Origin of the sequence: Bradyrhizobium sp. 186, assembly GCF_023101685.1 — a bacterium.
GTDB lineage: Bacteria > Pseudomonadota > Alphaproteobacteria > Rhizobiales > Xanthobacteraceae > Bradyrhizobium.
Genome location: NZ_CP082164.1, coordinates 6872276 through 6928178, shown reverse-complemented (window position 1 = coordinate 6928178; position 55903 = coordinate 6872276). Strand labels below are relative to the sequence as shown.

The 55903-nt window shown below is 63.8% G+C and carries 54 protein-coding genes and 4 pseudogenes (1 of these 58 only partly in view); 32 read left to right on the top strand and 26 right to left on the bottom strand.

Annotated elements, in window-relative coordinates; all coding sequences use genetic code 11:
• Positions 1–389: 389 nt before the first annotated feature.
• The gene (locus tag IVB18_RS33540) at positions 390–1118 is read right to left on the bottom strand and encodes an alcohol dehydrogenase catalytic domain-containing protein (protein ID WP_247984593.1); all 729 of its coding nucleotides are present in this window, start codon (positions 1116–1118) and stop codon (positions 390–392) included.
• Positions 1115–1522: a helix-turn-helix transcriptional regulator gene (locus tag IVB18_RS33535; RefSeq protein WP_247984592.1), complete on the bottom strand. Its 408-nt coding sequence runs from the start codon at positions 1520–1522 to the stop codon at positions 1115–1117. The genes IVB18_RS33540 and IVB18_RS33535 overlap by 4 nt, the downstream gene beginning before the upstream one ends.
• Here IVB18_RS33535 and IVB18_RS33530 point away from each other — a divergent pair.
• On the top strand, positions 1487–3067 hold the full coding sequence (locus IVB18_RS33530) for an alpha/beta fold hydrolase (protein WP_247984591.1): 1581 nt from the start codon (positions 1487–1489) through the stop codon (positions 3065–3067). The genes IVB18_RS33535 and IVB18_RS33530 overlap by 36 nt on opposite strands.
• A 120-nt stretch (positions 3068–3187) precedes the next feature.
• Here the strand turns inward: IVB18_RS33530 and IVB18_RS33525 are convergent, their stop codons facing one another.
• Positions 3188–3856, bottom strand: coding sequence for a TetR/AcrR family transcriptional regulator (locus IVB18_RS33525; protein WP_247984590.1), 669 nt, complete (start codon positions 3854–3856; stop codon positions 3188–3190).
• A gap of 246 nt (positions 3857–4102) precedes the next feature.
• Here IVB18_RS33525 and IVB18_RS33520 point away from each other — a divergent pair, with 246 nt between their 5' ends.
• The 3 genes from IVB18_RS33520 to IVB18_RS33510 are packed head-to-tail and all read left to right on the top strand — an operon-like array spanning position 4103 to position 6723.
• Positions 4103–4645 (top strand): OsmC family protein, encoded by a 543-nt coding sequence (locus tag IVB18_RS33520; RefSeq protein ID WP_247984589.1) that lies wholly within the window; start codon positions 4103–4105, stop codon positions 4643–4645.
• A 36-nt stretch (positions 4646–4681) separates the two neighbouring features.
• On the top strand, positions 4682–5794 hold the full coding sequence (locus IVB18_RS33515) for an acyl-CoA dehydrogenase family protein (RefSeq protein ID WP_247984588.1): 1113 nt from the start codon (positions 4682–4684) through the stop codon (positions 5792–5794).
• A gap of 50 nt (positions 5795–5844) precedes the next feature.
• On the top strand, positions 5845–6723 hold the full coding sequence (locus IVB18_RS33510) for a sulfurtransferase (RefSeq protein ID WP_247984587.1): 879 nt from the start codon (positions 5845–5847) through the stop codon (positions 6721–6723).
• Between the two features lie 48 nt (positions 6724–6771).
• Here the strand turns inward: IVB18_RS33510 and IVB18_RS33505 are convergent, their stop codons facing one another.
• Positions 6772–8703 (bottom strand): sigma 54-interacting transcriptional regulator, encoded by a 1932-nt coding sequence (locus IVB18_RS33505; protein ID WP_247984586.1) that lies wholly within the window; start codon positions 8701–8703, stop codon positions 6772–6774.
• Between the two features lie 162 nt (positions 8704–8865).
• Between IVB18_RS33505 and IVB18_RS33500 the strand changes: the two genes are divergently transcribed.
• The 4 genes from IVB18_RS33500 to cynS all read left to right on the top strand — a co-directional run bounded on the left by IVB18_RS33500 (position 8866) and on the right by cynS (position 12797).
• Entirely contained in the window at positions 8866–10248 is a 1383-nt protein-coding gene (locus IVB18_RS33500) for a CmpA/NrtA family ABC transporter substrate-binding protein (protein ID WP_247984585.1), read from the top strand.
• Positions 10249–10429: 181 nt separating this feature from the next.
• Positions 10430–11272: a nitrate ABC transporter permease gene (gene ntrB, locus IVB18_RS33495; protein WP_247984584.1), complete on the top strand. Its 843-nt coding sequence runs from the start codon at positions 10430–10432 to the stop codon at positions 11270–11272.
• Positions 11273–11277: 5 nt separating this feature from the next.
• Entirely contained in the window at positions 11278–12210 is a 933-nt protein-coding gene (locus IVB18_RS33490; protein WP_247984583.1) for an ABC transporter ATP-binding protein, read from the top strand.
• A 98-nt stretch (positions 12211–12308) separates the two neighbouring features.
• On the top strand, positions 12309–12797 hold the full coding sequence (cynS, locus tag IVB18_RS33485; RefSeq protein WP_247984582.1) for a cyanase: 489 nt from the start codon (positions 12309–12311) through the stop codon (positions 12795–12797).
• Positions 12798–12857: 60 nt separating this feature from the next.
• On the opposite strand, the gene IVB18_RS33480 is transcribed toward cynS, so the two are convergent.
• Complete coding sequence (locus IVB18_RS33480) at positions 12858–13181, bottom strand: DUF1476 domain-containing protein (protein WP_247984581.1); 324 nt, start codon at positions 13179–13181, stop codon at positions 12858–12860.
• Between the two features lie 306 nt (positions 13182–13487).
• Between IVB18_RS33480 and purC the strand changes: the two genes are divergently transcribed.
• Both purC and purS read left to right on the top strand, forming a co-directional pair.
• Positions 13488–14255, top strand: coding sequence for a phosphoribosylaminoimidazolesuccinocarboxamide synthase (gene purC / locus IVB18_RS33475; RefSeq protein WP_173015815.1), 768 nt, complete (start codon positions 13488–13490; stop codon positions 14253–14255).
• 12 nt (positions 14256–14267) lie between these two features.
• Complete coding sequence (gene purS / locus IVB18_RS33470; protein ID WP_247984580.1) at positions 14268–14510, top strand: phosphoribosylformylglycinamidine synthase subunit PurS; 243 nt, start codon at positions 14268–14270, stop codon at positions 14508–14510.
• Between the two features lie 6 nt (positions 14511–14516).
• Here the strand turns inward: purS and IVB18_RS52010 are convergent, their stop codons facing one another.
• Positions 14517–14756, bottom strand: a complete 240-nt coding sequence (locus IVB18_RS52010; RefSeq protein WP_346732568.1) for a hypothetical protein — start codon at positions 14754–14756, stop codon at positions 14517–14519.
• A 30-nt stretch (positions 14757–14786) separates the two neighbouring features.
• The gene (corA, locus tag IVB18_RS33460) at positions 14787–15803 is read right to left on the bottom strand and encodes a magnesium/cobalt transporter CorA (RefSeq protein WP_247984579.1); all 1017 of its coding nucleotides are present in this window, start codon (positions 15801–15803) and stop codon (positions 14787–14789) included.
• A 168-nt stretch (positions 15804–15971) separates the two neighbouring features.
• Between corA and purQ the strand changes: the two genes are divergently transcribed.
• Together purQ and IVB18_RS33450 are read left to right on the top strand one after the other, a co-directional pair.
• A complete protein-coding gene (gene purQ, locus IVB18_RS33455; protein WP_247984578.1) occupies positions 15972–16673 on the top strand; it encodes a phosphoribosylformylglycinamidine synthase subunit PurQ in 702 nt (233 codons plus the stop codon).
• Positions 16670–17641: a tripartite tricarboxylate transporter substrate binding protein BugD gene (locus IVB18_RS33450; protein WP_247984577.1), complete on the top strand. Its 972-nt coding sequence runs from the start codon at positions 16670–16672 to the stop codon at positions 17639–17641. Before purQ ends, IVB18_RS33450 begins: the two co-directional genes overlap by 4 nt.
• Positions 17642–17644: 3 nt before the next feature.
• Here IVB18_RS33450 and IVB18_RS33445 read toward each other — a convergent pair.
• Positions 17645–18142, bottom strand: a pseudogene (locus IVB18_RS33445) (EamA family transporter); the annotation flags it as partial.
• Positions 18143–18254: 112 nt separating this feature from the next.
• Positions 18255–18734, bottom strand: a complete 480-nt coding sequence (locus IVB18_RS33440; protein ID WP_247984576.1) for a PaaI family thioesterase — start codon at positions 18732–18734, stop codon at positions 18255–18257.
• Between the two features lie 183 nt (positions 18735–18917).
• Between IVB18_RS33440 and purL the strand changes: the two genes are divergently transcribed.
• Positions 18918–21128, top strand: coding sequence for a phosphoribosylformylglycinamidine synthase subunit PurL (purL, locus tag IVB18_RS33435; protein ID WP_247991796.1), 2211 nt, complete (start codon positions 18918–18920; stop codon positions 21126–21128).
• 27 nt (positions 21129–21155) lie between these two features.
• Here the strand turns inward: purL and IVB18_RS33430 are convergent, their stop codons facing one another.
• The gene (locus IVB18_RS33430; RefSeq protein WP_247984575.1) at positions 21156–22346 is read right to left on the bottom strand and encodes an acyltransferase; all 1191 of its coding nucleotides are present in this window, start codon (positions 22344–22346) and stop codon (positions 21156–21158) included.
• Between the two features lie 180 nt (positions 22347–22526).
• Here IVB18_RS33430 and IVB18_RS33425 point away from each other — a divergent pair, with 180 nt between their 5' ends.
• The gene (locus IVB18_RS33425; RefSeq protein WP_247984574.1) at positions 22527–22700 is read left to right on the top strand and encodes a DUF1328 domain-containing protein; all 174 of its coding nucleotides are present in this window, start codon (positions 22527–22529) and stop codon (positions 22698–22700) included.
• Between the two features lie 131 nt (positions 22701–22831).
• On the opposite strand, the gene IVB18_RS33420 is transcribed toward IVB18_RS33425, so the two are convergent.
• Positions 22832–23191 carry a DUF427 domain-containing protein gene (locus IVB18_RS33420; protein WP_247984573.1) on the bottom strand — a complete coding sequence of 120 codons (360 nt, stop codon included), beginning with the start codon at positions 23189–23191 and terminating at the stop codon, positions 22832–22834.
• Positions 23192–23386: 195 nt separating this feature from the next.
• Between IVB18_RS33420 and IVB18_RS33415 the strand changes: the two genes are divergently transcribed.
• A complete protein-coding gene (locus IVB18_RS33415) occupies positions 23387–23641 on the top strand; it encodes a BolA family transcriptional regulator (protein WP_247984572.1) in 255 nt (84 codons plus the stop codon).
• 42 nt (positions 23642–23683) lie between these two features.
• A complete protein-coding gene (locus IVB18_RS33410; RefSeq protein WP_247984571.1) occupies positions 23684–24877 on the top strand; it encodes a low temperature requirement protein A in 1194 nt (397 codons plus the stop codon).
• Positions 24878–24941: 64 nt separating this feature from the next.
• Here the strand turns inward: IVB18_RS33410 and egtD are convergent, their stop codons facing one another.
• Both egtD and egtB read right to left on the bottom strand, forming a co-directional pair.
• Positions 24942–25913, bottom strand: a complete 972-nt coding sequence (egtD, locus tag IVB18_RS33405; RefSeq protein WP_247984570.1) for an L-histidine N(alpha)-methyltransferase — start codon at positions 25911–25913, stop codon at positions 24942–24944.
• Between the two features lie 52 nt (positions 25914–25965).
• Positions 25966–27264, bottom strand: coding sequence for an ergothioneine biosynthesis protein EgtB (egtB, locus tag IVB18_RS33400; protein WP_247984569.1), 1299 nt, complete (start codon positions 27262–27264; stop codon positions 25966–25968).
• A gap of 240 nt (positions 27265–27504) precedes the next feature.
• Between egtB and grxD the strand changes: the two genes are divergently transcribed.
• From grxD to IVB18_RS33380, 4 genes are read left to right on the top strand one after another with little or no spacing between them, the layout of a single operon-like run.
• Positions 27505–27831 (top strand): Grx4 family monothiol glutaredoxin, encoded by a 327-nt coding sequence (gene grxD / locus IVB18_RS33395; RefSeq protein ID WP_247984568.1) that lies wholly within the window; start codon positions 27505–27507, stop codon positions 27829–27831.
• 3 nt (positions 27832–27834) lie between these two features.
• A complete protein-coding gene (locus IVB18_RS33390) occupies positions 27835–28389 on the top strand; it encodes an O-acetyl-ADP-ribose deacetylase (protein ID WP_247984567.1) in 555 nt (184 codons plus the stop codon).
• Positions 28390–28432: 43 nt separating this feature from the next.
• Entirely contained in the window at positions 28433–29719 is a 1287-nt protein-coding gene (locus IVB18_RS33385) for a serine hydrolase domain-containing protein (protein WP_247984566.1), read from the top strand.
• Position 29720: 1 nt separating this feature from the next.
• Entirely contained in the window at positions 29721–30983 is a 1263-nt protein-coding gene (locus IVB18_RS33380) for a serine hydrolase domain-containing protein (RefSeq protein WP_247984565.1), read from the top strand.
• Between the two features lie 29 nt (positions 30984–31012).
• Here the strand turns inward: IVB18_RS33380 and IVB18_RS33375 are convergent, their stop codons facing one another.
• The 6 genes from IVB18_RS33375 to murI all read right to left on the bottom strand — a co-directional run bounded on the left by IVB18_RS33375 (position 31013) and on the right by murI (position 36000).
• Positions 31013–32080, bottom strand: coding sequence for a threonine aldolase family protein (locus tag IVB18_RS33375; RefSeq protein ID WP_247984564.1), 1068 nt, complete (start codon positions 32078–32080; stop codon positions 31013–31015).
• Between the two features lie 87 nt (positions 32081–32167).
• Positions 32168–32785 carry a 30S ribosomal protein S4 gene (rpsD, locus tag IVB18_RS33370; RefSeq protein WP_128920839.1) on the bottom strand — a complete coding sequence of 206 codons (618 nt, stop codon included), beginning with the start codon at positions 32783–32785 and terminating at the stop codon, positions 32168–32170.
• Positions 32786–33021: 236 nt separating this feature from the next.
• Positions 33022–33789: an acyltransferase gene (locus tag IVB18_RS33365; RefSeq protein WP_247984563.1), complete on the bottom strand. Its 768-nt coding sequence runs from the start codon at positions 33787–33789 to the stop codon at positions 33022–33024.
• Between the two features lie 107 nt (positions 33790–33896).
• A complete protein-coding gene (locus IVB18_RS33360; protein WP_247984562.1) occupies positions 33897–34295 on the bottom strand; it encodes a cupin domain-containing protein in 399 nt (132 codons plus the stop codon).
• A 72-nt stretch (positions 34296–34367) separates the two neighbouring features.
• Entirely contained in the window at positions 34368–35141 is a 774-nt protein-coding gene (locus tag IVB18_RS33355; protein ID WP_247984561.1) for an aldolase/citrate lyase family protein, read from the bottom strand.
• A gap of 61 nt (positions 35142–35202) precedes the next feature.
• The gene (gene murI, locus IVB18_RS33350; RefSeq protein WP_247984560.1) at positions 35203–36000 is read right to left on the bottom strand and encodes a glutamate racemase; all 798 of its coding nucleotides are present in this window, start codon (positions 35998–36000) and stop codon (positions 35203–35205) included.
• Between the two features lie 169 nt (positions 36001–36169).
• On the opposite strand from murI, the gene IVB18_RS33345 reads away from it, so the two are divergent.
• From IVB18_RS33345 to IVB18_RS33335, 3 genes and pseudogenes are all read left to right on the top strand, one after another.
• The gene (locus IVB18_RS33345) at positions 36170–36721 is read left to right on the top strand and encodes a cytochrome b (protein WP_247984559.1); all 552 of its coding nucleotides are present in this window, start codon (positions 36170–36172) and stop codon (positions 36719–36721) included.
• 118 nt (positions 36722–36839) lie between these two features.
• Positions 36840–37307, top strand: coding sequence for a response regulator (locus tag IVB18_RS33340; protein WP_346732567.1), 468 nt, complete (start codon positions 36840–36842; stop codon positions 37305–37307).
• A 24-nt stretch (positions 37308–37331) separates the two neighbouring features.
• Positions 37332–37513, top strand: a pseudogene (locus IVB18_RS33335) (glutathione S-transferase); the annotation flags it as partial.
• A 27-nt stretch (positions 37514–37540) separates the two neighbouring features.
• Here the strand turns inward: IVB18_RS33335 and IVB18_RS33330 are convergent.
• Together IVB18_RS33330 and IVB18_RS33325 are read right to left on the bottom strand one after the other, a co-directional pair.
• Positions 37541–38347, bottom strand: a complete 807-nt coding sequence (locus IVB18_RS33330) for a cyclic nucleotide-binding domain-containing protein (protein ID WP_247984558.1) — start codon at positions 38345–38347, stop codon at positions 37541–37543.
• Between the two features lie 248 nt (positions 38348–38595).
• Positions 38596–39678 carry a preprotein translocase subunit SecD gene (locus tag IVB18_RS33325; protein ID WP_247984557.1) on the bottom strand — a complete coding sequence of 361 codons (1083 nt, stop codon included), beginning with the start codon at positions 39676–39678 and terminating at the stop codon, positions 38596–38598.
• A gap of 170 nt (positions 39679–39848) precedes the next feature.
• On the opposite strand from IVB18_RS33325, the gene IVB18_RS33320 reads away from it, so the two are divergent.
• The 3 genes from IVB18_RS33320 (at position 39849) to IVB18_RS33310 (ending at position 43130) form a co-directional block, all read left to right on the top strand.
• Positions 39849–40223, top strand: coding sequence for a hypothetical protein (locus IVB18_RS33320; RefSeq protein ID WP_247984556.1), 375 nt, complete (start codon positions 39849–39851; stop codon positions 40221–40223).
• 1 nt (position 40224) lies between these two features.
• Positions 40225–41046, top strand: coding sequence for a hypothetical protein (locus tag IVB18_RS33315; RefSeq protein ID WP_247984555.1), 822 nt, complete (start codon positions 40225–40227; stop codon positions 41044–41046).
• A 176-nt stretch (positions 41047–41222) separates the two neighbouring features.
• Positions 41223–43130, top strand: a complete 1908-nt coding sequence (locus IVB18_RS33310; RefSeq protein WP_247984554.1) for an acyl-CoA synthetase — start codon at positions 41223–41225, stop codon at positions 43128–43130.
• A gap of 67 nt (positions 43131–43197) precedes the next feature.
• On the opposite strand, the gene IVB18_RS33305 is transcribed toward IVB18_RS33310, so the two are convergent.
• Positions 43198–44574 carry an extracellular solute-binding protein gene (locus IVB18_RS33305; protein WP_247984553.1) on the bottom strand — a complete coding sequence of 459 codons (1377 nt, stop codon included), beginning with the start codon at positions 44572–44574 and terminating at the stop codon, positions 43198–43200.
• A gap of 162 nt (positions 44575–44736) precedes the next feature.
• On the opposite strand from IVB18_RS33305, the pseudogene IVB18_RS33300 reads away from it, so the two are divergent.
• From IVB18_RS33300 to IVB18_RS33280, 5 genes and pseudogenes are all read left to right on the top strand, one after another.
• Positions 44737–45255, top strand: a pseudogene (locus tag IVB18_RS33300) (CHASE3 domain-containing protein); the annotation flags it as partial.
• A 129-nt stretch (positions 45256–45384) separates the two neighbouring features.
• A pseudogene (locus tag IVB18_RS33295) lies at positions 45385–46644 on the top strand (ATP-binding protein); the annotation flags it as partial.
• A complete protein-coding gene (locus IVB18_RS33290) occupies positions 46641–46844 on the top strand; it encodes a hypothetical protein (protein WP_247984552.1) in 204 nt (67 codons plus the stop codon). The pseudogene IVB18_RS33295 and the gene IVB18_RS33290, both read left to right, overlap by 4 nt.
• Positions 46845–47045: 201 nt before the next feature.
• Positions 47046–48869, top strand: a complete 1824-nt coding sequence (locus tag IVB18_RS33285; protein ID WP_247984551.1) for a caspase family protein — start codon at positions 47046–47048, stop codon at positions 48867–48869.
• Entirely contained in the window at positions 48869–50758 is a 1890-nt protein-coding gene (locus IVB18_RS33280; protein WP_247984550.1) for a caspase family protein, read from the top strand. Before IVB18_RS33285 ends, IVB18_RS33280 begins: the two co-directional genes overlap by 1 nt.
• Positions 50759–51019: 261 nt before the next feature.
• Here IVB18_RS33280 and IVB18_RS33275 read toward each other — a convergent pair whose 3' ends face one another.
• Both IVB18_RS33275 and purB read right to left on the bottom strand, forming a co-directional pair.
• Positions 51020–52192 (bottom strand): M20 aminoacylase family protein, encoded by a 1173-nt coding sequence (locus tag IVB18_RS33275; protein WP_247984549.1) that lies wholly within the window; start codon positions 52190–52192, stop codon positions 51020–51022.
• A gap of 146 nt (positions 52193–52338) precedes the next feature.
• Positions 52339–53646 (bottom strand): adenylosuccinate lyase, encoded by a 1308-nt coding sequence (gene purB / locus IVB18_RS33270; protein ID WP_247984548.1) that lies wholly within the window; start codon positions 53644–53646, stop codon positions 52339–52341.
• A 562-nt stretch (positions 53647–54208) separates the two neighbouring features.
• Here purB and IVB18_RS33265 point away from each other — a divergent pair.
• The gene (locus IVB18_RS33265; RefSeq protein WP_247984547.1) at positions 54209–54796 is read left to right on the top strand and encodes a TetR family transcriptional regulator; all 588 of its coding nucleotides are present in this window, start codon (positions 54209–54211) and stop codon (positions 54794–54796) included.
• A 148-nt stretch (positions 54797–54944) separates the two neighbouring features.
• On the opposite strand, the gene IVB18_RS33260 is transcribed toward IVB18_RS33265, so the two are convergent.
• Both IVB18_RS33260 and IVB18_RS33255 read right to left on the bottom strand, forming a co-directional pair.
• A complete protein-coding gene (locus tag IVB18_RS33260) occupies positions 54945–55598 on the bottom strand; it encodes a response regulator transcription factor (protein ID WP_247984546.1) in 654 nt (217 codons plus the stop codon).
• Positions 55599–55605: 7 nt separating this feature from the next.
• A protein-coding gene (locus IVB18_RS33255) for a histidine kinase (RefSeq protein ID WP_247984545.1) crosses the window boundary here: on the bottom strand, positions 55606–55903 show its 3' end. Its footprint extends 1073 nt past the window's final position; 298 of the gene's 1371 nt are visible here — the last part of the coding sequence; its start codon lies beyond the right edge, outside the window; it ends in the stop codon at positions 55606–55608.

Below are 55903 nucleotides of genomic sequence, written 5' to 3'. Positions count from 1 at the left end.
AACAGTTTGCTGGCTGCGGGCAGCCTTGCGTCAACGGAAGCAGACCGCCCATGCGACCGCGAAGAGTGGCTCGGGATGGAGAACCAGCGATCATGCCAAAGCATGCGCAAAGGGCGGTTTGAAGGAATCCTGGCAAGGCGGTATCGGCCACGGCGGCTCTGGGCCAAGAGGCGAAGTGCCGGAGCTGCCTATAAGTAAGTCTGGCTGACCCGTTCGAAGCGGACATCCCACACATTCGAGTACACGCGTAACCCTCCGCTTTCCTCGACTTGCGGCACGGTGGATTACGCCTTCCGCCGTCGCTCGTGGAGCCATGGCGGAAGGCGCAACCCACCTCTTCACTATCAACGTGCCGAGAGAGGTGGTGGATTACGCTGCGCTAGTCCACCCTACGAAGCGCGCCCGAGCTGCACGTCGCGTTCGACCACAATCCATGTCGCCCGGGCCACGGCCAGCAACGTCCCGGCTTCATCATGGGCCGCGGCTCCGGCAACGCGTTTGCGGCCGTCGCGGCCGGTCGGCCAGGCCGTGATGACGCAGCGTTCGCCTGGGCGAGGCCGTGCCTTGATCCGTGCCGACATCCTTCCCAACAGGATCGGTGCCTGGTCGTAGCTACCGCTCTGCTGAATGTAATTGCAGGCATAGCCGGTGGGACAATCGAGCGCCGACCAGAGAAATTCGGGGGCGACCAAGCCATCCTCGGCTGTCAAATTCGGATCCGGTGTCCAGGTCGCGGCGAGGACGGCCGTAGCTTTGTGCGAATGACGCCCCAGCGGTCCGGCAAAAATGCGCAGGCCGTCTCCGCTCTTCGATTCCTTTGCGATCATTCGTTCGGCGTAGCCGCCAATCCAACTGCTGCATGCCACGCGATCGCCCGGCTTGAATTTCGTGACCTCTTCGCCGGCTGCGACGATGATTCCGGCCGCTTCGGTGCCGGGCACGAAGGGTGTCTGTGGCCGCATCTGGTAGAGGCCCGAGACCAGCAACTGGTCCATGAAGCTCACGGAGGCGGCGTGGACGTCGATCAGAACTTCATCCCCGGCCGGTTTTGGCGCTTCGATCTCGCCGACGCGCAGGTCTTCCGGCCCGGTGAAGGAATGGCATAGAACCGCTCTCATCGTGGGACTCCAACGGGTTGTCTACTCACCACTTCGTCATCCGCCGATTCTCTCAGCGGCGTCGCATATCCCGCGACGAGCTTGACGAAATCGGCCTGTCGCGCGGTGCCGGTCTTTTCAAACAGGCGGCTGACATGCGTCCTGATCGTCGAATCAGCAACGCCGAGTGCCGCTGCCACTTCGGGAACGCCGCCGAGTTCGACGATCGCGAGCAGTACGCGCAACTCGGTCGGCGTCAATTTGAATGCCTTGCCGATCACTTCGGAACAAGGCGGTATCGTCAGCGCCACCTTGCGCACGAACAATGCTGCCACGGCGCTGTAGGCGACGCCCGCACGTCGGCGCGTGCCGGAGGTCAACGGCAGGGCATGGGCGACGTGGCGCTGCCCATCGCTCCCGATCATCGGCACTGCGATTCCGCTGGCGCCGAGGGCCGTGTCGCCGTGCCCGGCCGCGGCGAAGACGTGTCGCAATGTCTTGTTGACCGTCGGATCGCAGGCCGCCAGGTGGCCGCGGATCTCGTGCAGGATGTCGCGCGCATCGAGAATGGCTTGCCCGGCAGTATTGGCGTGAACGAGACGCCCGTCCGCGTCGACGAGATACAGGCCGGTGTCAAGCCCCCGACCGACCGCACCAGCCTGCGATGGTCCCCGGAGGTCGAGCTGAGGGTCGATATGCATCTGTTCGAGAGCGCCTGCGACCGCGGCAACTTTGACGAAGCCTGCCTGATCTATCGGGGTGACTTCCTGGCGGGCTTCGCTCTGGGCGACTGTCCCGAATTCGACGACTGGGCGTTCTTTCGGCGGGAGGCGCTGAGGGGACGGCTCATGCACGCGCTGGAGCGTCTCGTGCAGGACGAGAACGCCGCCGGCGAACATTTTGCCGCGACAGCGCATGCGGGACGTCTGGTCGAGCTCGATCCGCTAAGCGAGGTGTATGGCCGGCATCTGATCCGCAGTCTTCTGCTTGCCGGCGACCGAAGCGCGGCAGAACGGCACCACGCGGCACTGACACAGCGGCTGCGCGACGAGCTTGGCGTTGCACCGGAAGCCGCGACCGAAGCCCTCATGGGCCCCAACGGGGATTCATTGCTCGCTGCCGTTCCGACAACGCGCTACGTCAAGGGCGCCGGTGTGCATTTGGCGTATCAGACCTACGGAAGCGGCCCGCTTGATATTTTGGTCATGCCCGGCTTCGTGTCGCACGTGGAACGCGCCTGGGAGCATCCCGCGAGCCGCACGTTTCTGGCGTCATTGATGAGACTGGGGCGACTGATTGTTTTCGATCGTCGTGGTATCGGGCTGTCCGACCGGGTCGGATCAGCCCCTGGTATCGAAGTCACTGCGGAGGATATTGGCACCGTGCTGCGGGCGGCGGACGCGCGTCGCGTCGTCTTGTTCGGGGCGTCGGAGTGTGGACCGGCCTGCATCAAGTTTGCGGTCGATCAACCGCGACTCACGGCCGGGCTGATTCTGTTCGGCGCGCTGGCCAAGGGCTGTTGGGCGGCGGACTATCCGCACGCACTGCGCGCAAGCCAGTATGACGCCTGGAGCCAGCAACTCGTCGCTCAATGGGGTGGCCCGGCCGGGATCGAAACCTTCGCGCCGAGCCTTGCCCGTGATCCTCAGGCGCGCGCCTGGTGGGCCGGGCTGCTGCGCGCGGCCTCCAGTCCCGGCGGCATCTCGGCTGTGCTCGAGGCGTTTCGCGACGCCGACGTGCGACACCTTCTGGCGCAAATTGCCGTGCCGACGCTGGTGCTGCACCGGCGGGACGACCAGGCTGTGCGTATCGCGGCCGGCCGCGATGTAGCAAGCCGGATCACCGGTGCTCAATTCGTCGAGCTCGACGGCAATGATCATTGGTTCTTTGCAGGTGATCAGCAACCCGTGATCGAGGCGATCAAGCGATTCACTGGCGCTTTGCCGCGCGACGGGAGGTCGGGGCGGTAGGGCAGTTTCGTAGGCTGGGCAAAGCGAAGCGTGCCCACCCTGTTTCGATCGATCAACTGAGGTGGTGTTGGTGGGCACGGCGCTTCGCGCCTTTGCCCACCCTACGAGATCACGACGAGATCACACCGCTTCGAGCTGATCCGCTGCGCGTTTCTTCTTCGCTTTCGACTGGGTTAGCAGCGGGCTTGCCACGAGCGCCGCCGTATCGGCCACGCCCGGATCGCGCGACACCATCGCCGCGACGATGGCGCCGTCGATCAACAGGCCGAGCTGATGCGCGAGCATTGCGGGCTCGCTTGATCCGAGCTCGGCGGCGAGCTTCTCGATGTGGCCGAGCACGATCTTCTTGTGCTTCATGGCGATGTTGCGGAACAGCTTCTGGTCCTTGTCGTGCTCGCCCACCGCATTGATGAAGGGGCAGCCGTAGAACCGCTCCTCGGCGAACCAGCTCTTCAGCGCGGGGAAGATGCGCGTGAGTTTGGTCTGCGCGTCGCCACCGCCTTCCTCCATGGCGCCGATGAACCATTCGCGCCAATGCTTGCCCTCGCTCTCCAGCACCGCGTTGACGAGATTGGTCTTGGAGCCGAACAGCTTGTAGAGCGTGGTCTTCGCGGTGCCGGCTTCCTCGATGATCGCATCGATGCCGGTGGCGTTGATTCCGTTCTTGCAGAATAGATGCGTCGCCGCGTTGAGCAGGCGGCCGCGCGGGGATTCGTCGTCACCCGCGCCCGAATGAGGCGCGCTTGCAGTTTTCTTCAGTGACGACTTGTTCAGTGACGATTTGGCCATGGGCCGCAACTTAATCGCAGCTGCGCCGCATCGGCAAGCCGCATCTGTTTTGCGCCGAAAAGATTCGCATCCATTCGCACAACTGCATCGCCTTTGAGCAAGAGGCGGTTGATCAATCCGCAGGCAGCATTCGCTAAGCGGCTCCAATGCTTCGCATTTTGATTTGGATCTCGTCTGGCACGCTCCATGCAAGGAAACAGACCGTTCGGTATCCTATCGACTTTCCGACTCCCAGGGAGAAAACTGATGACTGCGGTCGTTCAAAAAACGGTGCTGACTGGCTGCCTCGCGCCGATCGACAGAGGCGGGCTCGAGCAACTGATCGCCAACGGCAAGGCCAATCCGAAGGTCATCAAGACCTTGAAGTGCAAGACGGTCGCGGAGGGCAAGTTCCGCCACGCCAACTACATCCGCAACCTGCCGCCCTATATCGTCGACGAGCCGCCGGGGCTTTTGGGCGACGACACCGCGCCCAATCCGTCGGAGGCCTCGCTCGCCGCGCTCGGATCCTGCCTCGCGGTCGGCCTGCACGCCAACGCCGTGCATCGCGGCTGGATCGTCAACAAGCTCGAGCTCGAGCTCGAAGGCGATCTCAACATCACCGCGGTCTGGGGCACCGGCGATGTCTCGGACAAGCCGGTCGGCTTCACCGATGTGCGCGTCAAGGTGGACATGGAATGCGAGGGCATCTCGCCGGACGAGATCAATGCGCTGGTTGCCCATGTGAAGAAATGGTCGCCGGTTGCCAACACCTTCAGCCGTCCGGTCAATCTCGAGGTCGGCATCTAGCGGTCAGCGGCGGTGGAAAAGGTGCGGGAGACGATTATGGGTTCACTGGCTTTATCGCGGGTCGAAGCTTTAGATCAGCCCGCACCGACCATTGCAGGCGAGGTGGCGCGGATCGCGCGGGAGCAGCTTGCGCCGCTCGCGGCCGGCATCGATGCCGGCTCGGTCTATCCGGCCGAGGTGCTGCGCCAGTTCGGCGAGGTCGGCGCCTGGGGCAGTCATATGCCCCACGAAGGGCCTGCCGACCTCCGTTGCGCCATCCAGGCGATGGCGGCGATCGGCGAGGTCTGCGGCGCCACGGCGTTCATGGCCTGGTGCCAGAACACGGTGGTCTGGTACGCGGCCAATTCGACCAACATGAAGCTCGCGAAACGTTTCGGCGACGGCTTCTCGACCGGCCGGCTGCTCGGCGGCACCGGGCTCTCCAATCCGATGAAGAGTTTTTTCGGCATCGAGAAGCTCAAGTTAAAGGGACGCAAAGTCGAGGGCGGCTACATCGTGCGCGGCGCGCTGCCCTGGGTCTCCAATCTCGGCCCCGACCATTATTTCGGCACTATCTTCGAGCGCGAGGACGAGCCGGGTCCGGTTATGTTTCTGGCCGATTGCTCCGATCCCGCGATCACGCTGACGCCTTGCAAGCCGTTCCTCGCAATGGACGGCACCGGCACCTATGGCGTGCAGTTCCGCGACGTCTTCGTGCCGGACGAGCTGATCCTCGCCGATCCCGCGGGACCCTTCGTGAAGAAGATTCGCGCCGGCTTCATCCTGCTCCAGGCCGGGATGGCACTCGGGCTGATCCGGGACTGCATCAACATCATGGACGAGGTCGGCGGTCCTCTCGGCCACATCAACCGCTATCTGCCGCAGCAGCCGGTGCACTTTCGCGATCTCGCTGCCGAGCTCGAGGCGGAGACCATGGCGCTGGCGCGCGATCCCTACAATGAAGAGGAAACCTACTGGCGCAAGGTGATCGCGCTGCGCTTGCGCGCGGGCGAAGCCAGCGTCGCGGCGGCGCATGCGGCGATGCTGCACTGTGGCGCGCGTGGCTACCTTAGGAGTCACCGCGTGCAGCGGCGCCTGCGCGAGGCCTATTTCGTCGCGATCGTCACGCCCGCCACCAAGCAGTTGCGCAAGATGCTCGCCGACGCCTGAGCTCACCGAGTCCACCCCGAAGACCACTTAACCTCAACGGAGAGGCTGCCATGACTGACGTCCTGATTACTGCCGTCGAACTCGCCGATCTCTTGAAGACCGAGCCGTGTGTCATCGTCGACACCCGCAATCCCGACGCCTACGCCGCCGGGCATCTTCCCAACGCCGTCAACGTCCACGAGATTTTCACCTTTCTCGCGACCTCCACGCCGGAAGGCATCAGCGAGCTGAAGACCAAATTCGCCGACGCTTTCGGCGGCGCCGGCCTGTCCGGCAAGGAAACCGCTGTCATCTACGAGCAGTCGATGAATTCGGGCTTCGGCCAGTCCTGCCGCGGCTACTATCTCCTGACCATGCTCGGCTATCCCAAGATCAAGGTACTGCATGGCGGCTTCGATGCCTGGGCGGGTGCAGGCTTCCCGGTGACGAAGGATGTTCCGGCGCCGGCGAAGGCCTCGTTCTCGATCGTGCCTGAAGCTGGCGAGATCCTGATCGATGCGAAGGCCATGCTCGGCGCCGTCGGCAAGCCCGGTATCGCGATCCTCGACGTGCGCGACGTCGACGAGTGGATCGGCGACAGCTCGTCTCCGTATGGGAAGGATTTCTGCCCGCGCAAGGGCCGCATTCCCGGCGCGGTGTGGCTGGAATGGTATCGCATGATGAAGCCGACCGCCGAAGGTCCGCGCTTCAAATCCAAGGACGAGATCCTGGCGGAATGCGCCACCGTCGGCATCTCGACGACCACTCCGGTCTATCTCTACTGCTTCAAGGGCGCGCGCGCATCGAACACCTTCCTCGCGCTCAAGAACGCAGGCGTGAAGGACGTGCGGATGTATTTCGGTTCCTGGAACGAGTGGTCGCGCGATCCCTCGCTGCCGATCGAGCAGGGCCTGCCGGTTGCGCCGGGGGTTACGACCAAGGCGGCTTGAGGCGCCACGTGTTGGAGTCTGATCCGGTGGATCAAACTCCGGTCGGTGCTAACCGTTCACGCCGGCACGCGCACGCGGCGCAATCCCAAGCGCCTTGATCCGCGATGCCAGCGTGGTCGGCCTGACATCCAGCATCTCCGCCGCACCTCCGGGGCCGAAGACTTTCCCTCCGCAGGCTTCGAGCGCGGCCAGGATGTTCGCGCGCTCGTGGTCGCGCATCTCCGACGAGGTCATGACCGCTGGCCGCGCATCGGCCTTCTGGCGCGCCGCGCCGGTCGCTGGTTGTGCGCCGGATGCATCAGGCAGATCGATGCGCAGCCGGCCGTTCTGCGACAGGATTGCCGCGCGCTCGATCACGTTCTGAAGTTCGCGAACATTGCCGGGCCAGTCGTAGCGCGTCAGTCGCCGCGCATCGCCCTCCGACAGCCGCAGGTTGGATTTCAGTGCCTTGCTTTCGCGCGTCAGGAAATGCTGGGCCAGCAGCGGAATGTCCTCCCGCCGCTCGCGCAGCGGCACCGTTTCGATCGGGAATACGTTGAGGCGGAAATAGAGGTCCTCGCGGAACCGTCCGCGCTGCACCTCCTGCTTGAGCTCGCGGTTCGTCGCGGCGATCACGCGGACATCCACGGTGCGTGTGCGCTCCTGTCCGACGCGCTCGAAATTGCCTTCCTGCAAGACCCGCAGCAGCTTGCCCTGCAATTCCAGCGGGATTTCGCCGACTTCGTCTAAAAACAGCGTGCCGCCATCGGCTAGCTCGAAGCGGCCGATGCGGTCGCGGGTCGCGCCGGTGAAGGCGCCGCGGACATGGCCGAAGAATTCGCTCTCGAACAGCTCGCGCGGGATCGCCGCACAGTTGACGCGGATCAGCGGCCGGTCGCTGCGGCCGGAGGCGTCATGGATAGCGCGCGCGATCAATTCCTTGCCGGCGCCGGATTCGCCGGTGATCATCACCGCCGCCGTGGTTGGGGCCACCAGCTTGACCTGACGCAGCGTCTTCTGGATCGCCTCGCTCTGCCCGATGATGCCGCGAGGATTGGTCTCGATGCGGATTTCTTCCTGGAGGTAGGCGTTTTCGAGCTCGAGCCGCTCGCGCAGGCGATCGACTTCGGCGAGCGCCGCATGCAGCTTCTCGTCGGCCTCGCGCCGTTGGCTGACGTCGCGAAACACCACGACCGCGCCCACGACGCCGCCGCGGTCGCGGATCGGGGTCGAAGTGTATTCGACCCACGCCGGCGAGCCGTCCTTGCGCCAAAACACTTCGCTGTCGACTTGATGCACCGCGCCGTCGCGGAAAGCCGCGTAGATTGGGCAGTCGTGATCGGGATAGTGGCGGCCGTCGTGATGGGTGTGGTGCACGATCGGGTGAATTTCCTTGCCGACCAACTCCTCGGCGGTCCAGCCCAGCATCCGCTCGGCCGCCGGGTTCACAAAGGTGGTCTTGCCCTCGGCGTTCACGCCATAGATGCCTTCGCCGGCGGCGCGCAGGATGAGCTGGTTCTCGCGCTCGATGTCCTGAAACACCCGCTCGACCCGCTGCCAGGTGGAAATCCCGCCGCGCATGTGGTCCTCAGCTGCTGCATCGACATTGCGCCGGCGGCGGGCTTCGAGATCAGTGAGGGTGAGCAGCACGAGGGTATGGCCGTCATGGTTGACGACACAGCCCGAATACTCGAGCCGGAGGTCCTGGCCAGTGGCGTGACGCGGCGTGAGCGAGGTCGTCCAGTATGCGCTCTTGTGCAGCACGGCCTGAGTGAACACGGTAAGCGCCGGCAACTGCCCTGTGTGAAGGGTGCTGACCTTAGTCTGCCGCAACAGCGCACGGTCGTAACCGAGCAGACCGCAGGCCGCCGGATTCGCGTCGACGATCCGATCGTCATAGGGGTCAAGCAACAGCGTCGCCTCGATGGAAGATTCGAAGGCGGCAATGCGCCAGTCGATGGACTGGAGTGGTGCTTCGGATGCGACCGAGAGATCTGGCATAGCTACGATATTTCGTAATTAAGTTACGAATTTTCGTATATCACGAGTTTTCGTAATAGCCTAGGCCGTGTAAAATCCCCGCGTCATCAAGGCCCTGGCGCAGGCCAAGGCGGTGGCATGCTCCTTGCGTAACTCCTTCTGCAGTGTCGCGCAGGAGGTCCGATGTCCACATTCGACAATCCGTTTGATCCCAACCGCAATCTGCAGGCCGGTTGCGTCTGCGGCGAGCATCGCTCCGCGGCGGAGCATGATCAGGCCTCGCTGGCGTTCGGTTGCGAGCCGGTCGAGAGCGAGGAGAAGCGTTACGAGGGCGTGGTTGCCTCCGCCGTCATGCGCGCGATATTTCCGCAGGACGTGGCGCGGCGCGCCTTCCTGAAATCGGTCGGTGCGTCGACGGCGCTTGCGGCGTTGTCGCAGTTTTTTCCGCTTCAGACCGCGACCGAAGTGTTCGCCCAGGCCGGAACCCCCGAGAAGAAGGATCTCAAGGTCGGCTTCATCCCGATCACCTGCGCCACGCCGATCATCATGGCGGCGCCGCTCGGCTTTTATGCCAAGCACGGCCTCAACGTCGAAGTGGTCAAGACCGCCGGTTGGGCCGTGATCCGCGACAAGACCATCAACAAGGAGTACGACGCCGCGCATATGCTGGCGCCGATGCCGATCGCGATCTCGCTGGGCCTCGGTGCCAACGCCATTCCGTTTGCCGTCCCCGCGATCGAGAACATCAACGGGCAGGGCATCGTGCTGGCGACGAAGCACAAGGACAGGCGCGATCCGAAGGACTGGAAAGGCCTGAAGTTCGCGATCCCGTTCGATTACTCCATGCACAACTATTTGCTGCGCTACTATCTCGCCGAGCACGGTCTCGATCCCGACACCGACGTGCAGTTGCGCTCGGTGCCGCCGCCGGAGATGGTCGCGAACCTGCGCGCCGACAACATTGACGGCTTCCTCGCGCCCGACAACGTCTGCCAGCGCGCGATCTATGACGGCGTCGGCTTCATGCACCTCTTGTCCAAGGAGATCTGGGACGGCCACCCCTGCTGCAGCTTCGCCGCCAGCCGCGAGTTCATCACGACCGCGCCGAACAGCTTTGCGGCGCTGACCCGCGCCATCGTCGATGCGACGGCCTATGCGTCGAAAGCGGAAAACCGCAAGCAGATCGCGGAGGCGATCGCGCCCGCCAACTACATCAACGCGCCGGTGACGGTGCTGGAGCAGGTCTTGACCGGCACCTATGCCGACGGTCTCGGCGGCGTGAAGACCGATGCCAAGCGCGTCGATTTCGATCCCTTCCCCTGGCAGTCGTTTGCAGTCTGGATGCTCACGCAGATGAAGCGCTGGGGCCAGATCAAGGGCGATGTCGACTACAAGGCGGTGGCCGAGCAGGTGTATCTGGCGACCGACACCAGGAAGCTGATGACCGAGATGGGCCTCACGCCGCCCGCCAGCGCCTACAAGTCGTTCGCAGTGATGGGCAAGACCTTCGATCCGGCGAAGCCGGACGATTACGTCGCGAGCTTCAAGATCAGGAAGGCGTCATGAGGGAGTTTGCTCTTCCTTCACCTCGCCCCGCTTGCGGGGAGAGGTCGACCGCGCAGCGGTCGGGTGAGGGGGACTCTCCGCGAGTCCGTCTCTTACCGAATTCGTGGAAGCAGGTCCCTCACCCCAACGCTCTCAGAGCGAGCGAAGCTCGTCTCGGCCCCGTAAGAACGGGGAGAGGGAGATGACCACCACCTCGCTCCGTCTCCGCGCGGGCCTCGTATCCATCGCGCTGCTCGCCGCATTTCTCGGCATCTGGCATCTCGCCACACGCTCGACCGGCACCGTCGCCACGATGACCCCAGAATACGCCAAGCTGATGGGCCTGACCGCGACGCAGGGCAAATCCGCCATGCCCGGGCCGCTCGACGTCGGAGCAAAGCTCTGGGAGCATTTGAAGCGGCCGTTCTATGACAACGGACCGAACGACAAGGGGCTCGGCATCCAGCTTGCCTATTCGATCGCACGCGTCGGCACCGGCTATTTGCTCGCCGTGCTCGTTGCGATCCCGCTCGGCTTCATCATCGGCATGTCGCCGCTGCTGAGCAAGGCGCTCGATCCCTTCATCCAGGTGTTGAAGCCGATCTCGCCGCTCGCCTGGATGCCGCTCGCGCTCTACACAATCAAGGATTCGTCGATCTCCGCGATCTTCGTGATCTTCATCTGCTCGATCTGGCCGATGCTGCTCAACACCGTCTTTGGCGTTGCCAGCGTGCGCAAGGAATGGATCAACGTCGCGCGCACGCTGGAGGTCGGCACCCTCAGGCGGGCCTTCACCGTGATCCTGCCGGCGGCAGCCCCGACGATTTTGACCGGCATGCGCATCTCCATCGGCATCGCCTGGCTCGTGATCGTCGCCGCCGAAATGCTCGTGGGCGGCACCGGCATCGGCTATTTCGTCTGGAACGAGTGGAACAACCTCTCGATCACCAACGTCATCATCGCGATCCTGCTGATCGGGATCATCGGCATGCTGCTCGACCAGATCCTCGCGCGCTTCACGCGCATGGTCACCTTTCCGGAGTAGGGCGCGTGACCGAAAAATTCATCTCCGTCGAAGGCATCGCAAAGCGTTATCCGGGCGCCAGCGGCGTCACGACCACCGTGTTCGAGAACCTGTGGCTGTCGATGGCGCGCGGCGAGTTTTGCTGCGTGATCGGCCATTCCGGCTGCGGCAAGACTACGGTGCTGAACATTCTCGCCGGGCTCGATGCGCCGAGCGAGGGGGCCGTCATCGTCGACGGGCAAGCCATTTCGGGTACGAGCCTCGATCGCGCCGTGATCTTCCAGAGCCACGCGCTGTTGCCCTGGCGCACGGTGCTCGGCAACGTCGCCTATGCCGTGAGCTCGAAATGGCGGAGCTGGGATCGCGCCAAGGTCAAGGCGCACGCGCAGACATTCATCGACCTCGTCGGGCTGACCGGCTCCGAGCACAAGCGTCCCTCGGAACTGTCCGGCGGCATGAAGCAGCGCGTCGGCATCGCGCGTGCGCTCTCGATCACGCCGAAGATGATGCTGATGGACGAGCCGTTCTCGGCACTGGACGCGCTGACGCGCGGCACGCTCCAGGACGAGGTGCGGCGGATTTGTCTGGAAACCGGGCAGACCGCGTTCATGATCACCCATGACGTGGACGAGGCGATTTACCTGGCCGACAAGATCTTTCTCATGACCAACGGTCCGGGCGCGATGCTGGCGGAGGTTGTCGAAAACCCGCTGCCCAAGGGTCGCGGCCGCACCGATCTGCACCGCCATCCGCTGTACTACGCGCTGCGCAACCACATCATCGATTTCCTGGTCAGCCGCAGCAAGAATTTTGCGGCCGAGAAGCCCGATCACGATCCCCGCAATGTGCCCATGGTACACATCGGCAAGCCCGACCTGGTGATTGCGACTGGCGCGATGGAGGCCAGCCCGAGAGAGACGTCATGGCCGGGCTTGTCCCGGCCATCCACGTCTTCCTAGCGCCGCCAAGAACGTGGATGCCCGGGACATTTTGCAGGAGGACGTGCTTCGCACTTTTGCCCTGGGCATGACGAGAGTTAACAAGAGGAGACCCTGACATGAAACGCGAAGACCTCACCGAAAAGCTGCTCGACATCAAGCGCGAGAAGGGCTGGAGCTGGAAATACATCTGCGATCAGGTCGGCGGCTATGCGGAGGTGCTGATCGTCGGCGCGATCCTCGGCCAGATGAAGTTGACAAAGCCGCAAGCCGCGAATGCCGGCGAGCTGTTCGGCCTGTCCAAGGCTGAGACCGCGATGCTCAACGAGGTGCCGATGCGCGGCACCGGCACGCCGATGCCACCGACCGATCCGCTGATCTACCGCTTCTACGAGATGGTGATGGTCAACGGTCCGGCCTGGAAGGCGTTGATCGAGGAGGAATTCGGCGACGGCATCATGTCGGCGATCGACTTCGACATGGCGATCGAGCGCGTCGCGAACCCGAAGGGCGACCGCGTCAAGATCACCATGAGCGGCAAATTCCTGCCGTACAAATATTACGGCGCCAGCGGCAACGTGCCGGAGTATGGCTTCAAGGAGGGCTGATTGGGGCGAGTGGCGAATTGCGAGTAGGGGTCTGTTCGCTATTCGCCACTCCCTGGTCGACTATTTCCCCGCCTTCACCTCGGCGACCGCCACCGCGATCAGCTCGTTCATCTTGGCGCGAATCGCCTGCTCGGTGACGGCGACGTTCTTGGCGGCGAAATCGGCCGCGACCTTGCGCAGGACGTCGGCGTCGCCGGCCTCCTCGAAATCGGCCGCGACGACTTCCTTGGCATAGGCCGTGGCGGCATCGCCGGTGATGCCGAGCTGTTCGGCCGCCCACACGCCGAGCAGCCGGTTGCGGCGGGCTTCGGCCTTGAATTTCTGCTCCTCGTCGAGGGCGAATTTCTTCTCGAAACCTTCTTGGCGCTTGTTGAACTCGCTCATGCCTCTGTTCCCCTGCTGTACCGAAGCTGGGCCTGCGTTGCGATGGCCCCGGTCCATGCCTACATAGGGGGCACGAATCGGCAAAACAACGGGCCGTTAAGCCGCAGGCAAGGCGGTATAAGTTGGCATCGGATGAGCCGGATCGATTGTGCTGGGACAGCCAATCGGATAGGTTGCCTGAAGGTTTGGTTCCTGTTCTGTTTCCACGGGTTCCGGGCTGTTCACGGCAGCTCCGCCGTGGGTCGTAGTTCTCGTAAACCGGAGCACACCAGATACATGGATTTCAACAAAACACGGTACATCCCCATGAGCCGTCGGCGTCGCATTTATGAAGGCAAGGCAAAGGTTCTTTACGAAGGTCCGGAGCCCGGTACCCTGATCCAGCACTTCAAGGATGACGCCACCGCGTTCAATGCGAAAAAGCATCAGGTGATCGAGGGCAAGGGTGTCCTCAACAACCGGATCTCGGAGTACCTGTTTCAGCACCTCAACGACATCGGGGTGCCGACCCACTTCATCCGCCGCCTCAACATGCGCGAGCAGCTGATTCGCGAGGTCGAGATCGTGCCGCTCGAGGTGGTGGTGCGGAACGTCGCCGCCGGCTCGCTGTCGCAGCGCCTCGGCATCGAAGAGGGCACGCAGCTGCCCCGTTCGATCATCGAATTCTACTACAAGAACGACCAGCTCAACGACCCGATGGTGTCGGAAGAGCACATCACCGCCTTTGGCTGGGCGACGCCGCAAGAGATCGACGACATCATGGCGCTCGCCATCCGCGTCAACGACTTCCTCACCGGCCTCTTCCTCGGCATCGGCATCCGCCTCGTCGACTTCAAGATGGAGTGCGGGCGGCTGTTCGAAAACGAGATGATGCGCATCATCGTCGCCGACGAGATCTCGCCGGACTCCTGCCGTCTGTGGGACATCAAGTCGAACGAGAAGCTCGACAAGGACCGCTTCCGCAGGGATCTCGGCGGGCTGCTCGAAGCCTATACGGAAGTCGCCAAGCGTCTCGGCATCCTCATGGAGAACGAGCGTCCGCAGGGCTCCGGCCCGGTGCTGGTGAAGAGCTAAGGGGTTTTCGACGTGAAGGCACGTGTCACCGTTACCTTGAAGACGGGCATCCTCGATCCCCAGGGCAAGGCCATCGAAGGCGCGCTGAAGTCGCTCGGCGTCGATGGCGTCGCCAGCGTGCGCCAGGGCAAGGTGTTCGATATCGAACTCGCCGGCGCGGACCAGGCCAAGGCCGAAGCCGCGCTGAAGGATGCCGCTGACAAGCTGCTCGCGAATACCGTGATCGAGAATTATGCTATCGAGATGAAAGCATAGGGTACGTCAATGCCCGACATGACGGCAGACCTGATGTTCGAGGTGTTGAAATCGATCCAGGCGCGACTGACGCAGGTTGATGGCAAGATCGACGAAATGAAGCAGGAAATGCTGGCGTTGCGGACGTCCCAAAATGCGGCTCGCCAGGAGATCACCAGTGTCTTCCAGGAGATTTCGGGGGTTCATGCCACGTTGGTGAGGCATGAGGGCCGGCTCGATCGTATCGAGCGCCGGCTTGAACTCCACGACGCGCTGTGCGGTGAAGTCGGACCAGCTTCACAGCCATCCAACGCGGCGGAAGCGCCAGTAGAGCGCGATGCACGAAACCAGCATCAGGCCCAGCACGGCATAATAGCCGTAGTCCCACTCGAGCTCCGGCATGTGCTTGAAGTTCATGCCGTAGATGCCGGCTAGCGCGGTCGGGATGGCGATGATGGCGAGCCAGGAGGCAAGCTTCTTGGAGACTGCCGTCTCCTGGGCCTGGCCGACCAAAAGGCTCGCTTCGAAGGCGAAAGCCAGCACCTCGCGCATGGAATCGATGCGCTCCTGGATGTTACGGACGTGGTCGGTGACGTCCCGGAACAGGGTCTGCATGGCGGGGCGCACCATCGACAGTTCGTCGTGCTCCAGCCGCCGGCAGACTTCGACCAGGGGCCCGATCGCATTGCGCAGCCGCAACAGGTCGCGGCGCAGCATATACAGACGTTCGATCTGCGCCTTGGTGATCGCGTTGGAGAGCACGTAGTCCTCGATCCCCTCGACTTCCTCGTCAATGCTCTCGAGCACGGGAGAGTAGTTGTCGACGATGAAATCGAGGATCGCATAGAGGATGTAGTCCTCGCCGCGGGCCAGCGCCCGCGGGCAGCTCTCGCAGCGCTCGCGCACCGTCGTATAGGAGGTCGAGGCGCCGTGACGGACCGTCACGAGATAGCCGTCGCCAATGAAAATGTGGGTCTCGCCGAAAGCGATGCGGCCCTCGAACAATTGTGCGGTCCGCGCAACGATGAACAGCGCTTCGCCATATTGCTCGATCTTCGGCCGCTGATGGGCATTATTGGCATCCTCGATGGCGAGTTCGTGCAGATCGAACTGTTTTTGCACGGCGCCGAGCAGCGCCATGTCGGGCTCGTGCAGCCCGATCCAGACCACGTGGCCGGGCTTTGCCCGCCAGCTCGAAGCCTCGCTGATGGCGATATTGGCAACGCGCCGTCCGTCGACATAGGCGCCGGCGGCGACGACGCCATCGGCGGAAACCGGCTCGGAGGGGGATGCGGGCAGCGACGGGACGTTCATGGTTGCAATCCCGGGCAACATCGTTGGGCCGAATGCGATCGGCTATGGCCTGTGCACAAGGCGACCCGGCGAGGCTAGCACTGGTAAAATCCCCGTCAAATGGTTATGTCTGTTTAGGATTTGGCCCTGCCGGCCAACCCGATTCCCGCCACTATCGGAACCTGAACCATGAAAGCCGCAATCCTCGTCTTTCCCGGAATCAACCGCGAGCGCGACATGGCGCGCGCGCTGAAGCTGATCTCGGGCAACGAGCCTGCGATGGTGTGGCACGCCGAGACGTCGCTTCCTGCCGGCACCGACCTCGTGGTGGTGCCGGGCGGCTTCTCCTACGGCGACTATCTGCGCTGTGGCGCGATTGCCGCGCGCGCGCCGGTGATGGACGCGGTGCGCGACTATGCGGCCAAGGGTGGCCTCGTGCTTGGCGTCTGCAACGGCTTTCAGATCCTCTGCGAATCCGGTCTGCTGCCGGGCGTGTTGATGCGCAATGCGCGGCTGAAATTCATCTGTCACGACGTGCATCTGCGCGTCGAACGCTCCGACACGCCGTTCACCCGCGGCTACAATGCGGGGCAGGTGATCCGTGTGCCCGTCGCGCATGGCGAGGGCAATTACGAGGCGGATGAAGAGACCATCAAGCGGCTCGAAGGCGAGGGGCGGGTGCTCTATCGCTACTGCTCCGCCGACGGCGTGGTCGACGAGGCCCACAATATCAACGGCGCGGCGCATTCCATCGCCGGCCTCGTCAACGACAAGGGCAACGTGCTCGGCATGATGCCCCATCCCGAAAACCACGTCGAAGATATCATGGGCTGCACCGACGGTCGCGGCCTGTTCGCCGGCCTGGTCCAGCACCTGGAAAAGGCCGCGTGATTTCGTTCGTGTTGAAGCGGTGTCTCGCCGCGCTCGCGGTGCTCTCATTCGCGGCTGCTGCGTTCGCGCAGGAGTTTCCCAAGCGTCCGATCACCATGATCGTGCCGTTCGCGGCCGGCGGTACCTCGGACGTGATCGCGCGCACGGTCGCCGAGCAGATGGGCATCGCACTCGGCCAGACCATCGTGATCGAGAACGTCGCCGGCGCCGGTGGCTCGACCGCGCTGGCGCGCGCCTCCCGCGCCGAGCCGGACGGCTACACCATTGCGATCGGCAATGCCGGGACCAACGCCGCGACCTATACGATCTATCCCAAGCTCCCGTTCACGCCGGACTCCTTCGTGCCGATTGCGATGGTGGCGAAAACGTTCGGCATCGTCGCCGTGCGGAAAGATTTTCCGGCGAAGGACCTCAAGGAGTTCATCGCCTACGCCAAGGCCAATCCCGGCAAGATCAATCTCGGCCATGCCGGCGTCGGCTCCTCGAATTACCTGATCTGCAAGAGCTTCGTCACGGCCGCCGGGATCGACGCAACGCTGGTCGGCTATCGCGGCGCGGCGCCCGCGCTGACCGATGCGATCGGCAGCCAGATCGACGGCGTCTGCGACGCAGCGGCCTCCGTCTCGCAATCGATCAACGACAAGCTGGTGAGGGGCCTCGTGGTTGGCTCGACCGTGCGGCTGGCCACGCTGTCCGATCTGCCCAATTCCGCTGAAGCGGGGCTGCCCGAATTCGAGGCGCAGGGCTGGAACGGCCTGTTCGCGCCCCAGGGCACGCCTCCGGCCGTCATCGCCAAGCTGAACGCCGCCGCGCGCACGGCGGTTGAGACCGACGCGGTGAAAAAGCGTTTTGCCGATCTCTCGACCGTTGCGCCCGACGACAACGAACATGCGCCGGAGCTGCTTCAGCAACTCGTGACGCGCGACGTCGAGAAGTACCGGAAAATGCTGGCGGACGACGCCAAGTAATAGCTAACGCAGCTTCAGCCGTTCGGCAGGCACGGTCATGGCGGCAACGCCTGCCATGACCAGCAGCAGTCCCAGCGCCAGATTCAACAGCACGCTCTCGCCGAGCAGCAGCACCGATAGCCCGACGCCGATCGGGATGCGCATATAGCCCTGCGCGTTCGTCGTCAGCGTGCCGAGCCGCCCGAGGCAGATGTAGAACAGCATCAGCGCCAGCGCGCTGGAGACGATGCCCATGACGACCGTGGCAACGATCGCCGTTGGCGTCGGGTGCAGCGTCCAGGGCTGGGTCGATGAGGAGCGAGAGCGGCAGCAGCACGAGGCCGCCGAACAGCAGCGAGCCGGCCGCCACCACCATCGGGTCGTACTCTGACAGGCACAGTCCGAAGATCGTCGCGCAGGCGAAATGGTGGCGAGCAGGATCGCGATCTCCGCAAAAATCTCGCTGCCGAAGCCGCGCAGCGCATCGACGCCGACGATGACGACGGTGCCGGCGAGGCGGACGCCATCGTGCGACCCGTCGGCGATGTGCTCTGCGGCACCTTGTTCTTGCTCCCCGGTGCGAAAGCGCTTGCGCAACAGTGGGCGAGGGCACGCGAAAAGGGAAGGCGTCGAGCTATGGGTTTGCCTGGAGTGCCGGCTTCCGCTTCACCCGCCTGATCGTGCCGGAGAAGGTGAACAGCGGCCGCCCGCCGGACATCATCTTGCCGCGCAAAAAGATCAGCGAGCCTCCGGCGCGGGAGACTTCGCCCACGCATTCGATCAGCTCACCCTCCCGTGCACCGTCGAGGAAGTCGCAGGCGAAATTGGTCGTCACGGCCGGCCCATCCAGTTCGCGGGTTGCGATCGCAAACAGGCAATAGTCGGCAAACGCCATGAAACATCCGCCATGGACGTTGCCCGAGCCGTTGAGGTGCTTTTTCTCGACCCGAAAGGCGGAGCGGACGCTGCCGTCCTCCTCGATCTTGTGCCAGAACGGGCCAATATGGCTCTCAAAGCTATCGCGAATCCAGGTCCGCCAGCCCTTGAACTCGCCCTCGGTGGCGATGTGGAGGGCGGGGCGGCGGGGCGGGGGCGCTTTGGTCAATTCGTGCAAGGAAATGGGCCTTCAATTACCGGTCTTTAGCCCTTAAATCCGATCCGTCCGTACCTTGCAATTCCTGTTCCCGCATCCCCCCGGCCGCAAAACGTGGGACAGCGGGAAAATGCGTCATAAAGGGCTTTTCGTGAGCCCCCGATGTTCCTAAGAACGGCCAACCCCGCCGAAAGCCTCGAATCCATGAAGAACGAACCCAAGATCACCCCTGAACTGGTTGCCGCCCACGGGCTCAAGCCCGACGAGTACGAGCGCATCCTGAAGCTGATCGGACGGGAGCCGACCTTCACCGAGCTAGGCATCTTCTCGGCGATGTGGAACGAGCACTGCTCGTACAAGTCGTCGCGCATCCATCTGCGCGGATTGCCGACCAAGGCGCCCTGGGTGATCCAGGGCCCCGGCGAGAACGCCGGCGTGATCGACATCGGCGACGGCCAGGCCGTGGTCTTCAAGATGGAGAGCCACAACCACCCGAGCTACATCGAGCCGTACCAGGGCGCCACCACCGGCGTCGGCGGCATTCTGCGCGACGTCTTCACCATGGGCGCGCGGCCGATCGCCTGCCTCAATGCGCTGAGCTTTGGCGCGCCCGAGCATGCCAGAACCCGGCATCTCGTCTCCGGCGTCGTCGCCGGCGTTGGCGGCTACGGCAATTCCTTTGGCGTGCCGACGGTTGGTGGCCAGGTGCGCTTCCACACCCGTTACGATGGCAACATCCTCGTCAATGCGATGGCCGTGGGCCTCGCTGATACCGACAAGATATTCTATGCGGCGGCTTCCGGCGTGAACATGCCGATCGTCTATCTCGGCTCCAAGACGGGGCGCGACGGCATTCACGGCGCCTCGATGGCCTCGGCCGAGTTCGACGACAAGTCCGAGGAGAAGCGCCCGACCGTGCAGGTCGGCGATCCCTTCGCCGAGAAGCTGCTACTCGAAGCCTGCCTCGAGATCATGGAGCAGGGCTGCGTCATCGCGATCCAGGACATGGGTGCGGCCGGCCTGACTTGCTCGGCGGTCGAGATGGGCGCCAAGGGCGACCTCGGCGTCGATCTCGATCTCGATGCGGTGCCGACCCGCGAGACCGGCATGAGCGCCTACGAGATGATGCTCTCGGAGAGCCAGGAGCGCATGCTCATGGTGCTCAAGCCCGAGAAGGAGAAAGAGGCCGAGGCGATCTTCAAGAAGTGGGGGCTCGATTTCGCCGTCGTCGGCTACACCACGCCGAGCAAGCGTTTTGTGGTCAAGCACGGCGGCGACGTCATGGCCGACTTGCCGATCAAGGAGCTCGGCGATGAAGCCCCGCTCTATGATCGCCCGCATGTTGCTTCCGCCGCGCTGCCGGTCGTACACGCCCGCGAGGTGGCTGCGCCGATGGGCGTCGGTGCGGCGCTGGAGAAGCTGATCGGCACACCGGAGCTGTGCAGCAAGCGCTGGGTCTGGGAGCAATACGACCACGTCATCCTCGGCAACACCATGCAGCGGCCCGGCGGCGACGCCGCCGTCGTGCGTGTGCAGGACGGGCCGAAGGGCCTGGCACTGACCGTCGACGTGACGCCGCGCTATTGTGAGGCCGATCCTTATCAAGGCGGAATGCAGGCCGTGGCGGAAGCCTGGCGCAACATCACCGCCGTCGGCGGCAAGCCGCTCGCGATCACCGACAATCTCAATTTCGGCAATCCGGAGCGGCCAGAGATTATGGGCCAGTTCGTCGGTTGCCTGAAGGGCATCTCGGAAGCCTGCCGCACGCTCGACTTCCCGGTCGTGTCCGGCAACGTCTCGCTCTACAACGAGACCAACGGCCGCGGGATCCTGCCGACACCCTCGATCGGCGGCGTCGGTCTGCTCGACGACTTCACCAAGTCCGCTTCGCTCGCCTTCAAGGCCGAGGACGAGGCGATCCTGTTGATCGGCGACACGCACGGTTGGCTCGGCCAGTCCGTCTATTTGCGCGACATCTGCGGTCGCGAGGAGGGCGCGCCGCCGCCGGTCGATCTCGGCGCCGAGAAGCGCAATGGCGACTGTGTGCGCGGCATGATCCATGCGGGCACCGCGACCGCCGCGCACGATCTTTCCGACGGCGGGCTTCTGGTGGCGCTGGCCGAGATGGCGATGGCAAGCGGTATCGGCGCGAAGCTGCTCGCGGCGCCAGCTGCGCTCGTGCCGCAGGCCTATTGGTTCGGCGAGGACCAGGCGCGCTATCTCGTCACCGTGCCGGAAACGGAAGCCGGCCGCGTGCTCGCCAAGATGCGCGGCTGCGAGGTGCCCTGCGTGCGGATCGGCACCACCGGTGGCGACGCCATCGCGATCTCCGGCGAAGCGCCGGTTGCAATCGACACGCTACGTGCCTCGTTCGAGCGTTGGCTGCCGGAGTATATGAGCGGGAAGGCGGCATAAGCTGCGCAATGACGGAGACCGTCAGTGTCACAGTACCTTCGTTGCCCCGGGAATCTGGCGCAAGGCGCGCGTTAGCGCCCAACTGAACGCGACCGTTAGCACGAAGCCGATCGTCGCCTTGACGATCGCTGGCAGCTCATAGTCGAACAGCCAGTATTGCAGCCAAAGCGCGATCGGGTAGTGCACCAAAAACATGCCGTAGGCGTCCGCCTGCATCGGATCGAGCAGCTTGGCCGAGCCTGATTGTCTGAACCTCTGGAAAAAGGCCAGGATCAGAAACATGATGGCCACGCTGAAGACAGCGAAGCAGATGGCATAAAGCCCCTCATACCAGTTCGGCAGCGGCGACGGATTTCCCAGTATTTCGCGCTTGATGAAGATCAGCACCCAGAGCAGGCAATACGGAACGATCGCCAAGACCATCCAGTCCCAGCTGACCCTCGCCATCCGGCCGTCTACCGCGAGCAGGCCGCGATCCATATTCGCGACGCCGATCCCGGCACCGAAAAAGAAGTAGCTCGCATAGAGCATCACGCGCCCGTGCTGCACCGAGAACGGCCCGAATTCGAACCAGCTGCTTGGTCCATAAAGCATCAGTCCGGGAACATAGAACACCGCGGTGACGGTAAACATGACCGCGAAGAACAACTCGGGCCGACGGCGACCGTGCAGCGAGAGGCGGTTGATCGGATCGAGCAGGTTGGGTGACAGCCGATGCAATATGCAGGCCACCACGTCAAAGCCGAGCAGGACCCAAAGGAACCAGATCGGCCCGCTCGGCCACGGGCCCTTCGTGACCATATTCCACCAGTACTCCGAAAAGCCGATCTCGGGATGGTGTCGGAGCGAGATGGCGTAATAGGCGAGCGGAATGATCGTGAATGCGCAGATCACGAATGGCAGGCCAAGCCGAAGCAGGCGATCTGCCAGATAGTTCAGCGCGCCCTTGCGGGCGATGCCCGACCACGCAAACAAGCCCGACAGGAAGAAGAACATCGCCATGAAGAAGCTGTCGGTGGCGAGCACGACGACGTCGAAGCCGATCCAGGAGACTGGATCGGTGTGACCGAAATGCGTGTAGGGGATCACCGCGTGATGGAGCAGCACCACCAGCGTCAGGAAGGTGCGGACGCGGTCGAGCGACAGATTGCGCACCTTGCTCTTCGGCGCGGCGTGCACCTCTGCACCGATCGTCGCTGAGTGTGACATCGTCATCATGGCCGCCCCGGTCGCGCTTCTGTCCCGGCCAGACTGTGCCGCCGGGAACCCGATTCAGCAAGGGCAGTTTATGCCGCGCCGCCCGTGGGCCCTGGTCAGGAACCAGTCCCGCGCAGGGAAGTTAGCACTCGCGAAAAGATTGAGGGGCCGCGATAAGCTGCACCTGTGTCGGAGTTGGCGATGACTATCCTGAAATGGGCGCTGATCTTCCTGCTGGTTTCGATCGTGGCCGGCGTGCTCGGCTTCACCGGCATCTCGGCTGCCTCGGCCGACATCGCCCGCTTCCTGTTCTACGTCTTCGTCGTGATCTTCCTGGTGCTGCTGATACTGGGGCTCACGGTCTTCAGGGCGTAGCCCCGCTGCTCCAGCATTCTCAGTCGTCATGCCCGGGCTTGTCCCGGGCATCCACGTTCTTTCGTATCCACGGTAGCCAAGAACGCGGATGGCCGGGACAAGCCCGGCCATGACGGAAGGCTTATGTGGAACTACGCCACTTCCTCGATCTTCACCTTGTCCGGATAGAACGCGAGATGGCCGGAAATCTCTTCCATGGCGGGGAAGGGCGTCTCGTAGGTCCAGATTGCATTGTCGAGGGTCTTGCCGTCGGCCTTGATGCTGTAATAGCTCGCATCCCCCTTGTAGGGGCAGTGGGTGACGCGGTCGGTGCGCTCCAGCAGCGCCATGTTGGTGTCCTCTCGCGGCACATATTGCACCGCCGGATATTTGGCCTCCTTCAGCGTCAGCGCCTTGGTGGTCTCCGCGATCACGATGTTGCCCGCCGTCACGCGGACGCGCCGAGGGGTTGGGGTGATGGTGATGGGGTGGTCGGGCCCTGGGAGCTTCATGACTTCACGCCTTTTCGATCAATCTGCCGCGCGCGGCACTTTGTCGTGCCTTTATCCGGTGGGATCACCGATATAGTGCCTCAAGGCGTGACGTAGAAGGCCGTTCACGCTAAGTTTGGCCTTGCCGGTCTGGGGACCCCGGCAGCGATTCGACGACGAGGCTGATTTGAGGCCGAGATATGGAGCGAGACCCGAATGCCAATGGACGCCCACGATATCGAGGCGATGATCAAGGCAGCGATCCCCGATGCCGAGGTGACGATCCGTGACCTCGCCGGCGACGGCGACCACTATGCCGCGACCGTGATCGCGGAATCCTTCCGCGGCAAATCCCGCGTCCAGCAGCATCAGATCGTCTACCAGTCGCTGCAGGGCCAGATGGGCGGCGTGCTGCATGCGCTGGCGCTGCAAACCGGGGTACCTGGCGGACCTGGGGTGCCGGGTACTTGATCTGACGAGCACCTGATCTGATCGCGTGACGGGGAGACGGTGATGGCTGCGGACAACCCGCGCGGTGCGATGTTTCGCGTCATCGTGCCGAACCAGCACAGCCGCGTCACCAATGCCGAGCTGTTCTTCGACCTCGTCTTCGTCTTCGCTATCACGCAAGTCTCGCACACGCTGTTGCACCACTTCACGCCGCTCGGCGCGGTGCACGTCACGGTGCTGTTTCTCGCCGTGTGGTGGGTGTGGGTCTACACCGCCTGGGTCACCAACTGGCTCAATCCCGAGTTGACGCCGGTCCGCATCCTGCTCTTCCTGATGATGCTGGGCGGCCTCGTGCTGTCGACGACGATCCCCACCGCTTTTGAGGGGCGCGGCCTGTGGTTCGCGATGGCCTACGCGGCGATGCAGGTCGGACGCACTGCGTTCTGGCTGTTCGCGACCCCGCGCCATCGGCTACCGGTCCGTCATAACGCCATTCGCATCCTGACGTGGCTCTCGATCTCTGCGGTCTTGTGGATTACAGGCGGCTTTTTCGAGGGAGAAACGCGGCTATGGCTCTGGATCGCGGCGGTCACGTGGGAGTACATCTCGCCGGCGGTCCGCTTCTGGGTCCCCAAGCTGGGCTTCTCGTCGGTCGAGGCCTGGGCCGTCGAAGGCGGTCACATGGCCGAGCGCTGCGCCGGCTTCATCATCATCGCGCTCGGTGAAGCCGTCGTCGTCAACGGCGCGACCTTCGCCGAGCTGGACTGGACCGCTGACAACATCCTCGCCTTCGTCTCGGCGCTGGCCGGCAGCATCGCGATGTGGTGGATCTATTTCCACAAGGGCGCGGAGGCCGGCTCCGAGCGGATATCGAAGACCGCCGAATCCGGCCGGCTGGCGCGGCTTGCCTATACCTATCTGCACATGCCGATCGTCGCCGGCATCATCCTGACCGCGGTCTCGGACGAACTGGTACTGAAGCATCCGGCCGGACATTCCGACATCCGGACCATCGTGAGCACGGTCGGCGGGCCGCTGGTCTTCCTGGTCGGCACCATCCTGTTCAAGCACGCGATCCGCGGCTTCCTCCAGCTCTCGCACGGCATCGGCATCATCCTGCTTCTGGTGCTGAGCTGGTTCGCCGGGGAGCTGTCGCCTTTATGGCTGTCGGTCGCGACGACCGTGATCATGATCGTGGTCGCGGTATGGGAGTCGGTGTCGCTGGGGTCGAAGCCGGGCGAGGCAGTGGAACATTGAACCGTCGGCCAAAGTCCGACGGATTCTATTGAGCCGGTTCGTTCAACGACAAGCGCTGGAGAGCTTACTCCACTGCCTCCAGCGCGTGCACGGAGAACATTTTCGCCGCGTCCGTCCAGGTCTCGCGCACCCACCAGCCGGCACCCTGCGCCAGCGCGGCGAAGCGTTCGAGGCTGTATTTGTAGCTGTTCTCCGTGTGGATGCTCTCGCCCGCCCGGAACGAGAAGCTGGTGCCCAGCATGCGTACCGTCTGGCTCTTCTTGCTGATCAGGTGCATCTCGATGCGATGGCGCTCGCGGTTGTAGATGGCGCGGTGGGTGAAGGCGGAGAGGTCGAAATTACCGCCGAGCTCGCGGTTGATGCGCACGAGAACATTCAGGTTGAAGCGCGCGGTGATACCGGCGGCGTCGTTGTAGGCATCGTGCAGCACGCGCTCTTCCTTTTCGAGGTCGGCGCCGATGATCATCTGCGCGCCCCGACCGAGAATCGTGCGTGCGCTCTTCAGGAAGGCCTGTGCTTCCTGCGGCTCGAAATTGCCGATCGTCGAACCGGGGAAGAAGCCGACCTTGGGCATTGATGCAACCGTCTTGGGCAACTCGAACGGCGTGGTGAAGTCGGCCGCCACCGGATAGATGCCGAGCGACGGGAAGTCCCGCTTCAGGCCGTTCGCCTGCGCCTTCAGGAAATCGCCGGAGATGTCCACGGGTACATAGGCTGCGAACTTGCAATGGTTGAGAAGCAAGCGGACCTTGGTCGTGGCGCCGGCGCCGAACTCGACCAGTGCCGCATGCTCCGGAATGATCTTTGTGATCTCGCTGCCGCGCTCCTTCAGGATCGCAAGCTCGGTGCGCGTCGGATAATATTCCGGCAGGCGCGTGATCGCCTCGAACAGTTCCGATCCGGTTGCGTCGTAGAAATATTTCGGCGACAGCCGTTTCGGCTGCTGTGACAGGTCCTCGATGGCCTCGCGGGCGAAGGCAGTCGTCTGCTCGTCGGGAAGATGGGCTTCGGCCAAAGCGCTGGCGTGCACATTCATGATACTCTCCTGAACGCGCTGTCCGGCGCGCATTGATCGTCGGATGATTTACTCAGTCGTAGTCGGCGAGCCGCAATCCCGTGAATTGCCAGCGATGGTGCGGGTAGAAGAAGTTGCGATAGGTGATACGGCTGTGACCGTCAGGCGTTGCAAGCGAGGAGCCACGCAGCACCAATTGGTTGATCATGAACTTGCCGTTGTACTCGCCGAGCGCGCCTTCGATGGCGCGGTAGCCGGGATAGGCAGCGTAGGCGCTGCGGGTCCATTGCCAGACGATGCCGAAGGCGTCGTTGAGCTGGCTGGCGCGCGCTGCGACCTCCCATTCCATCTCGGTCGGCAAATGCTTGCCTGCCCAGCGGGCAAACGCATCCGCCTCATAGTAGCTGACGTGGCACACCGGTGCGCCGGGATCGACGGGCCTGAGGCCGGCCAGCGTCATGACATGCCATTGACCGTCGACCTCGCGCCAATGACCGGGGGCCTCCCAACACTCGTTGTTCACGGTCGCAAAGCCGTCCATCAGCCACAACGTCGCGGTCCGATAGCCGCCGTCGCGCATGAAGGCGAGCCATTCGCCATTGGTGACGAGATTGCGTGCGATGCTGACCGGGCCGACGAGCGCACGATGCGCCGGCTTCTCGTTGTCGAAATGGAAGCTGTCGTCGACATGGCCGACGGTATGGATGCCTTCGTTTAGCGTCAGCCAGTCCTCGCCGCTGCGCGTCGAGGCCGGGAAGCGCCAGTCCGGATCGTAGGCCGGCGGGATCGGGCTCTGCGCGAAGGCGTGCAGGATGTCGGTGAACATCAATTCCTGGTGCTGCTGCTCGTGGTTGAGCCCGACCTCGACCAGCGGCGCGATGGCCCGAAGCTTGTCCGTCCCGGCCTCGCGGAAGAGTTTTACCACGGCCGCATCCACATGCTTGCGATAGGCGCCCACTTGATCGGCGCTTGGCCGGGTGATGTCGCCGCGGCGATTCCGGGCGTGACGGGGGCCGGCGCTGACGTAATATGAATTGAACAGGAACGCGAAGTGCGGGTGGAAGGGTCGGTAGTCCGGACAGTGCTCACCGAGCACGAATTGCTCCCAAAACCAGGTGGTGTGGGCGCGGTGCCATTTCGCTGGGCTCGCATCCGGCATGGACTGGATCTGCTGGTCTTCGGGCGACAGCGGCGCAGCCCGGCGCTCGGTCTCGTTGCGGACGGTGAGAAACGCGTCCTCCAGCGCCTGGGCGAGGCCGCCCGGATCGGAGAAGTGTGACGAAAGCGGGGAGGCGGCCGTAGCGGAGGCTTGTTTCGTCACGTTTTTCTCCAGACAGGACAAGAGAACGTTGTTGGCGTTGACCGGTTCCAAAACCAGGGTTCGTCCTAGATAGGGGCTCCGCTACGGTATGAAAGTCCTCCCCGGAGATGATATTGGCGTCATCAGCCCATGCCGCCGGCCCGGCTTCAGGCCGACCTCCCGGGTCTCGTCGCCGCCATTTTACTTTGGATGCACAACGGTTTGGGCTACATATATAGGCAAGTATCGGGTTAGATCGGCTGAGCCGGCCCGAAGCAATTGTTGAGGGCTCTGCCCCAGAAGGACACGGATATGAGCATCGAGGAATTCATCGGCAACGAAGTGAAGTCGAACGACGTGGTTCTGTTCATGAAGGGCACGCCGCAATTTCCGCAGTGCGGTTTCTCCGGCCAGGTCGTCCAGATCCTCGACCATCTCGGCGTCGGCTATAAGGGCCTCAACGTTCTCGAATCCGCAGAACTGCGCAACGGTATCAAGACCTTCTCCAACTGGCCGACGATCCCGCAGCTCTATGTGAAGGGCGAGTTCGTCGGCGGTTGCGACATCATCCGCGAGATGTTCCAGGCCGGCGAATTGCAGCAGCTCTTGTCCGAGAAGGGCGTCGCGGTCGCGGCCTGACGCTTGACCACGCTGACGCGCCGGATCGGCGGCGCCCAGCTCGACGTCATTGTTGCCGACATCACCACACTGAGCGTTGACGCCATCGTCAACGCCGCCAATACCTCGCTCCTTGGCGGGGGCGGCGTGGACGGCGCCATCCATCGGGCGGCTGGGCCCGAACTGGTCGCCGAATGCCGCATACTCCAGGGCTGCAAGACCGGCGACGCCAAGATCACCAAAGGCTATCGGCTCAAGGCGGGGCATGTGATCCATACCGTCGGGCCGGTCTGGAATGGCGGCACGCTCGGCGAGGACGATCTGCTCGCCTCCTGCTATCGCCGCGCGATCGAGCTGTGCCGGAAGCACGAGTTGACCTCGGTGGCATTCCCCGCGATTTCGACCGGCATCTATCGCTTCCCCGCCGACCGGGCTGCCGATATTGCCGTCCGCACAACAATCGAAACGCTGCCAGCGGCGCCATCTGTCACCCGCGTCGTGTTCTGCTGCTTCTCGGAGCCGAGCGCCAACCTTCATGTGGAGGCACTTGTGCGGAACGGCGGCGCTTGTGCCGATTGACGCGGTCAGTACACTCCGCCGGGCCATTTTCCGGGGAGGGGATATGATTTTACATTTTGGACTGCGCGCGTTCGTCTGCGGTGCACTCGTGTCGATCAGTGCGATATCACTGGCGCGGGCGGAGGGGACTTACGAAATCCCGGCGGGCGTGCATTTCAACCCGGACAAGCTCGCCAAGGTCAGCGAGTTCTTCAAGAACGAGGTCGCGACCGGCAAGATCGCCGGCGCAACCGTGCTGATCCAGCAGCATGGCAAGCCGGTCTACCACGAAGCCTTCGGCGTTCAGGACGTGGCGAGCAAGGCGCCGATCACGGACAAGACGATCTTCCGTTTGTTCTCGATGACCAAGGCGCTCACCTCGGTGGTCGCGATGCAATTGATCGAGGACGGCAGGATCAAGCTCGACGATCCCGTCTCGAAATACATTCCGTCGTTTGCCAATCTGAAAGTCGGCGTCGAGAAGAAGGCTGATGACGGCACCAAGTCGCTCGAGCTGGTGCCGCCGAACAAGCCGATGACGGTGCTTGACCTGATGCGCCACACCTCCGGCGTCACCTATGGCTTCTATGGCGACAGCCTCGTCCGCAAGGCCTATCGCGAGGCCAATCTCTACGCCGGCGATTTCGATCTCGCCGAGTTAGCCGAGCGCATCGCCAAGCTGCCGCTGCACAACCAGCCGGGTGCGCTCTGGCAATACGGCCATTCAACCGACATCCTGGCGCGCGTCATGGAGATCGCGGCCGGCAAGCCACTGCTCGAGATCGAGCGGGAGAAGCTGCTCGTTCCACTCGGCATGGTCGACACCGGCTTCTTCGTCACTGATCCTGAGAAGCAGAAGCTCCTGGCGCAACCGGTGCCGAACGACAGCGATTTCCGGGTCGGCCGGATCAACGATCCGACCGTCGTCAAGAAGTGGCAGTCCGCCAGCGGCGGCATGGTCTCGACCATGGCGGACTATGCGCGCTTTGCGCAGATGCTGCTCAACGGCGGCAGCCTCGACGGCAAGACGATTCTCAAGCCCGAGACGTTCAAGCTGATGGTGACCGATCAGGTCGGCCCGAGCTCCGGCGTCGATCGCGATTACTTCTACTTTCCCGGCGATGGCTTCGGCTTCGGCCTGGGACTAGCGGTCCGCACCGATCCCGGCAATGCCAAGCCGCCGCCGCCCGGCGATCTCGGCGAATTGAAATGGGACGGCGCCTCCGGCTGCTATTTCGTGATCGACCCCAAGCAGGACATGTTCTTCGTGCTGCTGGAACAGACCCCGACCGAGCGCCAGCGCGTGCAGCGGACATTGAAGCAGTTGGTCTATGAAGCCATGGAAAAGTGACATGTGCGGGCGCCGCGCGCTGATCGCGGCGCTCGTCCTCCTGTTCGGTACATTCGGTGCGAAGGCGGGTTCCGAGCGGCGTGTCGCCCACAATTTCTCGCCTGGAGGGCTGGCAAAAGTCTCCGACTACATCAGGAGCGAGGTCGCGGCCGGCACGTTTCCGGGCGCGATCCTGCTGCTCCAGCAGCACGGCAAGCCGGTCTATTGCGAGAATTTCGGCGTCCGCGACGTCGCGACCGAGATTTCGATGAGCGCGGACACGATCTTCCGGCTCTATTCGATGTCGAAGCCGATCACCTCCGTCATGGCAATGATGCTGGTCGAGGAGGGCAAGCTCGCGCTCGACGATCCCGTCTCGAAATACATTCCGGCCTTTGCCGGCATGAAGGTCGGCGTCGAGAAGAAGGCCGAGGACGGCAAGGTCGCGCTGGCGCTGGAGCCGCTCGATCGTCCGGTCACGATCAAGGATCTGCTGCGTCACACTTCCGGGCTGCCTTATGGCTATTACGGCGGCGGCATGGTGCGCGAGCTCTATGCAGACGCCAATCTCTTCAACTTCGAACTCAGCAATGCCGAATTCGCCGCGAAGATCGCCACGCTGCCGCTGGTCGAGCAGCCGGGCACAGTGTGGGACTACGGCTATTCCACCGACGTGCTCGGCCGTGTCGTCGAGGTGATCTCCGGTAAGACGCTGCTGAAGTTCGAGAAGGAGCGGCTGCTCGATCCGCTCGGCATGACCGAGACCGCGTTCTATGTCGCCGACCCCGCCAAATTTCCTCGGATTGCCGAGCCGATGCCACAGGATCGCAACATCAATCCGACGACGCAGGTTCGCGATGTTCGGCAGCCGCGGAACTGGGAATCGGGCGGCGGCGGCATGGTCGGCACGGTGGGCGATTACGCCCGGTTCGCGCAGATGCTGCTCAATGGCGGCACCTATGAAGGCCGGCGCTATCTCAAGCCCGAGACCATCGCGCTGATGGCCTCAGATCATATCGGGCCTGAGACCAGAATCGCGCGCGATCAGAACTATTATCCCGGCGGGACCTCGGGCTTCGGTCTCGGCTTCGCGGTGCGTACCTCGGTGCCGCCGGCCACCTCGTGGCCGCTCGGCGAGTATCGCTGGGACGGCGTGGGCGGCACCTTCTTCTTCATCGATCCCGAAGACGATCTGTTCGGGATCCTCATGGTGCAGACCCCGACGCAGCGCGGCCGGATTCAACTGGCGCTGAAGACGCTGATCTATCAGGCGATGGGGCGCTGATCGCGGTCGTGTCGCCAGGCTACGGAGGGTTATGCCCCGCGCACGATCTCGCGGATATAGCCGATGGTCTCTTCGATCTGGCCCGCCGTGACGTCGAGATGCGTGCAGGCGCGGATGCGGCCGTCCATCATCGCAAGCGTGACGCCGCGCTGGCGGAGTGCCGCGACCATCTTGTCGCCGGCGATGCCGGCGCCGTCAGGCTTGAAGAATACCAGGTTGGTCTCAGGCTCCTGCACCTCGACACCGGCGATCTGCGACAATCCGCGGGCGAGCGCCCGCGCATTGGCGTGGTCGTCGGCAAGCCGCTCAACGTGATGGTCGAGCGCGTAGATGCAGGCGGCCGCGCAGATTCCGGCCTGCCGCATCGAGCCGCCGAGGCGCTGCTTCCACTGCCAGACCGCATCGATGAACGCGCGCGAGCCGGCGAGCACGCCGCCGATCGGCGCACCCAGCCCCTTCGAGAAGTCGATCCAGGCCGAATCCCACCCCGCTGTCATGTCGCGCGGGGAGATTCCGCTCGCCACGGTGGCGTTCAGCAGGCGCGCGCCGTCCATGTGGGTGACGAGGCCGTGTTGCTTCGCGATCGCCACGATCTCGTCGAGCGCGGCTTTCTTCCAGATCGTGCCACCGCCGATATTGGCGGTCTGCTCGACGCTGACGACCGTCTGCGGCGGCTGATAGCGGGTCCGCGGATGCAGCGCCTTGCGGAACGTCTCCGGCGTGAACTGGCCGTCGGCGCCCTTCAGCTGCGTGACCTGGAAGCCGCCGATCGCGGCATGCGCGCCGCCTTCGCGCGCGATGATGTGCGCGCTCTCGTGCGCGAGGATCTCGTCGCCGGGACGGCAATGCACCAGCGTCGCGGTGACATTGCACATCGTGCCGGACGGCATGTACACCGCGGCATCCTTGCCGAGCAGCTCGGCGACGCGTTCGCACAGCGCGTTCACGGTCGGATCGTCGCCGACCTGCTCGTCGCCGACCTCCGCCCGCGCCATCGCCTCGCGCATTGCAGCCGTCGGCCGCGTCTGCGTGTCCGAGAGCAGGTTGATGCGCACCGGCGGCGCCTTGGGATCGGTCGGGGGAGGGGTGTAGAGCATGCGACGCCTCCTAACGGCGGGATGGCCACTGACGTGGCTCTTAAGCAAAAAGGCCCCGGCGAACCGGGGCCTTTCGATAATCAGATCTTAGCGCGAATAGAATTCGACGACCAGATGCGGCTCCATCTGCACCGGGAACGGCACGTCGGAGAGGCCGGGGATGCGGATGTATTTGGCGGTCATCTTGCCGTGGTCGACTTCGAGATAGTCAGGAGTGTCGCGCTCGGGGAGCTGGCTGGCTTCCAGCACGTGAGCGAGCTGCTTGGAGGCTTCCTTGACCTCGATCACGTCGCCGAGCTTGAGCTGGTAGCTCGAGATGTTGACCTTGCGGCCATTCACCTTGATGTGGCCGTGGTTGATGAACTGGCGCGCGGCGAAGATCGTGGAGACGAACTTGGCGCGGTACACGACCGCGTCGAGGCGGCGCTCGAGCAGGCCGATCAGGTTCTCGCCGGTGTCGCCCTTGAGGCGGCTGGCCTCGACATAAATGCCGTGGAACTGCCGCTCGCTGATGTTGGCGTAGTAGCCCTTCAGCTTCTGCTTGGCACGGAGCTGCACGCCGAAGTCGGAGAGCTTGCCCTTGCGGCGCTGGCCGTGCTGGCCGGGGCCGTACTCGCGGCGGTTGACGGGGCTCTTCGGGCGGCCCCAGATGTTCTGGCCCATACGGCGATCGATCTTGTACTTCGCCTCACTGCGCTTAGTCATCGCGTCCTCTTTAGGTTCAGGGTTTGAGGAAACGCGCCCTCCTGTGTGACGGGCAAGCCCGGCACCGACAGGTCCGATCCCCAAAGCTGGAAGGGACAGGACCACGGGTCGCGAAACGCTTCGCGGGCCGAAATCGGCCCGCGAGCAGGCGGCTTTTAGGGGAGTTTGGGGTGTTCTGTCAATTCTCTAACCGTCATTCCGGGGCGGTGCGCAGCCCCGGGATGACCGCTTCGCGGTCACGTCCTTACGGCCCGGATCGGTTTCGGCCCGGCCGCCCGCAATTCGCCAGCGATTTCAGTGTTCAGCACCTGTTCCAGCCGGGTCAGGACCCGGGCGATCGGGGCGGCGTCGGTCACCCGATGGTCCCAGCGGATCACGACATGGATGGTTTGGTCCGCCTCGACCACCCCATAGCTGACGATGAAGGGGCCCGGCGCGATCGCATGGAGCTCGCCACCGCCATAGGCGGCCACCGAGGTCACCGAGAAGCTGCCGAACCAGTTGCCCCGCTGCCGGCCGAAATTCAGCCCCATCGCCCAGGACAGGCGTCGCAGCGGCAGCGGCAGGCGGGTCGCCCGCATGATCTTGCGGAACATCGGCACGTCCTGGATCGGTGCGGTCTTGCCAAGCCGGATCTGGGCATCGACCTCAGCCAGCGAGAGGGCCTCCGGGGCGGCGATTCGCTGCGGCAGGACGCACTCCTCGCCGTCCTCGACCCGGGCGATCGCCACCAGCGCCACGCTCTTCGGCAGCTCGTAGAGCATCGGCCATGGCCATTTGGCATAAACCGTGCGCAGGATCGGCTCGTCCTTGGCAACCAGGGCGAAGGCTTTCACAAACATCGCGGCCCAGCCAGCCGGTGCGGCAGCCGCGGCGCGGGCCTCGAGCAGCGGGCGGATCTGAAGTGGTCGGGACAGCGAGACGAAGGGCACGCCCATGGAGGCGCGCATGAGGTCGATAATCAATCGGCGCGGCAGCGAAATGGTCTTTGGTTGGCCGCGCATCGTTCTTTGGTTCCCGAGGAACTGAAATATGTGCAGCGAGGGGCCCCCGCTTGCCGCCCGCTGTAGCATGAACCAACCGGCTTGGGGCCGGTTGGTTCGCCGCATCATCAAGGCGCCGGCGTCGCCAGCGGCTTGGTCTTGTCGAAAATATAAATACCGATGATTTTCAATGGCTTATCGCCATGTGTCTTGGCGTCATGCACGACGCCGGCCGGGATCACGTAGGAATCGCCCACTTTCAGGTGCTTGTCCGGCTGGCCCTCGACGAGGAGGTCGATCTCCCCCTCCATGACATAGCCCGTTTCGACCCCGGGATGGGTGTGGCGGCCGGCGGCGCCGCCCGGCGGCAGCTCGGCGATCGTGGTCACCGTCGTATACCCTTCCGGAAATTCGATCTTCTGGAGCGGGGTGCGCTTGATGCCGGGCTGCTGGGCGAAGGCCGCAAAGGCGAGGCTGGCGAAGGCAAGGCTGGCAAAGGACAGAGCGAACAAAGTCTTTTTGAGCATGGTTTTTCCTCCCTGGAACGGCCGACCCTAGCTAGCAGCGCCGCCGTTCCCGGCAAGACCGCCCTCAACCACTCAGCGCTTGATCCCTTCGAACGCCGCCATGATGCCGCGCTGGAACAGCGACCAGTCGAAGCCGAGCGCGATCGCGCGGTAGCCGCGGTCGACCAATTGGTTGGCCTGCTCGGCGGTGCGGGCCACGCCGCCGATCGGCACGCCGCTTTTGAGGATGCCGGCCTCGGCTCGCGCGATCAGCTCCAACAGCTCCGGATCGTCCATCTGCCCGCGCTTGTTGATGGAGGTGGCGAGATCGCCGGGGCCGATCACCGCGACGTCGATGCCGGGCGTGGCCATGATCTCGTCGATGCGGTTGACGGCATCGACATGCTCGATGGTGATCATGCAGATCATCTCGTCGTCGGCGCTCGCCATATAGTCCGGCATCGACTGGCCCCAGCGGAACGGCGCATGGAACGGGCCCCAGAGACGATCGCCGCGCGGCGGATAGCGCACGCTGCGCACCGCCTTCTCGGCTTCGGCGGGCGTGGTGATCATCGGAAAATTGATGCCGAAGGCGCCGATGTCCATCGGCGCCTTCGCAAGCCACGGCTCGTTGGCCGCGATCCGCACCAGCGGTGTGCATGGCGTCCCCGTCGTCGCCGCGATCATCGCATGCGCTTCCGAAAGTCCGATCGGCCCATGCTCGAGATCGACAATGATCCAGTCAAGCGACCGCGCCATGATCTGCACTGTCTGCACGCTTGGGATCGTCGCGATCGCGCCGAAGGCGGGGCGGCCCTCGCGCCACAATTGGCGGAGGCGGTTGAGCGGCGTAGTCGGGACCGACATGGAAAAACCTGCGGAGAGATGACGACGGCGGAGCCTAGCAGCGCGCCGTCGGCGCGCAAAGTCAGGCTAGCACGCGGCCGCCGAAGAACGGCGTCAGTGCAGGCCCAAGGCCATGCACACGGTTCGAGGTGAAGATCATCTCGGCGCCGGACTGCGCGACGCCCCCCGAGCCCGAGCCGAGCAGATCCGAGACGCGGCGGGCGATCGCGGGCGCCGGATCGATCCAGTCGACCGGCCAGGGCGCCAGCCGCTTCAGCCGGTCGAGCAGCAGCGGATAGTGCGTGCAGGCGAGCACGACAGTGTCGGTGCGCGCGCCCGCGTCTTGGGGATCGCCGACGAAGCAGGGGGCGAGCTCGGCGAGAATGTCGCCGTCGCTGATCGTATCGCCGCCGAGTGCGGCTTCGGCAAGCGATGCGAGCTCGGGCGAGCCGACAAGGGTCACCTCGCAGCCCTGGGCGAAGTCGCGGATCAATGCGCGGGTGTATTCGCGCTTGACCGTGCCTTTGGTGCCGAGCACCGAGACGCGGCGGCTCTTCGACTGCGCGCAGGCCGGCTTGATCGCCGGCACCGTGCCGACGAAGGGCACGGAATAGGCGGCGCGCAGGTGCGACATCACCAGAGTCGAGGCGGTGTTGCAGGCGATGACGACGAGGTCGGGGTCGTGCGTTTCGAGCAGTTCGCCCATCAGCGGCACCACGCGGGCGATGATCTCGTCCTCGGTGTGGTGGCCATAGGGGAAGAAGGCGTCGTCGGCGACGTAGACGTAATGCGCGTCCGGCCGCGCGGCCACGACCTCACGCAGCACCGTGAGCCCGCCAAGGCCGGAATCGAACACCAGGATCGTCGGGGAATTGGTCACGTAATCACCTTAGCCCGTCATGGTTACCATTCGGTTTTTGGGGCGGTTTTGCGGCCGGGCCTTCCAAAGTCCGACTTGGAACGATTCCATTTCATACTTGCCGCAATGTCCCGCTATCAGCACTGGTGCTGCGGTGCAGACGGCTCCGCAAAATTCCGGGGTCGCCGACATGATCAGAAACACGAATACCGGCTGGGGCAGCGCCGCCCGGTGGCTACACTGGATTTTGGCGCTCGCCATCATCGGCACGATCGGCTTCGGCTGGTGGATGAACCACATCCCGGCGCGCCCCGACCGCTTCTTCTACCGCTCGATCCACGCCGATATCGGCTATCTGATCCTGTTGTTCACGGTGCTGCGCCTGGCATGGCGCGTTATCAACCCAACGCCCGCCATGCCGGCCGAGACCTCGCGCTGGCGGAAGATCGCGGCCCATATCAGCCATGGCGCGCTCTATCTGGCCGTCATCCTGGTGATCATGCTGGGCTGGGCGCATTCCGGTGCACACGCGCCGGACTATTCGGATTTCTTCGGCCTGTTTCACGTGCCGCAATTCACCTCTCCCGATCGCGAGGCGGCTGGCGCCTATGAGGACCGCCACATCCTCTTTGCCTATGTGCTGCTTGCGCTGATCGCGGTTCATGTGATCGCGGCCCTCTCGCACCACTTCATCCGCCGCGACCGCGTCGTGGCGCGGATGGTGACGGACGAGGCGGGGTAGGGCTTTCGCCCGGTTCACTCAAGAGTGGCTATCCTCTTGGCGCCCGGCACGAGAGCGGTGCCGGGGTAGGCGCCATTCACCAAATGCACGATCCCAGGTTGGCAGCAGCCGCGGGGAGATGGCAGATTGCGGGACGAAAATTTCCGTGGGCACCCCAAGGTCTCAAGGCCGAGATGCGCCTTCCTCTGACATCGTTGCAGGCTTGAGCGTGGTTCTGGTCGAAGAGTTCAAGAAACCGGTCGTACTGGTCGTCGAGGACGATCCGCTTCAGCGGATGATCGCTGGCGATCTCGTCGAGGACGCCGGGCTGACGCCCGTCTTTGCACAGAACGCCGACGAGGCGATCGTCGTACTGGAAAGCCGCGACGATATCCGGATCGTGCTGACCGACGTCGATATGCCCGGCTCAATGGACGGTCTGCGTCTGGCCGGGGTGGTGCGGAATCGCTGGCCTCCGATCCAACTGGTCGTCGTCTCCGGGCACATGCTGCTCGAGCATGCCGAGCTTCCGGAGCGGAGTCGTTTCTTCAACAAGCCCTATGCGTCGGACAAGATGATCTCGGCCTTGCGTAGCCTGGTCCTCTGACTGCAAGCGCGCTCCAGGCCGACCAAGGCGCGCGCCGACCGCGCCTTTGATCTCCTGGAGGCCAGGGTGGCACGGCTGACTTCCAGCCCTATGATCTTTCGCGTTGTCTGAAATTGATCAAGTATCTCGGCCGGTTTGGCGCCCGCTCGGCGTACCGGCGCGCGATGGAGAAAGGCGATCCCGGCATGGCGCTGCTGTTGAGCTGAGCGGCAGCGACGGATCCGCGGAGCCGATCATGCGATCCGGTTTGTGGTGGCAGCCCGCTCGGCTGCGATCTGGTCCTGCAAACGCTGGATATTCTGCAGCAGACGCTGGCTGGTGAGGACGAGGAAATAGTAGCCGAATTGCGGATCCTGAAAGTAGATCTCGAGCAACCGGTCATAGGTGATCGTCAATACCTGACCGTCTTCGATGCATTCGACCGTTCCGGTGCGCCGGTTGTCCGGCGTGAGGAAGCCGAGCTCCCCCATGAGAGCTCCAGGCAGAATCTCGATGTTGATTTCCTTGACGAGGAACTTGCCGGTGACCGTGAGAAACATTTCGTTCGCCGGATCGCGCAGCTTGAAGAGCGTGTCGCCGCGGCGATATTTGCGCTCGGTCATGAACGGCTTGAGCCACTCGATCGACATGTCGCCTTCGGCTGCATGGCGCGCCTTCTTGACGAGCTTGAGCATCTGCCGCAGGCGCAAGGCGTTGATCGGTAGCAATAGAAGATACAGCAGGAACGTCGAGACATTCGCGGATAGCGCGCCGAAAACGGCGAAGAGCGCACAGCCGATCATGTTGGCCACGCGCAGCGGCACCATCGTCCGCATCAGCAGGGTGGCCACGAAGAAGCCGGCGCCGACCGCGGCGAACAGATTGGCCAGCGTGATGTTCTGGACCACGATCTCCAGCACCCGGTTGAACAGCGCGTCATAGGTGATGTTGTCGGGATCGAGGCCCATCTGGACCAAAATCTTCGCGATCCTGAGATTGTCCGCCGCCCCATTGAGAATGCGGTCGAGGATCGACGAAATGTCTGCGCTGCCGGAAGGCATCATATTGTCCCCTGCGTAAGACCGCCGGTCTTCATCGCTGTCCCGAAGAGGGATAATCGAGATCGGATGACGAGCGTTTGACCAGAATTTCCGGCGGTCCGGCAATTCTATCCCGAACGGTGGATTCGGCAATTGGCCGCCCGACGCGCCCGGGCCGGCTTCGTGCGATTTCGACACCCCGGATGGACGAAGGAAGACTGGCTTTGTCGGGGTCGCTGGTGCGACAGGAGAGGCGGAGCTCGCCGGCCTTACGGCTTGGCGGCGGGCTGGACCAGCTGCTGCTCGACGAGGGCAAGGTGCCCCGGCAGCGCGCCGGCGCGCAGCATCATGGCGACGCTATTGGCCTCCTCCAGGGTGAAATTGCCGGAGATCTGGCCCGAGCCGCCGGTAATGGGCTCGCGGATCACGGGGGCGGAGATCACCTTGTCGTCGAGCACGATGGCAAAGGGTTTTCCGATATTCTCTGCCGTGATGTGCGCGAAACGCCGCGTGCCGCGCCCGTTGAAACGGAACGAGGCGATCGGATCCTGCGTGCCGCTCGCAAAGCCCGGACCGGCATAACTGATGTCGTCGCCCTCGAGCGCGCTGTCCTTCGCGACCAGATAGGGGCGCTCGTCCTTGAAGCCGAACAGGACCTCAGAGCCCGCGGGAGGCGTGCCGAGCTGCGCTTGCTCCGCCGGCATCGAGAGATCGACCATGCGGAAGCTGACTCTGACCTTTTTGGCAAAGATCGCGGTCACGCGTTCGGGCTCCATCACGCCCGGCAGGAAGATGCGGATGCGGTCCGGCCCGTCCGGCTGGACGCTGGCGAGCTTGATGCCGCTGTCCTTCAGGCGCTGCTCGATCATGGTGATGGAGTCTTCGACGAGATCGTGCATGCTGGCGGCGAGTGCGGCATCAGTGGGCGTGAGCCTGGTCAGTCCGTCGCTGCCGTCGGCCACGGAGAGCGCATGCTTGGGCAATGCCTCCGCGGCTGACGCGAGCTTACGCACGAGTTGCTCCCGACCCTTGGCATCCGCGATCCGCACCTCGACGCCGCCGTCGCGGATCGCAAGGCCGGAGAAGGCAATGCGGCTCTCACGGAGGTTCTTGTAGGCGTCGTCGCGCAGGTCGGTGACGATGGTCTCGCGCAAGGAGTCGGTATCGACTTTGTAGATGATGCGGGAGCCGCCCAGCTTCTCCATCATGTTGCCGACGAAGGCCGAGACCTTCGCGCGCATCTTGTCGAGCTGCGTGTCCTCGGCGGCTGCGGCGCAGGGCAGCGCGATCGCCGCTGCGATCGAAAGTGCACTAATCAGCCGTCTGGTTCGCTCTCGCAGCGGCTTGGTCATGGTGTCCTCGCGTGTCGCGGCACGGCGGCTTTCGGCGAGGCCGCTGCCAATCCTTGGTCCGCGCGTCGCGTCAAGAGATTCATCCCATCCAATGATTTCGGAAGAAACTCTAATTGCATCAGTTTCTTGGTCGCGTAACCGGGATACAAATTTGCGTAACCGGGATACGCATGATAGATTTGCTGAAGGAGCAGGCTGTCGTGGTCCCAGCAAACAAACGTGTCCGGAAATACCGAAACGAGGGCGGCGCCGCAGATTTGGTGCGGGTCGAAGTCCTCATTCCGCCGAGCGCCCGCGACGAGGTGCTGGCGATCGCCTCACGCATGCGAGCGGAACATCGCTGGATCAAGGAACTCCAGTCACTTCTCGACAATGCGCTTCGCCTCTACGGACCGCGCATTCTCGACAACGTCGATCTCGATCGGCTGCCTGATGTCCGGTCACGTGCCGCGGTTGCCGCGCGCGCCATGATCGATCGTGGCGACGCCCGGGCCTTTGCCATGGGCAGGAAGATGCTGGATCGCGTCAACGAGCAGGAGAACTGAGATGGCTCTTAGCAAGTTGCAGAGCGACATCCTTCGCCTCCTGGCGAAAAACCGCTCCGAGAGCAGCTACCTCGCCGGCGGCTTGATGCTGAACAAGGATTGGCAGAGACGATCCGACGACATCGACATCTTCCACGATACAGACGAAGAGGTGACCGAGAGCGCAAAGGCCGATCTGGCCGTTCTCGATGCCGCCGGCTTCAAGACGCATCGGGACTTCATCATCTATGGCTGCGTCGATGCAACTGTCTCGCACGATTCCGAATCGACGATTATCCAGTGGTTCGCGGAGACGAGGCTTCGGTTCTTTCCGCTGGTGAGGGACGAGCAATGGGGCGCGCGGCTCCATCAGGCGGACCTTGCCATCAACAAGGTACTTGCCGCCGCCGGCCGCTCGAAGGCGCGGGACATTGCCGATCTCGTCGCTATTGGTCGGGACTATTGTCCGTTGGGGCCGCTTGTCCTTGCCGCGGCCGGCAAGCCGCCCAATTTCTCCCCGCGTCGAACGATCGACGAGATCCGTCGTCATGCGCTGTCGATCCCGGCCGAGGAATTCGCAGCGGTGAGGGGGTTGCCTTCCGAATGGTCAGCGACCTTCATTCGCGATGAGGTGCTCCGGCTGATCGATGCGGCGGACCAATACGTGATGTCCGTGCCGCCGGAGTTGACGGGAATACTCGCAGTCAGCAAGTCAAGTGCACCGGTCGAGACCACGGATTCAAACCGTGCGGATGCAATCCTGCGCAAGGCGACGGCGGAGCCCGAGGTGATGCCCGCGCCAGCCGATTTCAACGCGGTGGGCTGGACGCCAGGTCGTCCATGAGTCCGTCTCGCCCACGGCGTCTTAACGCAAATGGCCGATCGCATCCGGCGATGGACGAACGCCCAATCATCCATCATTCTGTCCGCGCTCGACCGGCAATCGGTCAGGGCCTCGCCCGAACCAAAATGTCAAAGACAAAGGGGCGCGGAAATGAACATGAGGGAGGACGGAATTCCATGGCGGGCATCCACGCGCTCGATCGGCTCATCGGTAACGACTACCCGGACCTGGCGACGGACGGGGAAGTCCGGGCCTTCGAGCGGGTCCCGTACGCCGAGCGCGTCGCAGCCGAGAGCACCTATGACGCCATCAGGCTCGGTGCGGCGCGCAATCCCGACGGGGCCGCGATCCAATTCCTGCAAAACGCCGATCCGGCCGACACGCCCGTCGTGGTGACGTACCGCGACTTCATCGCGCGGGTCACGCAGGCCGCCAACATGTTTCACGCGCTTGGCGCGGAAAAGGACGATGTCATCAGCTTCATGCTGCCGCTGGTGCCCGATGCCTTTGTGACCCTTTTCGGCGCAGAGGCCGCCGGCATCGCCAATCCCGTCAATCCGTTGCTGGAGCCGCACCAGATCGCGGAGATTTTGGAAGCTGCAAATACCAAAATCCTGGTGGCGCTCGGGCCGATGCCGGGGACCGACATCTGGCAGAAGGTCGAGCAGATCCGCCCGCAGCTCAAGCACCTCAAGGCGATCGTGCAGGTGTTCGGCGGTGGCGATCCGGCGAAGGGAATCTTTGCCTTCAGCGACTTGATCAAGCAGCAGCCGTCCGACCGGCTCGTCAGCGGCCGCAAGATTCTTGGCAGCGACATCGCCGCCTATTTCCACACCGGCGGCACCACCGGCACGCCAAAGCTGGTGCGGCACAGCCATGCCAACCAAGTCTATCAGGCTTGGGCGCTCAACCTGCTGCTGAAGTCCAAGCCCGGCGCGAACATGCTGTTCGGCATGCCGCTGTTTCACGTCGGGGGATCGCTGACCCAGGTGCTGACGACGTTGTCGAGCGGCGGCTCGCTGGTCGTGCTGTCGCCGAGCGGCTGGCGCAATCCGAACTCTGTAAAGAACATCTGGGGGCTGGTCGAGCGCTTCAAGCCGGAGGCGTTGTCGAGCGTGCCGACCGTGCTCGCCGCAGCGCTGGCGGTACCGCCGGGCAATGCCGACATCTCCAGCCTGAAATATGCCGCCGGCGGCGGCTCGGCGATCCCGGTCGCCGTCGGCTCCGCGATCCAGGACAAGCTTAAGCTGCCGGTGGTCGAGGTCTACGGCATGACCGAGACCTCGAGCGTCCACACGCTCGCCTATCCGTCGCGGCCGATCCGGCTCGGCTCGGTCGGCCTGCCGATGCCTTACGCGCGGGTCCGCATCGTCCAGCTCGATGCCGATGGCCGCTTGATCCGCGCCTGCGCGCCTGACGAAATCGGTGTCGTGATCATGGCGGGGCCCGGCGTGTTCGGCGGCTATCTCAATGACGCCCACAACGAGGGCGCCTTCGTTGACGAGGTCTGGGTCAATTCCGGCGATCTCGGCCGGCTTGACGCCGACGGCTATCTCTGGATCACCGGCCGCGCCAAGGATCTCGTGATCCGGGGCGGCCACAACATCGATCCGGCGCCGATCGAGGAGATCATGTTTCGCCATCCCGCCGTCGGCTTCGCTGCCGTGGTCGGCCAGCCCGACGCCTATGCCGGCGAATTGCCTATCGGTTACGTGCAGTTGAAGCCGGGCGCCAAGGTCGAGCCGGGCGAGCTGGAGGCGTGGGTGCGCGAGCGCACGCCGGAGCGTGCCGCCGTTCCCGTGCAGGTCATTCCGATCGATCCGATGCCGGTGACCGGCGTCGGCAAGGTGTTCAAGCCGCAGCTGCGCTGGGATGCCGCCCAGCGCGTTTTCACGAAGGTGCTGACACCGCTCGCCGAGCGCGGCATCGACTGCAAGGTCAAGGTCGGCGCCCATGGCAGTCACGGCTCGATTGCCACCGTGACGCTTGCGAACCTGCCAGCGGACCAACGCGAGGTGGTGGCCGGTGAGGTGCACACGCTGCTCGCGCCGTTCGTGATGCGGCACGAGGTGGTTTTCGGCTAACTGGATAAGCCCAATGGGGCCGCTCACGGCGCGGCCCCAACTCTTCCGATTGGACAACGCATCGCCGCTACCCGCGGATCGCCGCATTGGCCCTTTCGGCTGCGCCCGTCATCGCATCCTTCGCCGATTTCGCACCGTTGACCACTTCATTGACGCCGATCATGAAGGCGTCGAGGATCGGTCTCGATTGCGGATGGAAAAGGATTGCCTTGGCACGGTCGACATCGGCATTCTGCAAGTTGGTCAGCGCCGCCTCGGCGGCTTGCGAGCCGAACGCCTTCTTGAAGCCCTCGCTCGACCAGGCCGACACGCGTGTCGTCGCCAGCCCCGCTGCAGCAGTCCGCAGCGAGGTCGCCTTGCTCGTCGCCCAGAGCAGGAACAGGAAAGCCGCCCGCTTGTTTCGAGATTTGGAATTGATGCACGCCTGCCAGTGCGACATGAAGGGGACGGGTCCGCGACCGGCGAGATGCGGAAAGGTGGCAAACCCAGCCTGCTTGGCGACACGGCTTTTCGCTGGATTGGAGATGTCGGTAGCGAAGTTGCTGCTGTCGATTGCCATGGCCGTCCGCCCCTGCAGGAAGTCGTCCAGCACGTTGTACCATTCATAGCTGCCGACGCCGGCAGGCCCGGCCTGACTGAGCAGCTGCCCGTACATCTCGACGGCCGCGATCGCCTCCGGGCTCGCGAAAGCGACCCTGTTGTGCTCGACCATGGCCCCACCGTAGGAGAATACGAAGCCCATGGCCGGTGGAGAGGAATTGCCGCCGGCCTGAGCCCGCATGGCGATCCCCGACATCCCGTTGGTCTTGACCGCCTTGGCGGTGACAAGCAGCTCTTCGAAAGTCTGGGGAAGCGGCTGGTCCTTGGCTGCCAGCGCATCCCTGTTGATGAACAGGGTCATTGCCTCGGAGGTAATCGGGGAGGCGTACCGTTCGCCGTCCGACCACACCGGGAAGGCTCGGGCCGTCTTGAGCAGGTCGCTCTCGTCATACCAGGCGGGGTCGGTCAGCGACTTGTTGGAATAATAGCCGTTCAGTGGCTCCAGCCATCCGTTCGAGATGCCCTGGCCATAGGTCGTGAACATGAAGACGTCGGGCGTGCTGCTGCCGCGCGCGAGCCTGATCGGCAGCGCGCCGAGGTACGTGGTTTCCAGTTGGAAATCGATGGTGACTTTGATGCCGGTGAGTATGGTGAACTCCGGCAACAGCGGCGTGATCGCATTCGACCACGGATGGATCGCGCCCGAAAGCGCGATCGTCTGTCCCGCAAATTGCTTCCAATCGATCGCGGCGTTGGCGTGGATCGCGGCGGCATCCTGGGCAAAACTCCACCGCGGCAGCACGCTAAGGGCCGGCAGCACCGCCCCCGCCGCGCCCAATCCCTTGACGAAGCTGCGCCGGCTGGCCGGCATTTGACGGTTCAGTGAGTTTTCACCCTGCGCCATGCTAATGCTCCTTCACCAAGGCAGTCATTCACGACACGTGAGCGGGGCCGCCCCCTGCGACATCGTGGCCCTCGCCAGACGACTTACGGGGTCCGAAGCCGATGTAACCTAGTCAGGTTCCCGGCTCACCCATGCGGGCCTATCCATGCTATCATCCTAGCAATGCTCTGGCCTTGGCACCAGAAGACGCGCCGGTCACGCGAGCATGACCCTAGGCAAATGTCAGCCCCTGCTCCGGCCCTGTCTTTGCGATGGTTTGCTCGTCCGCTGATCCTTGCGGTCGCAGTGCTTGTGACCCTGTTTGCCGCGACCAGCTTCCTCGGCCTGCAATATTGGCAGGAGCGGCAAGCAGCTCATCACTTCACCGAGCATAGCCGCCAGGTACTCGAAACGCTCGATCGGCTGCGGGCGATCGTCGCGGAACTGGAGACCGAAAGGCGCGGGTTTCTCATGACCCTCGACCCCGCCTATCTCAAGGCCTACGGCGTCTCTGACGAAAGTGTACGGCGGGAGGCTCAGGCGCTGCAGACGCTGGTCGCGGACGATCCGTTGCAGGGCCTTCGGGCCGGACATCTGGCACTGACCGTTGCAGCAACGCTGCGCGAGATCGACGAGCTGCTGAAGACGGCCGGCTCGTCCGGGCTGGCCGCGCTGGCAATGATCCGCAGCATGGACGAGATCCGCTCGCAAATCGACCAGATGGTGGATCACGAGCGCTTTCGGCTCGCCGGCCGGGAGGCGCACGCCGAAGCATTCGAGCAACGCTGGACCTGGCTGATCGCCGGCGCCGTTGTCCTCGTCGTCGCGCTGGCCGGAGCGGCGCTGGCGCTCGCGCGGCTCGAAGCGAAACAGCGGAGAAAGGCGACCGAGGAGAACATCCAGCTCCACAGTGATCTTGCAGCACGAGATATCAAGATCAGGCGCCTGTTCGATGCCAACATCATCGGCATCATCATCTGGGAAGTCGAGGGGCGCATTCTCGAGGCCAACGATGCATTCCTGCGCATCGTGGGATACGACCGGGAAGATCTCACCTCAGGGCGCCTGCATCGGACCGACCTCACGCCGCCGGAATGGCGCGACCGCGACTTGCATACCGTGGCGGAATTGAAGCGGGTCGGGACGGCCCAACCATTCGAGAAGGAGTATGTGCGGAAGGACGGAAGCCGTGTGCCCGTACTGATCGGCGGGACCATGTTTGGAGAAGGTGCGGATAAAGGCGTCGGCTTTGTCCTTGATCTGACGGCTCTCAAGCGGGCGGAAGCCGAATCCCGCGAACACGAGCGGCGCTACCGTGAAGCCCTGATGGAACTCGCGCACGCAAATCGCGTCACCACGATGGGGCAACTAACCGCTTCGATTGCCCATGAAGTCAACCAGCCGATCGCCGCGATAGTGGCGAACGCCGAGGCCGGGTTGAATTGGCTGGAGGCTCAACCGCCAAATCTGGAGCGGGTTCGACAGTCGTTCGACTGGATCACCAGTGACGGCATGCGAGCCGGCGATATCATCGGTCGGATCCGGGCGCTCATCAGGAATGCTCCCCCGCAAAAGGAGAATCTGGAGATCAATCAGGCGGTGCTTGACGTCATCGCTCTGACCCGTAGCGAAGCGTTCAAGAACGGCGTCTCGGTGCGAACGCAACTCGCCGAAGGCTTGCCGCCCGTTCAGGCAGATCGGGTTCAACTTCAGCAAGTGATGCTCAACCTGATTGTCAACGCGGTCGAGGCAATGGCCGCGGTCGGCGAGGGGGGACGCGAGTTGCTGATCAGCACCGGTCGGGATGCATCGAACGGCGTGCACGTCACTTTGCGGGATTCCGGTCCGGGACTGGATAAGAATGTAGAGCGCCTGTTCGAAGCCTTCTACACCACCAAGCCCACAGGCATGGGGATGGGCCTCGCCATCTGCCGCTCGATCATCGAGGCGCATGGTGGGCAAATGTGGGCCGGCGCAAACGAGCCTCGGGGTGCCGTCTTCCAGTTCACCCTGCCTCTCGCGTCAGATCAGACCACATCTCGCCTGATGAGGGCGGGTGAGCCAGCGGGTCTACGCTCCGCGGCCCAATGACGACGAACTCAGCGATACCCGCGCCGCTCGCCGAGCGCCGCATCGATTGCAAGGTCAAGATCGGCGCCCATGGCAGCCACGGCTCGATTGCCACCGTGACGCTTGCGAACCTGCCGGTGGACCAACGCGAGGTGGTAGCGGATGAGGTGCACACGCTGCTTGTGCCATTCGTGATGCGGCACGAAGTGGTGCACATGTAGGCAACCTAACTAAAGAGCCTCAGGCCTTGGGCTCATCTCGACTGAGGGGTGACGCTTCGCCGCACTGAAAATAAAGCCGTCCAAGCCGCTTATGTGACAGACATCACATCGGAAGAATTGGCAATTGGGCGATGGTCCGAATAGTCTCGTGGAATTGCATCCGGGGGGACGCAAGTGATTCCGTTTCGGCTATTTGTTTTGTTGATTTTTGCCATTGGCTTTTCCTGCGGACCGGCACATGCCGATCGGCGGGTCGCGCTCGTGATCGGCAATTCCGCCTACAAGAGCGCGCCCAAGCTCGGCAATCCGGTGAACGATGCCACCCTGGTCGGCGGCATGTTCAAGAAGGCCGGTTTCGATTCCGTGGACGTCAGGCTGGATCTCAGTGCCAGTGAGATGCGGCGCATGTTGCGCGAGTTTGCCGGCAGGACGCGTGACGCCGATGTGGCGGTCATCTACTACGCCGGCCACGGCATCGAGCTCGAAGGCACCAACTATCTCATTCCGACCGACGCGACGCTGGAGACGGATGGCGACGTGCTCGACGAGACCATTCCGGTGGAACGCGCGCTGTTCGCGGTGGAGCCTGCCAAGCAGCTGCGCCTGATCATCCTGGACGCCTGCCGCGACAATCCGTTTTCCAAGACCATGAAGCGCACGTTGGCCTCGCGCGCGATCGGGCGCGGGCTCGCCAAGGTCGAGCCGACCAGCCCCAACACCATGATTGCCTTCGCGGCGAAGGCGGGATCGACGGCGTCCGATGGCGATGCCAGGAACAGTCCGTTCGCGACCGCGCTGGTCGAACATCTGCCGAAGCCCGGCCTCGACCTGCGCAAGGCCTTCGGCTTCGTGCGCGACGACGTGCTGAAGAACACCGGCTACAAGCAGGAGCCGTTCGTCTACGGCTCGCTGGGCGGCGATGACGTGGCCCTGGTGCCGGCAAAGCCAGCCGCGACAGGGCCGCAGGCCAATCCGCAAGATGCCATTCGCAGGGATTACGAGCTCGCGCTCCAGCTCGCGACGCGCGACGGCTGGGAAGCGTTTCTGGCGCAATATCCCGACGGCTTCTACGCCAACCTGGCCAAGGGCCAATTGAACAAGATCGCCGCTGAAGAGACGCGCGCGTCGGCCGAGCAGAAGGCGAATGCGGCCGAGCAGCAGAAGGCAAGGCTTATTGCCGAACGCGCCCAGAAGGCCGAGCAGGACAAGGCGGCTGCGGCGGCCAAGGCCGCCGAAGAGGCGCGGATCGCGGCGGAGAAGCAGAAGCAGATCGAGCAGGCGAGGACTGAGGCGGCCGAGCAGCAGCGCAAGGTGGCCGAGGCCGCCGCCGCAAAAGCGCAGGCCGAGAAACAGGCGGCGGAGAAGGCCAGGGTCGAGCTTGCCGCGAGACAAGCTGCGGAGAAGGCGTCAGTCGAGCAGACCGCCAAGCAGGCAGCCGATCGGCAGATACCCGAGGCCGGGAGCCAAAAAGTGGCTGCCCTCGCGCCTGCGCCGACATCCAATTTGTCGGCAACTGATCTGGCGAAATCCGTGCAGAGCGAATTGCGCCGCGTCGGCTGCCTGTCTGCCGCCGCCGACGGCGACTGGAGCGCCGCATCGCAGCGCTCGCTGACGCTGTTCAACAAATATGCCGGCACCCAGCTCGACGCGAAGCTCGCCAGCGTCGACGCACTCGATGCGCTGAAAACGAAGCCGGGACGGGTCTGCCCGCTCGTATGCAATTTCGGCTTCAAGGCCGACGGCGATCAATGCGCGAAGATCACGTGCCGGGCCGGTTACCGCGTCGGTGACGATAACGAGTGCGAGAAGATTCAGGAGAAGAAGCCCGTCGCAACGCGCGATGATTCGAGGAAGCGCGACCAGGACCGCAAGGATGCGGAGTCCACGGCGCCGAAGTCGCAGGCCTCCGGACAGATGATCTGTAACGGCGCCGGGTGCAGGCCGATCGCCAAGGGATGCCGGCTCGGGACGACTAGTCATCCCTCCAATCCCAGCTATAAAATACCAGCCGAAATCTGCAACTGATGACGAAGCATAACATTCGGACTTCCACCATCGGGCTCAGCGCTCTTATTTTTGTTATTCTTGCAAGCTGCCTCGGCTGCAGCCCGGCTCTCGCCGACAAGCGGGTGGCGCTCGTCATCGGCAATTCCGCCTACAAGAGCGCGCCAAAACTTGCCAATCCGGTGAGCGACGCGGCCTTGATCGGCGGCATGTTGAAGAAGGCGGGATTCGACACGGTTGACGTCAGGCAGGACTTGAACGCGCCCGAAATGCGCAAGGCGCTGCGCGAGTTCGGCGCGCGGACGCGAGATGCCGATGTCGCGATCATCTACTACGCCGGCCATGGCCTCGAGGTGGACGGCACCAACTACCTGATCCCGATCGATGCCGCTCTCGACACCGACACCGACGTCTACGACGAGGCGTTGCCGATTGATCGCGTGCTGGTGAGCATCGAGCCTGCCAAACAGCTTCGGCTGGTCATTCTCGATGCCTGTCGCGACAATCCCTTTGCCAAGTCGATGAAGCGCACAGTGGCCTCGCGCGCAATCGGGCGCGGCCTTGCCAAGGTCGAGCCGACCAGCCCGAACACGATGATCGCGTTCGCGGCCAAGGCCGGCTCGACGGCTTCGGACGGCGATGCGAAGAACAGCCCGTTTGCCACGGCGCTTGCGGACCACCTGCCCAAGCCTGGTCTGGACCTGCGCAAGGCGTTCGGCTTCGTGCGCGATGATGTGCTGAGGAGCACCGCGAACAAGCAGGAACCCTTCGTGTACGGCTCGCTTGGCGGCGATGACGTGCCGCTGGTTCCTGCCAAGCCGGTCGCAACCGGTCCGCAGGCAAATCCCCAATCGGAACTCAGGCGAGACTACGAACTCGCGCTCCAACTCGGCACGCGGGACGGTTGGGAAGCGTTTCTGGCGCAATATCCCGACGGCTTCTATGCCAACCTGGCCAAGGGCCAGTTGAACAAGATCGGCGCCGAAGAGACGCGCGCGTCGGCCGAGCAGAAGGCGAAGGCGGCGGAGCAGGAAAAGACAAAGCTCATTGCAGAACGGGCCCAGAAGGCAGAGCAGGACAAGGCGGCTGCGGCGGCCAAGGCCGCCGAAGAGGCGCGGATCGCGGCGGAGAAGCAGAAGCAGATCGAGCAGGCGAGGGCTGAGGCGGCCGAGCAGCAGCGCAAGGTGGCCGAGGCCGCCGCGGCTAAAGCGCAGGCCGAGAAACAGGCGGCGGAGAAGGCCAGGGTCGAGCTCGCCGCCAGACAAGCTGCGGAGAAGGCGTCAGCCGAGCAGACCGCCAAGCAGACAGCCGATCGGCAGATGCCCGAGGTCGGGAGCCAGAAAGTGGCTGCCCTCGCGCCTGCGCCGACATCCAATTTGTCGGCAGCTGATCTGGCGAAATCCATGCAGAATGAATTGCGCCGCGTCGGTTGTCTTGCCTCGGCTGTGGACGGTGAATGGAATTCGGCCGCACAGCGCTCGTTGACGTTGTTCAACAAATATGCCGGCACCCAGTTCGACGCGAAGCTCGCGAGCGTCGACGCACTCGATGCGCTGAAAGCGAAGCCGGGACGGGTCTGCCCTCTCGTATGCAATTTCGGCTTCAAGGCCGACGGCGATCAATGCGCGAAGATCACGTGCCGCGCCGGTTATCACGTCGGTGACGATAACGAGTGCGAGAAGATTCAGGAGAAGAAGCCCGTCGCAACGCGCGAGGATTCGAGGAGGCGCGACGCAGAGCGAAAGGCGACCGAATCTTCGCCGTCCAAGCCGGAGGCGAGTGGGCAGATCTTTTGCAGCTCGGCGGGCTGTCGCCCGGTGCAAAAAGGATGTCGGCTCGTCAACGGGCTTATCCCCGGAAGGGCCGCCTCAAACGCTGCCGCCGGTGGGTCCTACGAGGTGTGCAACTAGCGAGTGAGTGAGGATGGGTTAGCGTAGAGGCTAGGCAAGTATTCATTGCGGCGGCCGCGTCGTAGAACATCGTTCTTATCGCGTGGGCCCAAGGCGACTTTGATGGAATTTCCTGACTGCCTCCTCGTACAACAACGGATAATTTTCTACAGCATTGAAGATGCATTGGATACTTGCCCAGCCTCGTAGCGTAACCCACCACTTTACTGTCCCCGCGGATAAATTTGGTGGGTTACGCCTTCGGCTAACCCACGTACGATTTCAGCCCGCCGGCATCGTCGTCTCGATCAAGCGCACCCAGAACGACGCGCCGTGGCCGAGGATGTTGTCGTTGAAGACGTAGGCCGGGTGATGGCACTCGTTGCCGTCGCCCATGCCCACCAGGATCATCGCGCCAGGGCGCGCTTCCAGCATGAACGAAAAGTCCTCGGCGCCCATCATCGGAATGAACTTCTCGTTGACGCGATCGGCGCCGACGATATCGCGGGCGACACCGGCGGCAACGCCCGCTTCGCGCGCGTGGTTCATCGTCACCGGATACATGCGGGTGTACTTGGTCTCGGCCGAGCCGCCATAGGCCCGCGCCACGCTGTCGGCGACCTCAGTGATGCGGCGCTCGACGAGATCGCGGACCTCAGGATCGAGCGTGCGCACGGTGCCGCCGAGTTCGGCGGTCTCGGGGATGATGTTGAAGGCCGTGCCCGAATGGAATTGCGTGATCGAGATGACCGCCGACTTCAGCGGATCCACGTTGCGGGCGACGATCGACTGCAGCGCGTTGACGATCTGTGACCCGATCAGCACGCTGTCGATCGCCTTGTGCGGGCCGGCACCGGCATGGCCGCCCTTGCCGTGAACGGTGATCTGGATGTTGTCGGAGGAGGCGAGCATCGCGCCCGGCGTGGTTGCGAAATGACCTTCGGGCAGGCCCGGCATGTTGTGCATGCCGTAGACCTCCTGGATGTTCCAGCGCGTCATCAGGCCGTCCTCGACCATCGCCTTGCCGCCGCCACCGCCTTCCTCGGCCGGCTGGAAGATCACCACGGCCGTGCCGTCGAAATTGCGCGTTTCGGCGAGATATTTTGCGGCTCCCAGCAGCATCGCGGTGTGGCCGTCATGGCCGCAGGCGTGCATCTTGCCGGGGACCTTTGAAGCATAAGGCACGCCGGAGGTCTCCATGATCGGCAGCGCGTCCATGTCGGCACGGAGGCCGATGGTCTTGCCGGAAGCCGATTTGCGGCCGCGGATCACGCCGACCACGCCGGTGCGGCCGATGCCCGTGACCACCTCGTCGCAGCCGAACTCGCGCAGCTTGTCGGCGACGATGCCGGCGGTGCGGTGGACTTCGTAGAGCAGCTCCGGGTTCTCGTGGAAGTCATGGCGCCAGGCGGCCATTTCGTCGGAGAGGGCGGCGATACGATTGACGATGGGCATGATGGATCCGCTTGTTGAGGGTTCTGTTGTCATTCCGGGACGATGCGAAGCATCGAACCCGGAATCCGGAGATTGCGGCGCGAGATTCCGGGTTCACGCTTCGCGTGCCCCATTGCGCACTCGCGCAATGTGGAATGACGAAGATGTTAGCTCTCCCCGAACACCCGCTTGAAGATCGTGTCGACGTGCTTGAGGTGATAGCCGAGGTCGAACTGCTCCTCGATCTCGGCATCGCTGAGATACTTCTTCACCTCGGCGTCCTGCTTCAGGAGCTGGAGGAAGTCGCCTTCACCGCGCCAGACCGGCATGGCGTTGCGCTGCACGAGCTTGTAGGCGTCCTCGCGGCTCGCGCCCTTCTGGGTCAGCGCCAGCAGCACGCGCTGCGAATGCACGAGGCCGCCGAGGCGGTCGAGATTCTTCTGCATGTTGGCGGGATAGACCAGCAGCTTGTCGATCAGGCCGGCGAGGCGCACCAGTGCGAAGTCGAGCGTCACGGTGGCATCCGGTCCCATCATGCGCTCGGCGGAGGAGTGCGAGATGTCGCGCTCGTGCCAGAGCACGACGTTCTCCAGCGCCGGCGTCACATAGGCGCGGACCATGCGGGAGAGGCCGGTGAGGTTTTCCGACAGCACCGGATTGCGCTTGTGCGGCATTGCGGAGGAGCCCTTCTGCCCCTCGGAGAAGAACTCTTCGGCTTCCAGCACCTCGGTGCGCTGCATGTGGCGGATCTCCACCGCGAGACGCTCCACTGAGGAGGCGATCACGCCAAGCGTCGAAAAATACATCGCGTGGCGGTCGCGCGGGATCACCTGGGTCGAGATCGGCTCGGGCACGAGCCCCATCGCTTTCGCCACATGCTCTTCGACGCGCGGATCGATCTGCGCGAAGGTGCCGACGGCACCGGAGATCGCGCAGGTCGCGACCTCCTTCCGCGCCGCGATCAGCCGCTCCTTGGCGCGCGAGAATTCGGCGTAGGCATAGGCGAGCTTGAGGCCGAACGTCACCGGCTCGGCATGGATGCCGTGGCTGCGGCCGATCGTCGGCGTCATCTTGTGCTCGAAAGCGCGCTTCTTTAGCGCCGCCAGCACCTTGTCGAGGTCGGCGAGCAGGAGGTCGGCGGCGCGGGTGAGCTGGACGTTGAGGCAGGTGTCGAGCACGTCTGAGGAGGTCATGCCCTGGTGCACGAAGCGCGCTTCGGGGCCGACGATCTCGGCGAGGTGGGTCAGGAAGGCGATGACGTCGTGCTTGGTCTCGCGCTCGATCTCGTCGATGCGGGCGACGTCGAAGCTGGCATTACGGGCTTTGTCCCAGACCGTCTTGGCTGCCTGTTTCGGGATCGTCCCGAGCTCGGCCAGCGCGTCCGCCGCATGGGCCTCGATCTCGAACCAGATCTTGAACCGCGTCTGCGGCTCCCAGATCGAAGCCATTTCCGGACGGGTGTAGCGGGGGATCATCTGACGGCTCCAAGAGTTGGGCGGGGCGCCCCAGGGGACGCGGCTCCAGCCAAAATGCTTTTTACGCTGCGATTTAGCAGAGCGGGCAGGGCGAAACAAACAGCGCCCACAAAGGTAGTGGGGGATGAGCGGGGCAGTTCACCGGACCGGCCCTCCTGTCTGAAGCCGCTCGGGCTCAGAAATTAACTATCAGTCACGGTTCTTTGACTGACAGATATTGAAATCTGTCATCAAGACGTGTATATCCCTTTTCGGACGCTTCGATTGGGCGTCCCGCGGCCACCCCCGGAAGTCCCGACGTCCGAAACAAATGCGGATCGAGGGACGAAATTGAAGAGAGGGGCCCGTGGACGAATGGAGACTTACGACAATGACGACCGAAATCATCAATTTGACCGGGACGATTGGGCATTGGCTCAATTTACTGGTGGCGCGCCAGATCGCGGCGCAGGCTGCAAAACTGCCTCATTAAGACGAGAGCTTTCCGAAACGACCGGCAGGGGCGCTTCGGAAGCAGCTCCAACGCCGGGCAACTGAGCCTCAACGGGAACATGGTGCTGGCATGAATGAAGCCGTTATCTTGACGCCGGAGCGGATCCTCGAAGTCACCGAGGATGTGTTGCGGCGCTACGGCCTCGCCAAGGCCACCGTGGTCGACGTTGCCCGTGCGCTCGATGTGAGCCACGGCAGCGTCTATCGCCATTTCCCGAGCAAGGCCTCGCTGCGCGAAGCTGTCGCCAAGCGCTGGCTGGACCGCATCGATGGTCCGCTGCGCCAGATCGCCGAGGGGCAAGGCCCGGCACCGGTGCGGCTCGACCGCTGGCTTCGCACGCTGTTCGCCGCCAAGCGTTCGCGCGTTCTCGACGACCCCGAGATGTTCGAGACCTATCTGACGCTGGCGCGCGAGGCCTGCGCAGCCGTCAGGTGTCACAAGGACACCATGATCGACCAGATCTCGGCGATCCTGTCCGACGGTGTGAAGCAGGGCGTGTTCGAGGTGAACGACGTCAAGACCACCGCCCGCGCCATCTTCGATGCCACCGTCCGCTTCCACCATCCGGCCCATGCCGACGAATGGAAGGACGCCGATCTGCCGGCGCGCGTCGATGCGACGCTGGCGCTGCTGCTGCGTGGGTTGAAAGCGGCTTGAGATTCTGACCTTCTCCGTCATGCCCGGGCTTGTCCCGGGCATCCACGTTCTTAAGCACCATTTTGGTGGAGGCGCGTGGATGGCCGGGTCAAGCCCGGCCACGACGATGTGGAAATGGCTGCGCCAAATCGCTGCGTCGGAGGTCTAGCTAAATCTTCGTTAGCCCGCAGCTTGCCGCCAGCCGCACGAGCTGCGCGTCCGTGCGCGCGCCGGTCTTGGTCTTGATCAGATAGTGATAGTTCTGGACCGTCTTCACACTCAGATTGAGATGTGAGGCGATCTGTTCGGTCGTGGCGCCGCCGGCGAATTGCCGTAAAATCTCGATCTCGCGCTCGCCCAATTGATCCAGCGCCGAGCCGCTCGGCGACAGGCTGTCCTCGGCCAAAATATGCGCGATGTCGTCGCTCATGGCGCGCTCGCCGCGCGCGACACTGCGGATCGCGTTGACGACGGCGGAGGGTTCGCTGCTCTTGGTGACGAAGCCGTTGGCCCCGGCGTTGAAAGCGGCTTTCACCAGCACGGCCTCGTTATGCATGGTGAAGACGAGGATGCGCGCGCGCGGATTGCGGGCGCGGATGTTGCGGATCGCTTCCAGCCCGCTGGCGCCGGGCATCGAGATGTCCATCACGATGACGTCGGGATCATGCGCCTTGAAGGCACCGTAGGCATCCGCGGCGTTGTCGGCTTCCGCCACGACATGAAGATCGCCCTGGCTTTCCAGCACGCGCCGGTAGCCCTGGCGGACGATCGGGTGATCGTCGACCAGCAGCACGGAGATGCCTGTTGCCGCGACCTCGCTCATGTCGGCCTCATGCGGCGAGCGGGATGGTGGCGGCGACGCTAAGGCCGCGCGCAGCGGGTAGGATCGACAGCGATCCGCCGGCGGCGGCGATGCGCTCTCGGATACCGGTGAGGCCGAAGCCGGCAGACTGCGCCACGCGCGCCGCATCGCCGCCGCCATCGTCCTCGACGCGAATGAGAAGCGCATCGTCCTCGCCCGCGCGCCGCTCGACGCGCAAGGAAATCTCGCGCGCCCCGCTGTGGCGTACTGCGTTGGTCAGGCATTCCTGGGCGACGCGATAGGCGGTGGTGGCGGCCGGGCCGATG

Excerpts from the sequence above, each read along its gene's own strand:
- IVB18_RS33540 (WP_247984593.1), bottom strand. The coding sequence starts at position 1,118 with ATGAGAGCGGTTCTATGCCATTCCTTCACCGGGCCGGAAGACCTGCGC.
- IVB18_RS33530 (WP_247984591.1), top strand. The coding sequence starts at position 1,487 with ATGGGCGACGTGGCGCTGCCCATCGCTCCCGATCATCGGCACTGCGAT.
- IVB18_RS33535 (WP_247984592.1), bottom strand. The coding sequence starts at position 1,522 with ATGATCGGGAGCGATGGGCAGCGCCACGTCGCCCATGCCCTGCCGTTG.
- IVB18_RS33525 (WP_247984590.1), bottom strand. The coding sequence starts at position 3,856 with ATGGCCAAATCGTCACTGAACAAGTCGTCACTGAAGAAAACTGCAAGC.
- IVB18_RS33520 (WP_247984589.1), top strand. The coding sequence starts at position 4,103 with ATGACTGCGGTCGTTCAAAAAACGGTGCTGACTGGCTGCCTCGCGCCG.
- IVB18_RS33515 (WP_247984588.1), top strand. The coding sequence starts at position 4,682 with ATGGGTTCACTGGCTTTATCGCGGGTCGAAGCTTTAGATCAGCCCGCA.
- IVB18_RS33510 (WP_247984587.1), top strand. The coding sequence starts at position 5,845 with ATGACTGACGTCCTGATTACTGCCGTCGAACTCGCCGATCTCTTGAAG.
- IVB18_RS33505 (WP_247984586.1), bottom strand. The coding sequence starts at position 8,703 with ATGCCAGATCTCTCGGTCGCATCCGAAGCACCACTCCAGTCCATCGAC.
- IVB18_RS33500 (WP_247984585.1), top strand. The coding sequence starts at position 8,866 with ATGTCCACATTCGACAATCCGTTTGATCCCAACCGCAATCTGCAGGCC.
- ntrB (WP_247984584.1), top strand. The coding sequence starts at position 10,430 with ATGACCACCACCTCGCTCCGTCTCCGCGCGGGCCTCGTATCCATCGCG.
- cynS (WP_247984582.1), top strand. The coding sequence starts at position 12,309 with ATGAAACGCGAAGACCTCACCGAAAAGCTGCTCGACATCAAGCGCGAG.
- IVB18_RS33480 (WP_247984581.1), bottom strand. The coding sequence starts at position 13,181 with ATGAGCGAGTTCAACAAGCGCCAAGAAGGTTTCGAGAAGAAATTCGCC.
- purC (WP_173015815.1), top strand. The coding sequence starts at position 13,488 with ATGAGCCGTCGGCGTCGCATTTATGAAGGCAAGGCAAAGGTTCTTTAC.
- corA (WP_247984579.1), bottom strand. The coding sequence starts at position 15,803 with ATGAACGTCCCGTCGCTGCCCGCATCCCCCTCCGAGCCGGTTTCCGCC.
- purQ (WP_247984578.1), top strand. The coding sequence starts at position 15,972 with ATGAAAGCCGCAATCCTCGTCTTTCCCGGAATCAACCGCGAGCGCGAC.
- purL (WP_247991796.1), top strand. The coding sequence starts at position 18,918 with ATGAAGAACGAACCCAAGATCACCCCTGAACTGGTTGCCGCCCACGGG.
- IVB18_RS33430 (WP_247984575.1), bottom strand. The coding sequence starts at position 22,346 with ATGATGACGATGTCACACTCAGCGACGATCGGTGCAGAGGTGCACGCC.
- IVB18_RS33425 (WP_247984574.1), top strand. The coding sequence starts at position 22,527 with ATGACTATCCTGAAATGGGCGCTGATCTTCCTGCTGGTTTCGATCGTG.
- IVB18_RS33420 (WP_247984573.1), bottom strand. The coding sequence starts at position 23,191 with ATGAAGCTCCCAGGGCCCGACCACCCCATCACCATCACCCCAACCCCT.
- IVB18_RS33415 (WP_247984572.1), top strand. The coding sequence starts at position 23,387 with ATGCCAATGGACGCCCACGATATCGAGGCGATGATCAAGGCAGCGATC.
- IVB18_RS33410 (WP_247984571.1), top strand. The coding sequence starts at position 23,684 with ATGGCTGCGGACAACCCGCGCGGTGCGATGTTTCGCGTCATCGTGCCG.
- egtD (WP_247984570.1), bottom strand. The coding sequence starts at position 25,913 with ATGAATGTGCACGCCAGCGCTTTGGCCGAAGCCCATCTTCCCGACGAG.
- grxD (WP_247984568.1), top strand. The coding sequence starts at position 27,505 with ATGAGCATCGAGGAATTCATCGGCAACGAAGTGAAGTCGAACGACGTG.
- IVB18_RS33385 (WP_247984566.1), top strand. The coding sequence starts at position 28,433 with ATGATTTTACATTTTGGACTGCGCGCGTTCGTCTGCGGTGCACTCGTG.
- IVB18_RS33380 (WP_247984565.1), top strand. The coding sequence starts at position 29,721 with ATGTGCGGGCGCCGCGCGCTGATCGCGGCGCTCGTCCTCCTGTTCGGT.
- IVB18_RS33375 (WP_247984564.1), bottom strand. The coding sequence starts at position 32,080 with ATGCTCTACACCCCTCCCCCGACCGATCCCAAGGCGCCGCCGGTGCGC.
- rpsD (WP_128920839.1), bottom strand. The coding sequence starts at position 32,785 with ATGACTAAGCGCAGTGAGGCGAAGTACAAGATCGATCGCCGTATGGGC.
- IVB18_RS33365 (WP_247984563.1), bottom strand. The coding sequence starts at position 33,789 with ATGCGCGGCCAACCAAAGACCATTTCGCTGCCGCGCCGATTGATTATC.
- IVB18_RS33360 (WP_247984562.1), bottom strand. The coding sequence starts at position 34,295 with ATGCTCAAAAAGACTTTGTTCGCTCTGTCCTTTGCCAGCCTTGCCTTC.
- IVB18_RS33355 (WP_247984561.1), bottom strand. The coding sequence starts at position 35,141 with ATGTCGGTCCCGACTACGCCGCTCAACCGCCTCCGCCAATTGTGGCGC.
- IVB18_RS33345 (WP_247984559.1), top strand. The coding sequence starts at position 36,170 with ATGATCAGAAACACGAATACCGGCTGGGGCAGCGCCGCCCGGTGGCTA.
- IVB18_RS33340 (WP_346732567.1), top strand. The coding sequence starts at position 36,840 with ATGGCAGATTGCGGGACGAAAATTTCCGTGGGCACCCCAAGGTCTCAA.
- IVB18_RS33330 (WP_247984558.1), bottom strand. The coding sequence starts at position 38,347 with ATGCCTTCCGGCAGCGCAGACATTTCGTCGATCCTCGACCGCATTCTC.
- IVB18_RS33325 (WP_247984557.1), bottom strand. The coding sequence starts at position 39,678 with ATGACCAAGCCGCTGCGAGAGCGAACCAGACGGCTGATTAGTGCACTT.
- IVB18_RS33320 (WP_247984556.1), top strand. The coding sequence starts at position 39,849 with ATGATAGATTTGCTGAAGGAGCAGGCTGTCGTGGTCCCAGCAAACAAA.
- IVB18_RS33315 (WP_247984555.1), top strand. The coding sequence starts at position 40,225 with ATGGCTCTTAGCAAGTTGCAGAGCGACATCCTTCGCCTCCTGGCGAAA.
- IVB18_RS33310 (WP_247984554.1), top strand. The coding sequence starts at position 41,223 with ATGGCGGGCATCCACGCGCTCGATCGGCTCATCGGTAACGACTACCCG.
- IVB18_RS33305 (WP_247984553.1), bottom strand. The coding sequence starts at position 44,574 with ATGGCGCAGGGTGAAAACTCACTGAACCGTCAAATGCCGGCCAGCCGG.
- IVB18_RS33290 (WP_247984552.1), top strand. The coding sequence starts at position 46,641 with ATGACGACGAACTCAGCGATACCCGCGCCGCTCGCCGAGCGCCGCATC.
- IVB18_RS33280 (WP_247984550.1), top strand. The coding sequence starts at position 48,869 with ATGACGAAGCATAACATTCGGACTTCCACCATCGGGCTCAGCGCTCTT.
- IVB18_RS33275 (WP_247984549.1), bottom strand. The coding sequence starts at position 52,192 with ATGCCCATCGTCAATCGTATCGCCGCCCTCTCCGACGAAATGGCCGCC.
- purB (WP_247984548.1), bottom strand. The coding sequence starts at position 53,646 with ATGATCCCCCGCTACACCCGTCCGGAAATGGCTTCGATCTGGGAGCCG.
- IVB18_RS33265 (WP_247984547.1), top strand. The coding sequence starts at position 54,209 with ATGAATGAAGCCGTTATCTTGACGCCGGAGCGGATCCTCGAAGTCACC.
- IVB18_RS33260 (WP_247984546.1), bottom strand. The coding sequence starts at position 55,598 with ATGAGCGAGGTCGCGGCAACAGGCATCTCCGTGCTGCTGGTCGACGAT.